Annotated in this window: 52 protein-coding genes, 3 tRNA genes, 1 rRNA gene and 1 other annotated feature (2 of these 57 only partly in view); of the genes, 14 read left to right on the top strand and 42 right to left on the bottom strand. The window is 43.9% G+C overall.

The genetic code is table 11. The annotated features are described in order from the left end of the window. The 4 genes from glpO to IGJ01_RS03485 form a co-directional block, all read right to left on the bottom strand. On the bottom strand, window positions 1–667 hold the start of the coding sequence (gene glpO, locus IGJ01_RS03500; protein ID WP_005237472.1) for a type 1 glycerol-3-phosphate oxidase. Its footprint begins 1,163 nt before the window's first position; only the first 667 of its 1,830 coding nucleotides appear in the window; the start codon lies at window positions 665–667; its stop codon lies off the left edge, out of view. Window positions 668–670: 3 nt separating this feature from the next. Further along, window positions 671–2,191, bottom strand: a complete 1,521-nt coding sequence (glpK, locus tag IGJ01_RS03495) for a glycerol kinase GlpK (RefSeq protein WP_008377082.1) — start codon at window positions 2,189–2,191, stop codon at window positions 671–673. A gap of 131 nt (window positions 2,192–2,322) precedes the next feature. Beyond that, complete coding sequence (locus IGJ01_RS03490; protein WP_016611958.1) at window positions 2,323–3,765, bottom strand: helix-turn-helix domain-containing protein; 1,443 nt, start codon at window positions 3,763–3,765, stop codon at window positions 2,323–2,325. Further along, the gene (locus tag IGJ01_RS03485; protein ID WP_430601408.1) at window positions 3,755–5,062 is read right to left on the bottom strand and encodes an FAD-dependent oxidoreductase; all 1,308 of its coding nucleotides are present in this window, start codon (window positions 5,060–5,062) and stop codon (window positions 3,755–3,757) included. Before IGJ01_RS03485 ends, IGJ01_RS03490 begins: the two co-directional genes overlap by 11 nt. 136 nt (window positions 5,063–5,198) lie before the next feature. Between IGJ01_RS03485 and IGJ01_RS03480 the strand changes: the two genes are divergently transcribed. Continuing rightward, window positions 5,199–6,014 carry a DUF92 domain-containing protein gene (locus IGJ01_RS03480; protein WP_430601407.1) on the top strand — a complete coding sequence of 272 codons (816 nt, stop codon included), beginning with the start codon at window positions 5,199–5,201 and terminating at the stop codon, window positions 6,012–6,014. Between the two features lie 132 nt (window positions 6,015–6,146). Here IGJ01_RS03480 and IGJ01_RS03475 read toward each other — a convergent pair whose 3' ends face one another. Then, window positions 6,147–7,817 (bottom strand): family 43 glycosylhydrolase, encoded by a 1,671-nt coding sequence (locus IGJ01_RS03475; protein WP_034872855.1) that lies wholly within the window; start codon window positions 7,815–7,817, stop codon window positions 6,147–6,149. A gap of 199 nt (window positions 7,818–8,016) precedes the next feature. Between IGJ01_RS03475 and IGJ01_RS03470 the strand changes: the two genes are divergently transcribed. The 3 genes from IGJ01_RS03470 (at window position 8,017) to IGJ01_RS03460 (ending at window position 11,550) form a co-directional block, all read left to right on the top strand. Continuing rightward, the gene (locus IGJ01_RS03470) at window positions 8,017–8,916 is read left to right on the top strand and encodes a helix-turn-helix domain-containing protein (RefSeq protein ID WP_430601406.1); all 900 of its coding nucleotides are present in this window, start codon (window positions 8,017–8,019) and stop codon (window positions 8,914–8,916) included. Between the two features lie 251 nt (window positions 8,917–9,167). Further along, window positions 9,168–10,376 (top strand): MFS transporter, encoded by a 1,209-nt coding sequence (locus IGJ01_RS03465; RefSeq protein WP_005237481.1) that lies wholly within the window; start codon window positions 9,168–9,170, stop codon window positions 10,374–10,376. 1 nt (window position 10,377) lies between these two features. Beyond that, window positions 10,378–11,550: a glycoside hydrolase family 5 protein gene (locus IGJ01_RS03460; protein WP_196044105.1), complete on the top strand. Its 1,173-nt coding sequence runs from the start codon at window positions 10,378–10,380 to the stop codon at window positions 11,548–11,550. Window positions 11,551–11,628: 78 nt separating this feature from the next. On the opposite strand, the gene IGJ01_RS03455 is transcribed toward IGJ01_RS03460, so the two are convergent. The 3 genes from IGJ01_RS03455 to IGJ01_RS03445 all read right to left on the bottom strand — a co-directional run bounded on the left by IGJ01_RS03455 (window position 11,629) and on the right by IGJ01_RS03445 (window position 14,027). After that, complete coding sequence (locus tag IGJ01_RS03455) at window positions 11,629–12,339, bottom strand: MgtC/SapB family protein (RefSeq protein WP_008377072.1); 711 nt, start codon at window positions 12,337–12,339, stop codon at window positions 11,629–11,631. A 230-nt stretch (window positions 12,340–12,569) separates the two neighbouring features. After that, complete coding sequence (nagB, locus tag IGJ01_RS03450) at window positions 12,570–13,271, bottom strand: glucosamine-6-phosphate deaminase (RefSeq protein WP_008377071.1); 702 nt, start codon at window positions 13,269–13,271, stop codon at window positions 12,570–12,572. Window positions 13,272–13,424: 153 nt separating this feature from the next. Then, window positions 13,425–14,027 (bottom strand): LysM peptidoglycan-binding domain-containing protein, encoded by a 603-nt coding sequence (locus tag IGJ01_RS03445; RefSeq protein ID WP_016620555.1) that lies wholly within the window; start codon window positions 14,025–14,027, stop codon window positions 13,425–13,427. 234 nt (window positions 14,028–14,261) lie between these two features. Here IGJ01_RS03445 and IGJ01_RS03440 point away from each other — a divergent pair, with 234 nt between their 5' ends. Next, window positions 14,262–14,651, top strand: coding sequence for a DUF1093 domain-containing protein (locus IGJ01_RS03440; protein WP_008377067.1), 390 nt, complete (start codon window positions 14,262–14,264; stop codon window positions 14,649–14,651). Between the two features lie 319 nt (window positions 14,652–14,970). On the opposite strand, the gene glnA is transcribed toward IGJ01_RS03440, so the two are convergent. The 6 genes from glnA to IGJ01_RS03410 form a co-directional block, all read right to left on the bottom strand. Beyond that, window positions 14,971–16,311 (bottom strand): type I glutamate--ammonia ligase, encoded by a 1,341-nt coding sequence (gene glnA, locus IGJ01_RS03435; protein ID WP_005225167.1) that lies wholly within the window; start codon window positions 16,309–16,311, stop codon window positions 14,971–14,973. Window positions 16,312–16,370: 59 nt separating this feature from the next. Then, the gene (locus tag IGJ01_RS03430) at window positions 16,371–16,751 is read right to left on the bottom strand and encodes a MerR family transcriptional regulator (protein ID WP_005225166.1); all 381 of its coding nucleotides are present in this window, start codon (window positions 16,749–16,751) and stop codon (window positions 16,371–16,373) included. A 288-nt stretch (window positions 16,752–17,039) separates the two neighbouring features. Then, the gene (hflX, locus tag IGJ01_RS03425) at window positions 17,040–18,284 is read right to left on the bottom strand and encodes a GTPase HflX (RefSeq protein ID WP_430601405.1); all 1,245 of its coding nucleotides are present in this window, start codon (window positions 18,282–18,284) and stop codon (window positions 17,040–17,042) included. Then, complete coding sequence (gene miaA, locus IGJ01_RS03420) at window positions 18,281–19,198, bottom strand: tRNA (adenosine(37)-N6)-dimethylallyltransferase MiaA (RefSeq protein ID WP_430601404.1); 918 nt, start codon at window positions 19,196–19,198, stop codon at window positions 18,281–18,283. Before miaA ends, hflX begins: the two co-directional genes overlap by 4 nt. Further along, window positions 19,195–19,944, bottom strand: coding sequence for a glycerophosphodiester phosphodiesterase (locus tag IGJ01_RS03415; RefSeq protein WP_430601403.1), 750 nt, complete (start codon window positions 19,942–19,944; stop codon window positions 19,195–19,197). The genes miaA and IGJ01_RS03415 overlap by 4 nt, the downstream gene beginning before the upstream one ends. A 221-nt stretch (window positions 19,945–20,165) precedes the next feature. Beyond that, the gene (locus tag IGJ01_RS03410) at window positions 20,166–20,684 is read right to left on the bottom strand and encodes a hypothetical protein (RefSeq protein WP_008377057.1); all 519 of its coding nucleotides are present in this window, start codon (window positions 20,682–20,684) and stop codon (window positions 20,166–20,168) included. A gap of 175 nt (window positions 20,685–20,859) precedes the next feature. Here IGJ01_RS03410 and clpP point away from each other — a divergent pair, with 175 nt between their 5' ends. Further along, a complete protein-coding gene (clpP, locus tag IGJ01_RS03405) occupies window positions 20,860–21,450 on the top strand; it encodes an ATP-dependent Clp endopeptidase proteolytic subunit ClpP (RefSeq protein ID WP_005225161.1) in 591 nt (196 codons plus the stop codon). A 60-nt stretch (window positions 21,451–21,510) separates the two neighbouring features. Here clpP and IGJ01_RS03400 read toward each other — a convergent pair whose 3' ends face one another. The 3 genes from IGJ01_RS03400 to IGJ01_RS03390 form a co-directional block, all read right to left on the bottom strand. Continuing rightward, entirely contained in the window at window positions 21,511–22,104 is a 594-nt protein-coding gene (locus tag IGJ01_RS03400) for a gamma carbonic anhydrase family protein (protein WP_260605111.1), read from the bottom strand. 62 nt (window positions 22,105–22,166) lie between these two features. Continuing rightward, window positions 22,167–23,924, bottom strand: a complete 1,758-nt coding sequence (locus IGJ01_RS03395; protein ID WP_005237514.1) for an ABC transporter ATP-binding protein — start codon at window positions 23,922–23,924, stop codon at window positions 22,167–22,169. Beyond that, window positions 23,921–25,654 (bottom strand): ABC transporter ATP-binding protein, encoded by a 1,734-nt coding sequence (locus IGJ01_RS03390; RefSeq protein WP_008377050.1) that lies wholly within the window; start codon window positions 25,652–25,654, stop codon window positions 23,921–23,923. The genes IGJ01_RS03395 and IGJ01_RS03390 overlap by 4 nt, the downstream gene beginning before the upstream one ends. A gap of 402 nt (window positions 25,655–26,056) precedes the next feature. Here IGJ01_RS03390 and IGJ01_RS03385 point away from each other — a divergent pair, with 402 nt between their 5' ends. Further along, entirely contained in the window at window positions 26,057–26,269 is a 213-nt protein-coding gene (locus IGJ01_RS03385; RefSeq protein ID WP_005225157.1) for a DNA-directed RNA polymerase subunit epsilon, read from the top strand. A 1-nt stretch (window position 26,270) separates the two neighbouring features. Beyond that, window positions 26,271–27,950 (top strand): ribonuclease J1, encoded by a 1,680-nt coding sequence (rnjA, locus tag IGJ01_RS03380; protein WP_005225156.1) that lies wholly within the window; start codon window positions 26,271–26,273, stop codon window positions 27,948–27,950. Window positions 27,951–28,093: 143 nt separating this feature from the next. On the opposite strand, the gene IGJ01_RS03375 is transcribed toward rnjA, so the two are convergent. The 10 genes from IGJ01_RS03375 to ezrA form a co-directional block, all read right to left on the bottom strand. Further along, window positions 28,094–28,294 (bottom strand): cold-shock protein, encoded by a 201-nt coding sequence (locus IGJ01_RS03375; RefSeq protein ID WP_005225155.1) that lies wholly within the window; start codon window positions 28,292–28,294, stop codon window positions 28,094–28,096. 200 nt (window positions 28,295–28,494) lie between these two features. After that, a complete protein-coding gene (radC, locus tag IGJ01_RS03370) occupies window positions 28,495–29,187 on the bottom strand; it encodes a RadC family protein (RefSeq protein WP_008377042.1) in 693 nt (230 codons plus the stop codon). 82 nt (window positions 29,188–29,269) lie between these two features. Continuing rightward, window positions 29,270–29,944, bottom strand: a complete 675-nt coding sequence (locus IGJ01_RS03365; protein WP_016611929.1) for an HAD family hydrolase — start codon at window positions 29,942–29,944, stop codon at window positions 29,270–29,272. Next, entirely contained in the window at window positions 29,937–31,250 is a 1,314-nt protein-coding gene (locus IGJ01_RS03360) for a bifunctional folylpolyglutamate synthase/dihydrofolate synthase (RefSeq protein ID WP_008377037.1), read from the bottom strand. The genes IGJ01_RS03365 and IGJ01_RS03360 overlap by 8 nt, the downstream gene beginning before the upstream one ends. A gap of 148 nt (window positions 31,251–31,398) precedes the next feature. Beyond that, a complete protein-coding gene (locus IGJ01_RS03355) occupies window positions 31,399–34,044 on the bottom strand; it encodes a valine--tRNA ligase (RefSeq protein ID WP_061053800.1) in 2,646 nt (881 codons plus the stop codon). 436 nt (window positions 34,045–34,480) lie between these two features. Then, window positions 34,481–34,715, bottom strand: a binding site (T-box leader). A gap of 57 nt (window positions 34,716–34,772) precedes the next feature. Further along, complete coding sequence (gene tpx / locus IGJ01_RS03350; protein WP_008377033.1) at window positions 34,773–35,264, bottom strand: thiol peroxidase; 492 nt, start codon at window positions 35,262–35,264, stop codon at window positions 34,773–34,775. Between the two features lie 65 nt (window positions 35,265–35,329). Then, window positions 35,330–35,983, bottom strand: coding sequence for a redox-sensing transcriptional repressor Rex (locus IGJ01_RS03345; protein WP_005237525.1), 654 nt, complete (start codon window positions 35,981–35,983; stop codon window positions 35,330–35,332). A 153-nt stretch (window positions 35,984–36,136) separates the two neighbouring features. After that, a complete protein-coding gene (thiI, locus tag IGJ01_RS03340; protein WP_086316927.1) occupies window positions 36,137–37,345 on the bottom strand; it encodes a tRNA uracil 4-sulfurtransferase ThiI in 1,209 nt (402 codons plus the stop codon). A 47-nt stretch (window positions 37,346–37,392) separates the two neighbouring features. After that, window positions 37,393–38,535: a cysteine desulfurase family protein gene (locus IGJ01_RS03335; protein WP_034872411.1), complete on the bottom strand. Its 1,143-nt coding sequence runs from the start codon at window positions 38,533–38,535 to the stop codon at window positions 37,393–37,395. Between the two features lie 186 nt (window positions 38,536–38,721). Further along, the gene (ezrA, locus tag IGJ01_RS03330) at window positions 38,722–40,443 is read right to left on the bottom strand and encodes a septation ring formation regulator EzrA (RefSeq protein ID WP_016611694.1); all 1,722 of its coding nucleotides are present in this window, start codon (window positions 40,441–40,443) and stop codon (window positions 38,722–38,724) included. Between the two features lie 358 nt (window positions 40,444–40,801). On the opposite strand from ezrA, the gene IGJ01_RS03325 reads away from it, so the two are divergent. Beyond that, the gene (locus tag IGJ01_RS03325; RefSeq protein ID WP_016611695.1) at window positions 40,802–42,151 is read left to right on the top strand and encodes an aspartate kinase; all 1,350 of its coding nucleotides are present in this window, start codon (window positions 40,802–40,804) and stop codon (window positions 42,149–42,151) included. 71 nt (window positions 42,152–42,222) lie between these two features. Here IGJ01_RS03325 and IGJ01_RS03320 read toward each other — a convergent pair whose 3' ends face one another. The 3 genes from IGJ01_RS03320 to IGJ01_RS03310 all read right to left on the bottom strand — a co-directional run bounded on the left by IGJ01_RS03320 (window position 42,223) and on the right by IGJ01_RS03310 (window position 44,557). Continuing rightward, window positions 42,223–42,753 carry an HAD family hydrolase gene (locus tag IGJ01_RS03320; RefSeq protein ID WP_430601402.1) on the bottom strand — a complete coding sequence of 177 codons (531 nt, stop codon included), beginning with the start codon at window positions 42,751–42,753 and terminating at the stop codon, window positions 42,223–42,225. A gap of 104 nt (window positions 42,754–42,857) precedes the next feature. Next, window positions 42,858–43,718, bottom strand: coding sequence for a Cof-type HAD-IIB family hydrolase (locus IGJ01_RS03315; RefSeq protein ID WP_144330672.1), 861 nt, complete (start codon window positions 43,716–43,718; stop codon window positions 42,858–42,860). A gap of 8 nt (window positions 43,719–43,726) precedes the next feature. Next, window positions 43,727–44,557 (bottom strand): DUF72 domain-containing protein, encoded by an 831-nt coding sequence (locus tag IGJ01_RS03310; RefSeq protein WP_008377017.1) that lies wholly within the window; start codon window positions 44,555–44,557, stop codon window positions 43,727–43,729. A gap of 88 nt (window positions 44,558–44,645) precedes the next feature. Between IGJ01_RS03310 and IGJ01_RS03305 the strand changes: the two genes are divergently transcribed. Continuing rightward, window positions 44,646–45,614, top strand: coding sequence for an asparaginase (locus IGJ01_RS03305; protein ID WP_005237533.1), 969 nt, complete (start codon window positions 44,646–44,648; stop codon window positions 45,612–45,614). A 50-nt stretch (window positions 45,615–45,664) separates the two neighbouring features. Here IGJ01_RS03305 and IGJ01_RS03300 read toward each other — a convergent pair whose 3' ends face one another. From IGJ01_RS03300 to IGJ01_RS03275, 6 genes are all read right to left on the bottom strand, one after another. Then, entirely contained in the window at window positions 45,665–46,423 is a 759-nt protein-coding gene (locus IGJ01_RS03300) for an acyl-ACP thioesterase domain-containing protein (RefSeq protein ID WP_430601401.1), read from the bottom strand. 15 nt (window positions 46,424–46,438) lie between these two features. Next, a complete protein-coding gene (locus tag IGJ01_RS03295; RefSeq protein WP_194199758.1) occupies window positions 46,439–47,269 on the bottom strand; it encodes a fructosamine kinase family protein in 831 nt (276 codons plus the stop codon). Between the two features lie 16 nt (window positions 47,270–47,285). Then, the gene (locus tag IGJ01_RS03290; RefSeq protein WP_005237536.1) at window positions 47,286–48,065 is read right to left on the bottom strand and encodes a tyrosine-protein phosphatase; all 780 of its coding nucleotides are present in this window, start codon (window positions 48,063–48,065) and stop codon (window positions 47,286–47,288) included. A gap of 158 nt (window positions 48,066–48,223) precedes the next feature. Continuing rightward, window positions 48,224–49,612, bottom strand: a complete 1,389-nt coding sequence (locus IGJ01_RS03285; RefSeq protein WP_221693376.1) for an L-cystine transporter — start codon at window positions 49,610–49,612, stop codon at window positions 48,224–48,226. Window positions 49,613–49,957: 345 nt separating this feature from the next. Further along, window positions 49,958–51,286 (bottom strand): aminopeptidase C, encoded by a 1,329-nt coding sequence (locus IGJ01_RS03280; RefSeq protein WP_008377008.1) that lies wholly within the window; start codon window positions 51,284–51,286, stop codon window positions 49,958–49,960. Between the two features lie 119 nt (window positions 51,287–51,405). After that, window positions 51,406–52,422 carry an acyltransferase family protein gene (locus IGJ01_RS03275; protein WP_008377006.1) on the bottom strand — a complete coding sequence of 339 codons (1,017 nt, stop codon included), beginning with the start codon at window positions 52,420–52,422 and terminating at the stop codon, window positions 51,406–51,408. A gap of 164 nt (window positions 52,423–52,586) precedes the next feature. Between IGJ01_RS03275 and IGJ01_RS03270 the strand changes: the two genes are divergently transcribed. Further along, the gene (locus tag IGJ01_RS03270) at window positions 52,587–52,976 is read left to right on the top strand and encodes a GntR family transcriptional regulator (RefSeq protein WP_005237540.1); all 390 of its coding nucleotides are present in this window, start codon (window positions 52,587–52,589) and stop codon (window positions 52,974–52,976) included. Beyond that, a complete protein-coding gene (locus IGJ01_RS03265; RefSeq protein ID WP_430601400.1) occupies window positions 52,973–54,361 on the top strand; it encodes a hypothetical protein in 1,389 nt (462 codons plus the stop codon). Before IGJ01_RS03270 ends, IGJ01_RS03265 begins: the two co-directional genes overlap by 4 nt. A 115-nt stretch (window positions 54,362–54,476) precedes the next feature. Here IGJ01_RS03265 and IGJ01_RS03260 read toward each other — a convergent pair. After that, window positions 54,477–54,550, bottom strand: a tRNA-Asn gene (locus IGJ01_RS03260). A 194-nt stretch (window positions 54,551–54,744) separates the two neighbouring features. Between IGJ01_RS03260 and IGJ01_RS03255 the strand changes: the two genes are divergently transcribed. Further along, window positions 54,745–54,817 (top strand) — tRNA-Thr (locus IGJ01_RS03255). A gap of 95 nt (window positions 54,818–54,912) precedes the next feature. Here the strand turns inward: IGJ01_RS03255 and IGJ01_RS03250 are convergent. After that, complete coding sequence (locus IGJ01_RS03250; protein ID WP_034878778.1) at window positions 54,913–55,152, bottom strand: hypothetical protein; 240 nt, start codon at window positions 55,150–55,152, stop codon at window positions 54,913–54,915. Between the two features lie 358 nt (window positions 55,153–55,510). Continuing rightward, window positions 55,511–55,945 carry a universal stress protein gene (locus tag IGJ01_RS03245; RefSeq protein WP_005237544.1) on the bottom strand — a complete coding sequence of 145 codons (435 nt, stop codon included), beginning with the start codon at window positions 55,943–55,945 and terminating at the stop codon, window positions 55,511–55,513. A gap of 392 nt (window positions 55,946–56,337) precedes the next feature. Between IGJ01_RS03245 and IGJ01_RS03240 the strand changes: the two genes are divergently transcribed. Further along, complete coding sequence (locus tag IGJ01_RS03240) at window positions 56,338–56,694, top strand: iron-sulfur cluster biosynthesis family protein (RefSeq protein ID WP_430601399.1); 357 nt, start codon at window positions 56,338–56,340, stop codon at window positions 56,692–56,694. 48 nt (window positions 56,695–56,742) lie between these two features. On the opposite strand, the gene IGJ01_RS03235 is transcribed toward IGJ01_RS03240, so the two are convergent. From IGJ01_RS03235 to rrf, 3 genes are all read right to left on the bottom strand, one after another. Further along, window positions 56,743–57,393, bottom strand: coding sequence for an HAD hydrolase-like protein (locus IGJ01_RS03235; RefSeq protein ID WP_008376993.1), 651 nt, complete (start codon window positions 57,391–57,393; stop codon window positions 56,743–56,745). 169 nt (window positions 57,394–57,562) lie between these two features. Further along, window positions 57,563–57,636 (bottom strand) — tRNA-Asn (locus IGJ01_RS03230). Between the two features lie 11 nt (window positions 57,637–57,647). Further along, window positions 57,648–57,671, bottom strand: a 5S ribosomal RNA gene (rrf, locus tag IGJ01_RS03225); it runs 92 nt beyond the window's last position.

The following is a 57,671-nucleotide window of genomic DNA, read 5'->3' as shown; positions in this document are numbered from 1 at the left end:
CAAAGCGCTCGTTTGTCAGTTGATCCTCCACTTCTACCCCATTGATGATGCCTTGCTCATCATGTAAGATGCCGACGACTTTGGCTTTACTGATCATTGCTGCCCCATCGGCTTGTGCTCGTTTAATGTTTTCGATCACCAAGCGGGCATCGTTGTTGCGAAAATCAAGATAGACTCCGCCACCAACTAAGTTTTCCGCCTGCAGCTGTGGTTCGCGTGCTAAGACCTCTTCTTTCGTCAGCAGATAATTTTCGTATTTACTGCCTGTCACATTTGCTAAGCGATCATAAAGATCCATCGCCACTTTGACAGAAAACAAGGAGAAGGTTGCCCCCGGTTCATCGTAAATCGGTAAAAGCATCGGATCTGGTTTCGGGATATGCGGAGCAATTTGTTGGACGATCGCCCGTTCCCGCACGGTGTCAGCGACCACTTCCACGTCAAAGGTTTTCAAATAGCGAATACCGCCATGAACGAGTTTCGTGGACCGCGAAGACGTCCCTTCGGCAAAGTCTTGCATTTCCAAAAGAACCGTCTTCATCCCAGCCGCTGCTGTTTGAACGGCAACCCCTGCGCCGGTAATCCCACCACCAATGATCAACACATCATAGGTGGTCTTTGCCGTTTCTTGAATGGTTTCCTTCCGATCTTTCTGAGAAAAGGTCATGGCTTACTCGCCTTCTTTCTTCGCTTTGAATTTGAAGGTCTGAGTAGCCGCCACCGCTTGTTTCCAACCTTCGTACAAATTGTCTCTTTCTTCTGCTGGCATTTCTGGCGTAAACATTTGCCCTTCTTCTGCCATTGATTTCAATTCATCTAAGTCTTTCCAGAAGCCAACCGCTAGTCCTGCCAAATAGGCTGCACCTAATGCGGTTGTTTCCAGATTCGCTGCTCGTTGTACGTCAATGTCTAAAATGTCCGCTTGGAACTGCATCAATAAATCGTTTTTGGCTGCCCCTCCATCGACTTTCAGCAATGGGATATCGATACCGGAATCTTTTTTCATCGTATCGATGACGTCTTTTGATTGGTACGCAACAGCTTGCAATGTTGCCCGAACAAAATCTTCCTTCGTCGTCCCACGAGTCAAGCCGAAGACTGCTCCTCTTGCATCTGAATCCCAGTAAGGCGCACCTAATCCAGTAAAGGCAGGTACCACATAGACTTCATTATCTCCTTTTGCTTTGGCAGCTAGTTCTTCTGATTGTGGCGAAGTCTCGATCATGCGTAGACCATCCCGCAGCCATTGGATCGCTGATCCAGCAACGAAGATACTTCCTTCTAAGGCATAATAGACTTTGCCGTTGATGCCATACCCGATAGTCGTCAGTAGGTCATTGTCAGACAATTGTGGTTCTTCACCCGTATTCATGACAATAAATGCCCCAGTGCCGTAAGTATTTTTGATCATACCTTTTTCAAAGGCCATTTGTCCAAAGAGGGCGGCTTGTTGGTCTCCAGCCATTCCAGCGATTGGTACTTCACTGCCGTAAAAATGGTAGCTGCGGGTGTGACCATAGACTTCTGAGTTGCTTTTGACTTCTGGTAGCATCGAGCTTGGAATGTTCAAAAGATCCAAAATTTCTTGATCCCACTCTAATTTATGAATGTTGTAAAGCATCGTCCGACTAGCATTGGAGTAGTCGGTGACATGGACTTGTCCATCTGTCAGTTTCCACACAAGCCATGAATCGATCGTTCCGAAGAGTAACTCACCATTATCCGCCTTTTCTTGTGCCCCTTCGATATTGTCTAAAAGCCAACGCACCTTGGTCGCTGAGAAATACGCATCAATGACTAAACCAGTTTTTTCATGGATCATCTCTGTATGGCCATCTGCTTTTAATTGGTCAGCGATCGGTGAAGATTGACGGGATTGCCAAACAATCGCATTCGCGATTGGCTGCCCCGTCGTTTTATCCCAAACCACTGTCGTTTCACGCTGGTTGGTGATCCCGATGCCGGCGATTGCTTCTGGTCGGATACCTGATTCAATAAATGCCCCTGCGATGACTGATTGGACAGAGTTCCAAATTTCGTTGGCGTTGTGTTCTACCCAACCGGATTTTGGAAAGTATTGCGGAAACTCTTTTTGTGAACTGCCGATTTTTTTCCCATTACGATCAAAAATAATTGCTCTTGAACTAGTGGTTCCTTGGTCGATCGCCATTACATAATTTTTTTCTGCCATTTGATTCGCTCCCTTTGGTTTTATACGCGCTTTTTTTGTTAGCGCTTTCTGACTTGCTTTTATTTTAGCTGAACTTTTGCTATATGGTTCGTCAATTTTTTTTCAAATCTCTAAGAAATTGACGAAATCCACTATTTAAAGCGTTCACGGATCATTTTTTTGATTGTCTCACGATCATAAGCAGTCCCTAATTCACTGATTCGATAAGTCGGTGTTTTGGTCTCGATGGCGTAATTCGCCAAGATCAAATCATATTCTTGTTCTGGACGATAGCGTTCGACAACTACGCCATTCAAATTTTTGAGATACAGCAGCCACATATAATAGAGCGCTTCTTTAAATAGCTCATCCATTTTCAAGGCGATCCCAACACGAAATTCTCGATTGATTTGATAGTCGATGATCGTGATGACACTCAAGTATTTGACCATCGTCATCATCAGTAGACTATTTTTCTCGGACGGCTTGATATTTAACTCTGTTAAGGCCTTACCTAATAGTTCATGACTGATTTGCTGAATGTTGCGGCTGGATAACTGCGCTTCTAACTGCCAAATATTTTCTCGATCAAAAACCTCCACATCCCCTTTGAAAAAATAGACGCGGCTGTGGATCTGCAGCAGGTGACCATAGCAAGTGGCTTCCATTTCACGAGGAACAAACGATGGGCGGTAAAGATGCAAAATATGTTCCAAAATCAATGTATCCGTCAAGGCAGTTGGCGTAAACCGAGAACGCTGCAGCATATACACCTGCAGATCGTGTTCGGATAACACCGAGAACGACAACAAAAAGACAAAATGCAGCATCGCCTCCTCTTCTCTGACTTCTAATGCGTAATGGCCAAAGCCACGAAATACCAACTCACGTAATTGTTGAAACAAAGGGTCTTTCATGTAAGGTGCCATTTTCTCCCGTAAAACTTGAAAGGATTGAGTAGCAATTTTAAGTCGCGCCTTCATGATCCTCAGCCATAGGGACAAGCGCTGCTGGGCTTCTTTCGTAAAGCGCATGTTCAGGCCGCGAGTGATCAGACCGACATATTTCTCATCGATCGGCAATGGCTGACTGTCAAAAGAATGAACATACCAAAAGAGTTCAAAATAGAAATAACGAATTTGGGTTTCTTCTCCAATCAGCTTTCCTTGCCAGATCTCTAACTCAAATTCTGCTAGCAAACCATTTAGCTCTTTGATTTTGCGAAACAAGGATGACTCGCTGACTGTTAATTTTTGTGCCAGCTGGACAGTTGTCACTTCTTGATGTTGTAAAAGATGCTCGAGAATTTGAAATTTCAAGGCCGAACGATAAAATGCCCATTCAATTTGGTTAAGAGAAAAGGTGGGACTCATTTCAAAAACCAGTGAACCATTTCGGTAATACAATCGACACTGCTCATGATAGTGCGTCAACTCATCTTGCAGCTCATCCACATACTTTTCCAGAGAAGGCTTACTGATGCCAAGATAGAGCGCTAATTCATGTAGCTCCATTTGACCGCCAACTAGTAAAAGTTTTTTGAGCAGCTGCAATTGTTTTGCTTCTTTTTTTTCTAATAACTGATCAAGTCTCATCGGCATCACTTCCCGACCATATGAAGGTTTGATCCAACACATTAGTGAATCGTGGATGGAAGAAAAAGTCTTTTTGGGTCAGCTCCTCCATCGTTGCCTGCTGCTCGATCGCAAACGCTAGTAAATTGATTTTTTCCAAAATATTGGCTTTTGATAAAAGCTGTGCACCAACGATTCGACCGCTGGCTTGTTCGATCATCACTTTTCCATGAACCTGCGTCGAATCAAAAAGGGAAACGGTAGCCGTAAAAGTGTGACAAACGATCGGTGATTCATAGAAAAACTGATCCGACTCGGTCAAGCCGGTACTGGCTAAATACCACTCAAACAATTGTGTACCGACTGTCCGCAATCCACCACGAAACGGGGTCGTTTTGTTTGCTAGATTGCGAGCTGCCGCAATCCCTGAGCGAACAGCATTATTGACTAAGGGCATGTAGACCGTGTCTTTCGTAATAGCATTTGGAATTTGGATCAAGTCGCCGACCGCAAAAATATCCGTGGCAGAAGTTTCCAAGTAGGCATCTGTCCAGATAGTTTGATCACTGTGTAATTCAAAGACCGTAAATGCCTCTGGCAAGCGAGGATGAACGTTAACTGTCGTCAATACCAGATCGCTTTCATAACCTTGATCGGCGGTTTCGATCCGAAAGCCTGTTTCCGTTTTAACGACTGCCAAAGTTGGCTCCGACCAATGCAGCTGCAAGTTGGGGATTTTTTCGATCTCCGTTAAAAAGGGCTGCAAAAAATCGCGATCAAAGTATTTGAATAAAGGATACGACATTGATTCGATCACACTGACTTTTTTGCCGATCATCGTTAAGGTATTCGCCGCTTCCATCCCGGCTTGACCAGCACCGACGATGGTAATCGACTCTGCTTGGGGCAATTGCTGTAAGAAATGCTTCGCTGCTTCATATTCTTTGTAGGTCAGCAGTGCTTCTTCTGGTTGCGGCAAAACAGTGGAATCTTGACTAGAACCTGCCGCCAAGACGAGTCGATCATAGCTTAGTTCCCGCTGATCCGTCCGAATCCGATGATCAGAAGGAAAGACTTCTAGAAAGGTTTCTTCTAAGGCTACGTCGATTGTTTCTGCCTCCAGCTGCTCCTTCGTACAAAAGAATGCTTCATCCAGTGAAGCGATCCTGCCTTCGATCAGCAATAACAAACCGCTTGGAACAAACCCAAGATGGGCTTTTTTTTCTATCAGTAGAATCTCTGCGTTAGGGTATAATCGGCGTGCTTCACGGGCGCAGCTGACACCACCAAAGGACCCGCCTACGATAATGATTTTCATTGGATCACCTCTCTCCCTTAGCTTAAATGAAACGCTCTCATTTGACGAGTAAAAAGCTATCTTCCTTACTATTTTTTTGTTAACTGCGGTAAAATAAATGAGACCTATGCTACACTATACGCAAAGGAGTGTTCAAATGGTTTTCTTTTATCAATTCATGCTAGGATTGTTTGCCAGCATATTCGTTGCAGCGGCAGCATTCGTCTTTCAGTGGCTGACTATTTCTGGCGCACTGGCTGCGATTCTTTGCGGCACACTGGTCATTGGCTTTGGTCCGTGGTACAGCATCTTTTTGATTGGCTTTTTCTTTGCCAGCTCTGGCATCATTGGTCTTTTAAAGAAAATGCGCCGTCAGCCAGAGTTAGCTGTGCTTGCCAAAGGTGCTCGCCGTGATGCAAAACAAGTCTTTGCGAACATCGCACCAAGCATCTTTGCTCTACTGCTTGCCTTTTGGACGAAAGAACCGCTATTCCTTTGGGGATTTGTGGCGGGAATCGCTAGCTGTACGGCTGACACTTGGGGCTCAGAAATCGGCGTGCTGAGTCCAAGTCCACCGCGTCACTTACTAACGGGAAAAAAATTACCACCGGGACTTTCCGGCGGTGTCAGTTGGTTGGGAACTGCCGCTTCCCTAGCAGGGAGTCTCGCCATCACTGGTTTATTCGCAGCAGCCTTATGGTTGAACGGCAAGCCGTTCTCCCTTGATCACTGGTTGACTTTGACTGCTTTAGGCTTTTGCGGTAGTCTTTTGGACAGCTTACTGGGCGCAGCGATTCAGGTGCGCTATCAATGCCCTGTCTGTCACCAATACACCGAAAAAAAAGTCCACCACGACGTTGCGACCAAGCAAGTCGGCGGTCTTTCCTTTGTAACGAATGAAGGGGTCAATTTGCTGACTTCAATAGTGATCGTTTTTGTATCAGTCTTGCTAACTGGCTCTTTTTTCAAGTAATCAGGCAATCCACTGCGATGACAATTCCTTCATACAAAAAACCTTCGAGAGCTACACGTTTGTGTTTCTCTTGAAGGTTTTTATTTGTTTAGTGAAAGTATGATACGGGTGCTCACTCCATGAGGAGCCTGATTAAGATGCAGACGAATGATTCGTCACTTTATAATAAGCAAAATCAGCATAGGATTGATGTTGGTGTGCATCCACGGCACCAATGAAATTAAATAATCCTGTGAAGCCGCCTATTTCTCCTGGCATTCCATTGACTCCTTCATCAGATAAGTACGCCACTGACAGATCTTGGAGCAAAACTTGCCAAGTCTCTTGTTCCTCTAATCGATAGTAGACGTTTGCGATCCCATGCTCGTATCTAATTTTCAGGTGAATATTTCCTTCGGGAACAACGACGCGAGTATTTACATATTCGATCCTTTGTCCTAATTTTGCCTGTAAGAGAGTCAAATAAGGACATCGCTTTTCTTCTGAATAGGTAACATGAGCATATAACCAATTGTTTGAATCATAATAAAGCCCAAGTCCTGCTGTTTGTGAATAATGGTTCGGTTGAAACTCCAACAAGGTCTCCACCTCATAGGTGAAAGAGGTTGCTCGTGTTGCCATGATGGCAGGATTCATCTGTGAAAACAAGGAATTGCCCCCATAGATCCGTAAGTACCCCTGCCGCTTTTGCGTACTGACCCATGACTGATGCTGTTGGCGATACGGTGTCATAAATTCTAACAGATACTGCGCCTCTTGAAATGAATCAAATAAATCAGTGTTTGGTTCATTGTCAATTGGAACACCAGCTAATCCTTTAAAAGTCATTTTTGCCAAATTGCTTCCATCTTCCATTTCCAACCAATTGTCTTCGGTCCAGTGCATCCTTTGAATAGAAGCTTCTCTTCCAAGAGGATTCAACAGCTCCCCCTCTAAGGGTCTTGCCATTAAATGAGCCATGAACCATTCATCAGTATGGGTATGGACGAGCGAACCATGTCCTGCTTTTTGCATCACTGAATGAGGATTGACCATTTCAAAATGCCCAGCATCAGGGTCGCCCAAAGAAAACAGATGCCTTGGAGAAGAAGTAAGGATTGGTTCGCCAGAAGGATGCGCTTCATAAGGACCAAAAATAGTCTCTGCGCGACCGACTTCCACACCATGAGCATAGCCCGTGCCTCCAGATGCCAGCAATAAAAAGTATGCCCCTTCATGCTTGTATATTTGGGGTGCTTCCGCACACCCTCTGGTGGTGAACCCTTGTGTTACGCGATGCCAAGGGGACAGTAATTTACCTGAAGGCAAGTCGATCTCCGCAAGAACAATATGTCCCGGCGCTTGATAGCCTTCTCTTGTTTCCCATTCCAAAATCGTTAAATAATGCCGCCCATCCTCGTCATGAAATAGCGCTGGATCAAAGCCAATTGAGGTAAAATAAATCGGTTCTGACCATGGTCCTCGGATGTCAGTCGCCCAAATGGCATAGGAATCAGCATTAAATTCACGTCCTGCCATGTTGACCATATGTGAATACGCCAGCCAAAATCGTTTTGTTTGTGGATCATAAGATAAATGTGGTGCCCAGATACCAGCTGGTGTATTGGTTCCACGTAAATTCACTTCTTCATTGTTCAAGGCATAACCAACAAGTTGCCAATTCGCAAGATCCTTTGATTCGAAAAGTTGAATCGCAGGTGTCCAATGGAAGGTTGAAGTTGCGATATAATAACGCTCATCCACACAAATGATAGAGGGATCAGGCGCCATTCCAGGAATAACTGGATTTTTGATGATTGTCATAAGCTTCCTTCCTATTCTTAACTTTTTATTCGTTTTGCAACCAAACAACAGTTTTTTTATCATCGTTTGCAGGCGAATGCGATAAATTGAAACCGTTTTATTCGATTGCTACATTTATCTTACGAAACTTTTAGGGTAGAATGAATATCAAAAAAAAGCCAATACTTACCATTTTTCATTTTTAAGGAGGTCGTACCGAATGAACCCAACACCTAAATGGCTAGAACAGCTGGTCAAATTACCCGATATCGACATCAATTTAAAAACCTTTGGTGGACACAAGCAATGCGTTTCCGAAGGATGGTGTGCACCGCAAGAGACCCACTTTGCTTTTGAGATCATGATGATCATTGATGGAGAGCAGCGCACAATATTTGAAGGCAGGCAGTTTGATTTTGTGGCAAATGATGTGATCCTGATACCGCCTGGTACCGCTCATGAAAATACTTGTCTCGTAGCAGAAGGTTTAGAGTATTTTTGTATGCATTTCGATCTTGATGATCCTGAGATTCAGCAACAGTTGTTGATGTATTGTCCTTTACTACTAAAAAAGACAAATCCCGCTTACCAAGCGATCGTTGAGATCCTTCAGCAATACATTGCGTTTTTGGCAAGCGGATACTTTGGAATGAAAGAAAAAATCGCCATTGAGATCTTACTGTTAGAACTGATGCGTGTCTTACTAGACTATGTCGAAGATGAAAAAAATCAGTTAGCGCATACAGATAACACTTCCCTTGTTTTAGCAAAAGCGATCGCAGAATCGATCCAACAAAATTTTCGTACGTACACACAAAGCCCTACGGAAGAAAACAAAGCCTTGCTTTCCATGAGTTATACGGCCAATTCATTGAACATTAGTAATAGTACGATGCTGACGGTTTTCAAAAAAGTTTATGCTAGTAGTCCAAAACAGTACTTAGATCAATTACGCTTCAACCAAGCAAAATTCTATCTCCATCAACCCAAATTGGCCATCGCCGAAATCGCAGAGATCATTGGCTATCAAAATGCCGCCCACTTTACGAGACAATTCAAAAAATGGGCAAACATGTCGCCGAATAAATACCGTAAGCTCCAGTTAGAAGCAGCAAAATAAGTAATCGACAAATAATGATTCGAGAAAAGCGACTTCTACTTCTTCCTCTGAGGATTCGAAAAAAGCTTTTTTCACATAATAAATGAAAAATGGTAAATTTCCCCTTTTTTTTGATATTTCAAGTCCTGTCAGCATTCTTTATGATTAATACCAAGAAATCGTTTGCAGGAATAAAAATAGTTAGTTGCAAAATAGCAAGATGGGAGATATTCTCAGCACACTTGCTTTGCACTACATTAAGGGGAATATGTATGCTTTCAGAAAATTCAATGTCAATCAAAAGTCGGTTGCCGTTAAAAATCGGAATTTTGAGTCTTTCATTGGTCGTACAAGCTGCTGGTGCAGTAGCAGCAGCCGTACCTTTTATTATGAACGATTTTTCTGACCGAACCACCGCACAAGTCCAATCTATTTTGACACTGCCATCAATGGCAATCTTGATTTTCATTCTGCTAAGTTCATGGTTTATCAAAGCACTTGGCAAAAAGCGAACGGTCTGTTTAGGCTTGATGATCGCTTTAGTCGGTGGTATCTTACCGGCATTTACAATGAACTTTGGCTTGATTTTATTTGCCCGTATTTTGTTTGGCGCAGGTCTGGGGCTCTTTAACTCAATGACCGTCTCCTTGATCGGCGACAACTTTACAGGTGCCGAGCAAAAAAACTTATTAGGTATTCAATCAGCCGTGATGACTTTAGGAAATAGCCTAGCAACGTTTGCTGCGGGCTTACTGTTAACGATCTCGTGGCAAGCTTCATTCTTAGTGTACTTGGTCATCTTACCGATTCTGTTTCTTTTTCTTTTCGGTTATCGTAACGTCAATGAAAATCCAGTTGAAACAACGCAGTCATCAACCATCGATACAAAAAGAAGAAAGCTGCCATTAAGCGTAACTTTAGGTATTTTGACTCTCTTTTTATTCTTCATTAGTTTGATGGTCGTCATTACTTCTTCCGCACTACTGATTCAAGAATTGGCGCTGACGAATCAAGGATTTCTTTCCACCGCACTAGCGATCGCCGGTATTTTTAGCAGCTTGGTCGCATTAGCTTTTGGTCAAATCACCAAATTATTAAAGCGCTTTACACCAGTTGTCGTCATCAGTTTCGCAATGGTTGGTTTTTTCACGATAACTTTAGCACCTACGATGACCGTCTTTTTCATTGGTCTATTAGTGGTTTATCTTGCCAATCTTGTAGTTCCTTATGTATACAGTGTCATTCTTAGCGATGTAGATCCAGAAGCCAATAACTTAGTTGTTTCTTTGGCAATGGTCGCTTGTAATCTTGGTGCTTTTTCCTCCCCCTATGTCATAAACTTTATCAGTCAACTGTTTGGCATGACAACGGCGGTCATGCAAGTCAGAATCGCTGCCGGAATCATGGCAATCATTGCTCTGATTTTTCTATTTCTCGCTTTCAATAAAACAACCACACCTATTAGTAAGGAGGAACTATAAGATGGAACAAAAACTTAGAGGCGTCAACCTAGGCGGTTGGCTTGTATTAGAAAAATGGATGGCACCTAGTCTCTTTCAAGGAACACCTGCCGATGACGAGTATTATTTAGCCTATGATCTACCTGAAGCTGAATACCAAGCACGGCTGTTGATTCATCGTGAAACATTCATCACTGAAGCTGACTTCTTGCGCATTTCAGCAGCTGGCTTCAATACCGTTCGAATACCTGTCCCTTATTTTATTTTTGGTGATCGTACCCCCTTTATTGGCTGTATCGACTATTTGGATAAAGCCTTCGCTTGGGCAAAGGCTTATGACCTAAAAATCTTGATCGATCTGCATACCGCACCCTTCAGCCAAAATGGTTTTGACAATGGTGGTCTCTCGGGTGTGGTCAGATGGGCACAAATGCCCGAAGAAGTGGCGTTCGAATTAACGGTCTTGGAACGTTTGGCGCAAAGATATGCGGATCACGAAGCATTGTGGGGCATTGAAGTATTAAACGAACCGATCACAGATGGTGAAGTGTGGCACAGCATGAATCCCATGGATCGTTTCCCACCTCGTGATCTTGCGTTAGCAAAAGGTAGTGCACCGATCTCTTTAGACTTTTTGAGAACTTTTTATCAAGATGCCTATCGAAGAATGCGTAACTATTTAAGCGATGACAAAGTGATCGTCTTTCATGATGGCTTCCAATTGCATGCTTGGAAAGAGTTTTTCACCCAAAACGATTTTCACAATGTCATGCTAGATACGCACCAATACGTTATGATGGCAGAAATGGCCGGCACAGAGCAATCCTTGGAAGCATACGTGTCTTTCATTGATGGCTTAGCCAAAGAGATCGCCACGGTTGCACAATATGTCGAGGTTTTTGTTGGAGAATGGTCCTTGTTCAACTCCTATGCTGTTGGTACAGATACCAAAGGCGGTATCAATCCCACACAAGAGGAATTCAGTAGCAACCGTAGTTTGACAAAAAGTGAATTAGAAGAAGTTTATCAAACTTTGTGGCGTGCTTCAATCACAGCGTGGAACCAAGGAGCCGGACATATGTACTGGACCTATAAGTTATCCATCGATACGATCAATGAGCCTGCTTGGTATGGCTGGGATTCCTGGGATGCTAGTCGAGCTATGGCAAAAAACTGGATCGATCCACGTTTCTAAAACACAACAAAAAACGAGATTGAAACGAAGCAAACGATACTGTTTTCGTTACGTTTCAATCTCGCTTTTTTGTTGCTTTTAAGCAATATCCACCAAGCGGATCTTCGTGACATTTTTGTAGACAGACAATTCTTCGATCACTTCAGAAAAGCCTAGTCCTCGCGGGAGATCAATCGTATAAATGTTGGTATAAATGCGATAGTCTTCCATGAATTTGACATCAAAATTGACATCTTCGATCACGATATTTTTCTCTTGGAAGTACTCCGTCAAAAACTCTTTGGTCTCGGTGCGATGAATGTACTGGATCTCCAATTTCTTTGCTGTTGGTACGCGGACGATCCGCTTAACGATCGTCAATGCAAAGAAGATCCCGATAAAACTGCTTAATGCGATGGTGTAAAAGCCCATCCCGATGGCAATTCCTAAACCGGCGATCGCCCATAAGGAAGCAGCCGTCGTCAACCCCGTCACCGAGCGCTTCGTCACAATGATCGTTCCGGCGCCTAGAAAACCGACCCCGCTGACGACTTGTGCAATCAATCGTGCTTCGTCCGAACGAATCACGCCTGCTAAATCTGGATGATCCAGCGCATCTCGCATGGCACCTGTGGCAATCTCCACTTGGATCAAAGCAATGACACAAGCCCCCATGCAAACCAAGATATGGGTTCTAAGACCAGCTGGTCGGCTTTTGTACTGCCGCTCGTACCCAATCGCGCCACCCATGACCATCGCCAACAGCAACCTCAGTGCTACTTCAGGAATGGATAAATGCATATCAACCATTTGCATCCCTCTTTTCTTCGTATTCTCTCTTTTAACTATAGCATCTCTGATGGAAAAAAGGAAAAAACATCGCTAGAGCGGCCAAATAAAAAAAGCCTCCTCAGAAATAAGCAAGATAGATCCGAACCATCGCTCGCAGCTGCGCTGGCATTACTGCACAAGCGCAGGGGGAAGCTGCAAGGATGGCGCGTTTTCCTTCTGACTTATTTCTGAAAAGGGCTGATTTTGTTTTACAGGTTGCTGGCAGCAGCCTCATCGATGATCACGATCACGTCATCATGCTTTTGTAAAACTGAAGCTGGTAATTCGTTGGTTACGGGTCCTTCGATCATTTTTTGGATCGCATCCGCTTTGACTTCGCCAAATGCCATCAAAATGATCTTTTTGCTTTGCATGATTGAACCGATCCCCATGGAAATTGCCGTCGTTGGGACGTCTTCGACTTTATCAAAATAGCGTTTGTTGGCATTGATGGTTGATTCAGTCAAATCAACGACTGAGGTCGTTCCTTCAAAGGATGCACCAGGTTCGTTGAAGCCGATATGTCCGTTTTGACCAATACCCAAGATTTGGATATCAACTGGGTGATCCGCAATCACGCCATCGTAGCGTTGACATTCCGCTTCTAAATCTTCCGCTTTGCCGTTTGGTACGAAGGTTTCTTTGAATGGTTTTTTGTTGAATAAATGTGCATTCATGAAGTAACGATAGCTTTGTTCGTCTTCGCCGCCTAATCCAACATATTCATCTAAGTTGACTGAAGTCATTTCTGAAAAATCAACTTCACTGGCAGTCATTTCTGCATAAAGGGTTTCTGGCGTGCTTCCTGTTGCTAAGCCTAGGACTTTGGCACCATTTGCCATACCTTCTTGTATCAATTCAAAAGCTTTCTTTCCGCCTTGAGCAGCATCTTTAACGCGAATAATTTCCATGATCAGCGCTCCGTTTCTATTTGGTATAGTCCAATAATACCACAGGTTGTGTTGAATTACAATAATTAGTCTAGACCAGATGACGATTTTTTCTCGGCAATCAAAAAAAGACGAGCTCTAAAATGCGCTCGTCTCTACTCGTATTCTACTTGTTTACCAATTCGTATAAACATCAATACCGCTATGACCGACACCTGTGTCATAGACTTTGTAGGCACCTAAGGATGATTGACCGGTCGAACCTTTCGGTTGATTGTCACTGGCAACAACGATGTACCCATCGGCATCACGGATCGTTCCGTCAGAGGCTACATGGCGTCCAGGGATGTTCAATCCGCCTCCTGGCAAAACTTTTTGTGAGTAGTACGATTCTCTCACACCATTGAAGTAGTTGATCCCATCCACTGGATTCAGGACTCCAGAACCAGCACCAGGAATGCTTGAACGGGTTTGACTCACGTTAGCAGTCGCTGTAGATTCACTTTTTTCTGTGCTTTCTTTCGTACTTGTTTCTTTGTTTTCTACTGATTGGCCATCGTTAGAAACCAACAATGTTTCGCCATCAAAAATCATATTTGGATTTTCGATCGAATCATTCAAAGCTAAAAGGTCTTCGATCGTTGTTTGATAAGTAGCAGCGATCCCAGATAGGGTGTCTCCTGGTTCGACAACATGGGTTTGTTCTGCTGCTGAAACAACTGTTCCTCCAACGAATAAACCAAATCCTGCAACAACTGTAAATGCAAATTTTTTCAAATGAAAAAACCTCTCTTTTGATTATTTGTCCCGCTATCGGGCACAAGTAAGAGAATAACATTACAATGTTGCAGGAAGGTTTCAGAAATGTTTTTCATTATCACAATTGTTAAACAGAAAATTACAAGCTTTTTGATAATAAACAGTAAACTTACAATATTGTTATCCATTTCGATGAATGATTTCGGCTCCATCATGCTATAGTAAACCCAGTAATTGAAAGGATCGATGCACATGAAAAAACTACTTTTGACGCTTGGCGTTTTGATTTTAGCAGTAGGTGGCTATTTTGGCTACACTTACTATACAACAACTTATCAAGGGATAACGGCCTATGCCATCACGCCCAACAAAGTCCCAGAAAAGACCCCAACGTACAGCGATTCCGGTGAAAAAATCGATGGCTCCTTTACGTATAAGTACACGTTTGAGTTTGTTAAGAAAAACGGCGAGAAAGAACTCATGACCTATGATCTTTCTGGTGAAAATGTGAAGCCATTCGCGCCAAATACCTTAGTCAAAGCAGAGATCAGTAAAACCCGTGTCATCTCGGGTCCCAATGAAGTCCCTCAATCAGAAGTCCCAGCAAAAATACTGTCTGAGCTGGAAACCTTTGACGAATAAGGACTTCTTACAAGAAACTTTCTACTTTTTAAGGTTCATTTTACTTTGACCGGCTATGCTAGCTTTATACCAAAACTATTTTTCTTCCTCTTACCAGTCCTCGCCCGACTGGTATTTTTTATTTTTTCTCAATGATCAGGCAAAATTTACGCGCCTTATAGACAGAACCGCTCTAGCTTCGCAATGTTTTTCTGTTCAAATTTTGATCAACCAGTTATTGACTATCGGAAATAAATAAACCGAGAATTATTAGGATAAAAGCTGAGTTCATCATAAAAAAACCGCTAGATTGTTTATCTCTAGCGGTTTTCTTGCGATTTTAGTATAGTTCCAAGTATTGTTCTCTTTCCCACTCGGAGACTGTTTGGCGGAAGGCTGCCCATTCTAATCGTTTTGCTTCGACAAAGTTGGCATAGATGTGTTTGCCTAAAGCATCGATCATCACTTGATCTTTGCGCAATGCTTTGATGGCATTGTGGATCGTTGATGGCAGATCTTCGATTTGTGCTTCTGCACGTTCTGTTTCGTTCATGATGTAGATGTTGCGGTCGACTGCTGGTGGTGGTGTCAACTCACGTCTAACGCCATCAAGTCCTGCTTGCAGTAAAACAGCCATTGCTAAGTATGGGTTGGCTGATGGGTCAACCGAACGCAATTCCAAACGCGTTGACAAGCCTCTTGATTCTGGTACCCGAATCAATGGTGAACGGTTGCGTCCTGACCATGCCACGTATACAGGCGCTTCGTAACCTGGCACTAAGCGTTTGTAAGAGTTGACGGTTGGGTTGCAGACAGCTGTGTAAGCACGGGCGTGTTCGATCAAACCGCCTAAGAAGTGATACGCTGTTTGGCTTAATTGCATTGGCCCTTCTTCATCAAAGAAGACATTTTCATCGCCTTTGAACAAGGACATGTTGCAGTGCATGCCTGAACCGTTGATGCCGAATAATGGTTTTGGCATGAAGGTTGCATGCAAGCCGTGTTTACGAGCAATAGTTTTCACGACAAGTTTGAAGGTTTGGATGTTGTCACATGCTTCCACTGCATCCGCATATTTAAAATCGATCTCGTGTTGCCCTGGTGCTACCTCATGGTGAGACGCTTCAACTTCAAAGCCAAGGCTTTCTAATTCTAATACGATATCGCGACGGCAGTTTTCCCCTAGATCGGTTGGGGCAAAATCGAAGTAGCCGCCTTTGTCGTTTAATTCCGTTGTGATTTCGCCTGCTTCATCTAATTTGAATAGGAAAAATTCTGGTTCTGGTCCAAGATTGAAAGAAGTAAAGCCAAGGGATTGCATGTCCGCTAATGCCCGTTTTAAATTGCCGCGAGGGTCGCCTGCAAATGGGGTGCCATCTGGATTGTAGATATCACAGATCAAACGAGCCACTTTGCCATGTTCACTTTCCCAAGGGAAGATCATCCATGTCGACAAATCAGGATACAGATACATGTCACTTTCTTCAATACGGACAAATCCTTCAATAGAAGAACCGTCAAACATCATTTTGTTTTCCAGTACTTTATCTAATTGACTTACAGGTACTTCAACGTTCTTGTTTGTTCCTAAAATATCAGTAAACATCAAGCGTAAAAAGCGCACGTTCTCATCCTTTACGATTTGTTTGATGTCTTCGGCAGTTCTTTCAAATTTTGGCATAGTATCCCTTCCTTTTTCCCAATTCTTTTTTTATATCACAGCAATGATCTACAAGTGTTCTACATTCGTGGACCTTTTTGCTGGTATGGCTGTTGTTGATTCAATCCACCTTGAGCCAAGAGTTCATCATAAAAAATTCGACGAACATCTTCATCGGTCAGCGGCGGTTTGTTCTTCGCTTCTTTTTCTTTGGCAACTTTCATTTCATAAACTCGTTTGATCCCAGCCATGTTCAGTCCATCGGAAAGATAGTCTTTGATCTCTAGCAAGGTATCAATATCATTCAGCGAATACATGCGTCGATTGCCATCGCTGCGTTCCGGGTGGATCAATTCTTGTTCTTCGTAATAACGAATTTGACGGGCGGTGAGATCGGTCAATTTCATGACTGTTCCGATAGGAAAGACTGACATTGAGCGCCGCAATTCTTTTTCCCGCATAACTTGGCTCCCCTCCGTTTCAATGATGCTGCGTAACTTTATGGAAACTATACCAATTCTTTTTTTGCGTGTCAACCCCTCATGTTAGAAAAAGTGACATGAATGCAAATTTTTTTGATTTTTTCATTAGGTCCTTGATTTGATCGTATGTTCAAGCAGTTGTTTTTATGGAAGAAATGGTGCTTTAGCCAAAAATGTTCGGTTTTTGCGTTCAAAGCAAGCCAAACCACTTATACTTCATAATTTTGTCACGACAAAAAAACGGTGCATCGGTTGCACCGTTTCTGCTTATTCCTGTTCTTGCGCCATTCTGCGTAGTGGATAGGTATCCTCAAGCGCAAATCCTTTGATATGATAGGTCTGTGTTGCTTCATCGAAGGCATTGCTCAAAACTAGTGACTCCCGTTTTAAACGATTCAGCGCATTGCCTTCATCGGCTTGCAGCACTAGATGATAAGGCTGCATGATCTGCATCAATTCCATTTTGATCGCCTGAGTCAAGCGTTCTTTGCCTTTGGTACTCTTTGCCGAAATCAAGACGTTGGGAAAGAGCGTTGGGACAAACTGATCGGCGTCGATGCGATCCGCCTTATTATAGACCGTCAACATCGGTAATTGGGTCAAAGAAAGTTCTTCCATTAACTTCAAGACGGTCTCCTCTTGCTGAACCCGTTCTTCGGAACTGGCATCGACGACATGCAGCAAGAAGTCCATGTTTTGACTTTCTTCCAGTGTGGAATGAAACGCATCGATCAATTGGGTCGGCAATTCTTGGATAAAGCCAACCGTATCGGTAATGGTGACTTCAAATCCTTCCGGCATCCGCCAGCGTTTCGTCAAAGGATCGAGTGTTGCGAACAGCTGGTCTTGTTCATAGGTATCCGCACTGGTTAAAATATTTAAAATAGTTGATTTTCCGGCATTGGTATAACCAATCAAGCCCATTTGAAAGACTTGGCTGTCTTTGCGCTTTTGGCGTGTCCGTTCTCGATGGGCGGCCACTTCCTTCAATTCCCGTTTGATGATGGTGATGCGGTTGCGGATGTGTCGACGATCGGTCTCCAGCTTGGTTTCCCCTGGCCCTCTCGTTCCGATTCCGCCCCCTAGCCGAGACATGTTCTTTCCTTGCCCTATCAAACGTGGAAGCAAATAATCCAGCTGCGCCAATTCTACTTGTAGCTTTCCTTCTTTGGAACGGGCACGCATCGCAAAAATATCGAGGATCAGCTGGACGCGATCAATCACTGGCACTTCTAGCGCATCACCGATCAACTGGCTTTGCCTTGGTGTCAGTTCATGATTGAAGATCACTAGATCTGCTTCATGTGCTTCTGCCAACTGCTGCAATTCCGCAACTTTCCCCTTGCCAATCACGGTTTGTCGATCGACTTGCTGCCGTTTTTGCACCAGTGAAAAAACAACTTCACCATTGGCGGTTTTTGTTAAGCTTTTCAATTCTTTCATTGACGAATCAAAATGAAGATAGTTTTTCTCCGTTTCTACTCCGACAAGAATCACACGTTCTTGGCTCATCTTTTCTCCTCCAACCATTGGTTGATTTCTGTTTCAAGGGTACGTTGTTCTTCAGGCTGTCTCACTAAATCAATCCATCGGGGCTGTGCTCGGTTATTGAACCACGTCAGCTGCCGCTTGGCATAGCGGCGTGAGTTTTGCTTGATTTGCTCAATTGTTTCATCCAATGTGGCCTGCCCGTGAAAATAGGGCAAAAATTCCTTGTAGCCGATCCCTTTGGCGGCTTGCGTTTCTGGATACTGCAAAACAGCTTTTGCTTCTTCGATCAAACCTTGATCCATCATTAAGTCCACTCGCTGATTGATTCGCTGGTATAACAATTCTCGCTCAGTGGTTAAACCGATCATGAAGAAATCGTACAAAACTTGCGGTGTTTCTTTTGGTGCAGCAATACTTTCGCCAGTCATTTCAAAAACCTCCAACGCACGAATCACTTTCCGCTCATTGTTGTAGTGGATCTTCGCTGCTGCCAAGGGATCGACCGCCTGCAGCTTTTTCCATAGAGCTTCTTTGCCGATGGCTGCTGCTTCTTGTTCATAGCGCTGACGAATCGTTGGGTCGCCTTCTTCTGCCCCTAAACGAAAGTCATACAAAAGCGCTTGGATGTATAGCCCTGTCCCCCCCACAACGATCGGCAGCTTTCCTTGCTGCTGGATCGTCTCAATGGCCTCACGCCCCATTTGCTGGAAATCAGCCGCAGAATACGTTTCCGTCATTGCACGAATATCGATCAAATGATGAGGAATCCCTGCCATTTCTTCCTTCGTCACTTTGGCGGTACCGATATCTAATTGTCGATAAATTTGCATGGAATCCCCGCTGATGATCTCCCCATGGTATTTTTGAGCTAATTGGATACTCAAGGCGGTTTTACCGACTGCGGTCGGTCCCACGATCACTAAGACTTTTTTCATCCTTTTGTTTCCTCGCGGACCTGCTGCACAATTGCCCGAGCGTTTTCTGGAAAATCGGTGATGATCCCGGTCAACCCCAAAGCCAAGCAGGTGCGAATCGCCGCTTCTTCATCGACAGTCCACGGACGGATCGCAATCGGAAAATCAGTCAAGACCGTTGCTGTCTCTTGGACCCAGCGATAGGCCGGATGAATTCCTTCGATATACGGTCGGCTGAGCGCCAACGGTGGTTTGTCTTCCCCGCGTCCCATAATAAAATCAAGGATCGCATCCGGTTCGATCGCATGCATCCGATCCAAAGTCTCGATATTAAAGGAACAATACCAATGAGTAAAAGGCCATTCTTGGCTATTCAATAAATCGGATACTTTGGCTTCGATTCCTTCATACTCATAATGATCGGTTTTTAATTCGATCGTCAAAATGCCACGATAATTCTTCGCTGCAAGTAAATCCAACACTTCTTTTAGCGTGGGGACTTTGGCGGCTTGGAATTCCTCAGAAAACCAGCTGCCGGCATTGAGTTCTTTTAGTTCAGCAACCGTCAGGTCACAGATCCGACCTTTGCCGTTGGTCGTTCGATCAACCGTTTCATCATGCATGACGATCAAGCCGCCATCTTTTGATAGATGTACATCTAACTCAATGATATCAGCTTTGACCCGCACCGCTTCCGCGAATGCCGGTAGCGTGTTTTCAGGTCGGTTGCCGCTACTCCCGCGGTGGGCAACGATTTGTACCATCATTCTTTCACTCCATTCTCACTCTTTATTTTACCATGGAATCTGCTAGAACCAAAAAGCCTCTGTTTGTTTTGATCCTTTTAAGGGGACAGCGCTTTGTTTCGGTCAAAGAAAAACACTCTTACTATGATCGCAGTAAGAGTGTGTGTGATCAGTTGAAAAAGTGCAATCGTCGATACTATGGTTTGGTTACCTTAACCAAGGCGACCGACTGACCAGAAGAATCAAATCGTTTTTGAAAAATAGGTCAACGGTTCGCTCGTCATGTTTTTCATTTGGTTTTTACGCTCATTGACCATTTCAACCAATTGATCAAGGAAATTTTCCATAATGATCCGACCGCCTTTATACGTATACCCACCGATCTTAACGGTTTCCTCTGGCGACAAAATCACCCGACGTGTCCCGATTTTTTTGAAAAATTCTTCCAAGAAAAAATTCGGTAGATAAAAACTGTTTTGCGCCGCAAAAGATTGTAGATAGGCAAAATCATCGATGGTGATATAACAGTCGTCAAAGGCATCAAAGCTGACATACTCATCCATCAGCATGACCCGTTTTTGTAGAATCTCACTGATTTTTTGATTCAATAAAACCAGCGTTTCGATTTCTTTGACTTTATGCTCCAACAAACGGCGTTGTTTTTCTTTTTGTTCCTCATACCGTATGCGTAAATTAAAAATGATGGTTACTAACAATGCGCCCACTAAGACGCCAATCAAACCTGCTATTGCTACTGCCATTCTTCGATCCTTCCTCATTCCTTTTTTAATATTGTATCATATTTGAAAGTTTCGCAAAAAAGATAACGAACTTTTTATTTGACCTTTCTTGACCTAATCGGTATACTATCTCTTAGATATTGCGAAAACTTTATGCTAAACTATATCTATAACGATTTTTAGGAGGACTATCACTATGAATTTAATTCCTACTGTCATTGAACAATCATCTCGCGGTGAAAGAGCGTATGACATCTATTCTCGTCTATTAAAAGACCGGATCATTATGTTGAGTGGTCAAGTAACCGATGACTTAGCAAACTCGATCATTGCTCAGCTTTTATTCTTAGACGCGCAAGATTCTGAAAAAGACATCTACTTGTACATCAACTCGCCTGGCGGAAGCGTTACTGCTGGTCTAGCGATCTTTGATACCATGAACTTTATCAAAGCCGATGTCCAAACCATCGTTATGGGGATGGCTGCTTCTATGGGTTCATTCTTATTGACCGCTGGCGAAAAAGGCAAACGCTTTGCGTTACCAAATGCCGAAATCATGATTCACCAACCATTAGGTGGCGCACAAGGTCAAGCAACTGAAATCGAAATTGCTGCCCGCCACATTTTGGCAACCCGCGAACGTCTGAACAAAATCTTGTCAGAACGTACTGGTCAACCAATCGAAGTGATTGAACGCGATACCGATCGCGACAACTTCATGACCGCACAAGAAGCCAAAGACTACGGCTTGATCGACGAGATCATGGAATCAAACAAATTGAAATAAGCTTGCATAAAAAGGTGTACGAAGCAATTCGTACACCTTTTTGCGTCTTTTGGTTCATCGTCAGACTTCGCCATATTGGCCTTGTTGGTAAGCATGCCCATTTTCCACGTAATGCGTGATGTTTGCCTGATTTTTGGCGATCTCTTCTTCTGTCAACGGGCGGATCACTCGTGCCGGACGACCAAACGCCAACACATTAGGAGGAATGACGGTTCCTTCCGTCACTAACGAACCGGCACCTAACAAACTATTTTCGCCGATCACGGCATGATTCAAAACGATCGAGCTCATGCCGACCAGAGCCCCTTTTTTGATGGTACAGCCATGGAGCATACACTGATGCCCAACAGTCACATCGTCTTCAACGATCGTCGGGGCATCGTGATCAACGTGGATGATCGTTCCATCTTGAATATTGGTACGCGCGCCGATTTCGATTCGATTGGCATCGCCTCGAATCACTGCTTGAAACCAGACCGTACTATCTTTTCCTAGAGTCACGTTTCCTACGATCGTCGCATTTTTTGCCACAAAACAAGGTGTCGCTTGCGGCGAGGCGGGCGAAACTGTTTTTGGGGTTTCATTCCCTGATTGTTCTTTGTCCATCAACTTCTCCTTCCAATCCATAAACGGATCTGCGCTTTCTTTTTTCACTATAGCACCACCCTTGCTACAATGCAAAAAGAGCGCCAGTCAGACTGGACGCTCTTTTCGGCTTACTCGGCTTCTTCTGAAAATTGACTTTGATACAGTTGGCTATAAAAGCCGCCAGCTGCCAACAAGGTCTCGTGATTGCCTTTTTCAATGATCGACCCTTGATCCATCACTAAGATCAGATCCGCTTCACGAATCGTTGACAAACGATGGGCGATCACAAAGCTGGTACGACCTTCCATCACTTTATCCATTGCTTTTTGAATCAGCGCTTCTAAGCGGGTATCTACCGAACTGGTGGCTTCATCGAGAATCAAAATCTTCGGATCAGAGATGACTGCCCGGGCGATGGTCAACAATTGTTTTTGTCCCAAAGAGACATTGTCGCCTTCAGAATTGATGATCATCTCGTAGCCATCTGGCATCGTACGAATGAAGTGATCCACATTGGCGGTTTTCGCTGCATCAACGACTTCATAATCGGTGGCATCTAATTTCCCAAAGCGAATGTTATCGCCGATCGTGCCTTCATACAACCACGCATCTTGTAAAACCATCCCAAACAGTGAGCGGACATCGTGACGTTCCATCTTCTTCGTGTCGATGCCGTCGATCTTGATGGCCCCTTCATTGACATCATAAAAACGCATCAACAAATTGATCAAGGTCGTTTTCCCAGCACCTGTTGGTCCAACGATCGCCACAGTTTGTCCAGCTTTGACTTCAAAGTTCAAGTCTTTGATCAATGGTTTTTTCGGATCATAAGCAAAGCCGACATGTTCAAAGGTCACGTCGCCTCTGATTTGTTCCGGTAATTGGATATCGGTTCGATTGACTGGCTCTTCTTCCTCATCTAAGATTTCAAAGACCCGTTTTGCTGCTGCTGAGGCACTTTGTAAGACGGAAGACAACTGGGTAATGTTCCCCATTGGCTGACTGACTTGCCAAATGTATTGAATGAACGCTTGCAGCTGACCAACAACGATCACGCCGCTGATCACGTAAAAACTACCCATGACTGCCATTGCGATATAGGTAAAGTAAGCGGTCATTTGCACCAGTGGCATCATCAATCCTGACACAAAGGCAGAACGAAAACCGTAATAGCGCAACTGGTGGTTAACGTTTTTAAACCCTTCAAGTGTTTGCTTTTCCCGTCCATACACTTTCAACACACTGAATCCAGTCATGTTTTCTTGTACGTAGCCGTTCAGATCTCCTAACGCATTTTGCATGCCTTGGAAGTCCTTTTGCGACTTTTTGACGATTGTGCGAGAAATTAATAAGGAGGCTGGGATCATGATCAATGAAACCAACGCCATGTAAGTATTGATATAAAACATCATAGAAACCGCCATAATGATTCCTAAGAAGGCATTGACGATCCCGATCAAGGCTTGCTGCATCGCACCGCTGACGGCATCCACGTCATTGGTCACCCTTGACAGGATATTCCCTTGCTGGTTGCGGTCGAAGTAAGAAACGGGCAGACGATTGATTTTTTCTTCAATGTCTTGCCGCAAATCTCGCATCGCAGATTGGACAACGTTGGTGATCAGCAGCCCTGACATCAATTGTGAGAAACAGTAACCGACACCAACGACTGCGATCCAGATCAAGCAAAGGATCACGTAATCAAAATTAACGCCTTCGCCTGCAGCGATGTTGCGGCTGATCTCTGTCGTCGGCAATCCAGAAACATACGGCATTGCCGCATTGAAGCCGACGGTTGCAACTGTAAACAGCAAGACTAGGATAAATTGTACTTTGTATGGTTTGATGTAAGCACCTAACCGTTTTAAAGAAGAGATTGCTTTCATTGTGCCAACTCCTCCTCTGATAATTGTGACGCCGCAATGTCGTAGTATACTGGACAAGTTTGCAGCAGTTCTTTGTGGGTACCGATCCCAACCACATCGCCTTCATTCAAGACGACGATCTTATCGGCATTCATGATCGTTCCTACTCGTTGAGCAACGATCAAAACGGTCGATTCCGTGGTTTCTTTTTTCAAACGTGCCCGCAATTTTGCATCCGTTTGGTAATCCAATGCAGAAAAACTATCATCAAAAATATAGATCTCTGGTTGGCGAATCACCGCACGGGCAATCGCTAGACGTTGTTTTTGTCCGCCAGAGAAGTTGCTTCCGCCTTCTGCCAAATGAGCATCAAAGCCATCTGGTGTGCGAGAAATGAAATCGGCCGCTTGCGCAATCTCGGCTGCTCGTTCCAGCTCTGCTTGCGTGGCATCTTCTTTCCCATAGCGCAGGTTTTCTGCGATCGTCCCTGTAAATAGCAACGCTTTTTGAGGGATAAACCCGATCTTGTTGCGCAAAGTCGTTAAACTGTAATCCCGAACGTCAACGCCATCCACCAAGACTTGGCCTTCACTGACGTCGTAAAAACGCGGAATCAATTGGATCAAGGTCGATTTCCCGCTCCCGGTACTACCGATAAACGCCACAGTTTCACCTGGTGAAGCGGTAAAGCTAACATTACGAATCACTGGACTTTGGGCATGTCCCGGATAAGCAAAGGTAACATTTTTAAATTCCAAGAAACCTTTTGTCTTAGTTTCTGTCACTGGCTGTTCTGACTCTTTGATTTCAGAAGTCGCATCTAACGCTTCTTGGATTCGGCGAGCAGAAACCGCCGCTCGTGGATACATCGTAAAGACGGTCGCAAACAGCATGAAAGAAAACAGCGCATGGAAGATGTATTCGATAAACGCAATCAAGTCACCGACTTGCAGTTGCCCTTGATCGATTTGAATACTTCCCGTCCAAATAATCAAGATCATCACGATATTGAATAAGAAGAAAAAGCCCGGTTGTGCCGTTGCCATCAAGCGAAACAAGCTGCGAGAACTAGACGCATAGGCTTGGTTGACTTTGCCAAAGCGTTTTTCTTCAAATTTTTCATTGACGAAGGCACGGATCACTCGTAAACCAGAGAGATTTTCCCGCAAAATGCCATTGATTTTATCTAGATTGGCTTGTTGCTTGGTGGATAATGGTTCCGAGATTTTGGCAATGGCGATGACTGCCATTAGCAATATCGGCAATGCCCCCAAGACATATAATCCTAGTTGTGTACTTGTCCGCATGACCATGTACAAGCTGACCACAAACATCATGGGTGTCATCAAACCCGTCCGTAAGATGCTTTGCATAAACAGCATGATTTGATACGCATCATTGGTCACACGGGTGATCAATGATGAAACCCCGATTTTTTCATATTCAGTATGTGAATAGCCTTGGACTTTTTCAAAAAGATCGTCACGAATATCTGCCACAATGTTAGTGGTGATACGTGACGTGAAATAGCCTAACAAAATGTTCATCGTGATCCCCACAATGGTGATCGCGATCATCGCCGCACCCATTTTCCATATGTAGTCGCGATCACCAGCGGCGATCCCTTTGTCGATCATTCTTGCCAATAACGTCGGCAAACCTAATTCAATCAAAATAAAACCAAAAACACAGATGAAATTAAAAACCAGCAGTTTTTTGTTTCTCATCGTATAGTGCCACATTAATTTCAAAAAATCCCCTCCTTTTTTACTTCATTACTTCTACTATAGCATAGGAATATTCTTATTGTAATGCACTTTCAACGAAAAAAAGTAAACTTCGGAAATAGTCGTTTCATTTTCTTTCAGTAAGCCTTTTCAAAAATGACGTGTTTCTATACTTATTCGTTTTTCTGTGATAAACTAGGGATACTTGTAGTGGAACGACTTACAAACCCGGTGAATTTTTTATGACGACATTTGGAAAGCAAAGACGAGGCTTTCTCTTTTTTCTCACAACGATTGTCTGAAAAAAGCATGCAGCGGCTCTCGAAGCCTTCTTTTCAGGTCACTTTATTCGGACCTCGATTTTTTGATGCAGCGAATTCATCAACCAAATAGACTACTGCGAAAAGCAGATAAAGGAGAAAAGATATGATTTACAAAATTTATTACCAAGAAACAAAAGACCGCAACCCAAAGAGAGAACAAACCCACTCTTTGTACATTGAAGCAGACGATGCAGTGATCGCACGCCGTCTAGTGGAACAAAATACCCCATACAACATCGAGTTCGTTCAAGAACTAGATGAAAAACATTTAGCTTACGAAAAAGAAAACGCTGATTTCAAATTAGCGGAGTTTTAAGATGAAAGTTTCGCTGAAAAATAATGAGACCGGCGTATTCGGCGTCGGTGGACTTGGCGAAATCGGAAAAAACTGTTATGGGGTTCAATTCCAAGATGAGATCATCTTAATTGACGCGGGAATCAAATTCCCCGAAGATGAACTGCTTGGGATCGACTATGTCATTTCCGATTATAGCTACATCGTTCAAAATTTACCGAAAGTCAAAGGCTTGATCGTTACTCATGGTCACGAAGACCATATTGGCGGAATCCCTTACTTGTTGCGGGAAGCCAATATCCCGATCTATGCGGGACCATTGGCACTTGCTTTGATCACCAACAAATTAGATGAGCATGGCTTATTGCGGGACGCGGAATTACACGAAATCAATGAAGATACGGTGATTCGTTTCCGTAAAACGTCCATCAGCTTCTTCCGAACGACCCACAGTATCCCTGATGCTTTAGGTGTCGTTGTCAAAACGCCTTCTGGCAATATCGTCGCAACTGGCGATTTCAAGTTTGACTTTACGCCTGTGGGCGAACCAGCAAACTTGCACAAAATGGCAAAAATTGGTGAAGAAGGCGTCCTTTGCCTCCTTTCCGATAGTACCAATGCAGAAATTCCAACCTTTACCAAATCAGAAAAAACGATCGGCAGCTCGATTCAAAAGATTTTTGAAAAAATCGATGGTCGGATCATTTTTGCCAGCTTTGCTTCCAATATATTCCGGCTCCAACAAGCTGCAGATGCGGCGGTTGCGACTGGACGTAAAATCGCCGTTTTTGGACGCAGTATGGAAAATGCGATCGTCAACGGACAGCGCCTTGGCTATATCAAGGTGCCAGATGGTACATTTGTGGAATCTCATGAGATCAATCGTTTGCCTGCAAATGAAACGATGATCCTTTGTACGGGTTCTCAAGGAGAGCCGATGGCTGCTTTGAGTCGGATTGCCAACGGGACTCACCGTCAAATCCAAATTCACCCAGATGATACCGTGATTTTCTCAAGCTCACCGATTCCAGGAAATACCACGAGTGTCAATCAGCTGATTAACTTGCTGTTGGAAGCTGGCGCAAACGTGATCCATGGCAAATTGAACAACATCCATACTTCTGGTCACGGTGGCCAAGAAGAACAAAAACTGATGTTGCGTCTAATGAAGCCAAAATTCTTCATGCCTGTCCACGGGGAATTTCGGATGCTGAACATCCACACCCAGTTGGCACAAGATGTCGGTGTACCAAAAGAAAATTGTTTCATTATGGAAAATGGTGACATGTTGGCCTTAACAGCGGATACCGCTCGCTTGGCTGGTCATTTCAATGCCAATGATGTTTATGTTGACGGCAGCGGTATCGGTGATATCGGAAATGTCGTCTTACGAGATCGTCGTATTCTTTCAGAAGAAGGCCTCGTCTTAGCGGTAGCGACAGTCGATGTGGCGAAGAAAGAAGTTCTTGCTGGACCAGATATTCTTTCTCGTGGGTTTGTTTACATGCGGGAATCCGGCGAGATGATCAACGAAGCCCAACAAATTCTCTTCCGTGCGTTGCGAGAAGTCTTGAACCAACCAGACCCAACAGAACACAAATTAAGAGAAGCGATGTCATCGGCGTTACAGCCATTCCTATTTGAAAAAACCGAGCGTCATCCAATGATCCTTTCAATGATCATGACACCGGATGATTTATAGTCTCACATGCAAGGGGAGTTCTCAGGTTACTGGGAACTCCCCTTTTTCCTTTCCGTTGCAAAAAGCAAAAAAAAGACCATCGAATCGATGGTCTTTTGGGTTTTTGATTTCAAAGTGCTCTTACTGGCAGTTTGTTTGAAAGCTTACGCTTTGTTTACGTTAACTGCTTGAGGTCCACGATCAGAATCTTCCACGTCGAAAGTTACTGCTTGACCTTCTTCTAAAGTTTTGAATCCTTCACCTTGGATCGCTGAAAAGTGTACAAATACGTCTGTACCGTCTTCGCGAGAGATAAAACCAAACCCTTTTTCAGCATTGAACCATTTTACTGTACCTTGTTCCATTATAAAAAAACCTCCTCGTGCATAAGCACTTAATTATGTGTAACATTGCCTTTGTGCGATAGAGGCCTAACGTGCGTTTCAACATCTATTCAGCAAACAAAATTACAATAATATTTTACACTTGCCCGTATTTTTTTGCAAGACAGACGATTAGACAATTCACCTTTATTTTTAATAATGTTCGCAAATTAGCCGTTGTGTCAGCAAATTTCTTGATGCCAGAGGCCTTCTTCTCGCAAACTAACATAGGCATTGTCGCCAATAATTAAATGATCCAGTAGTTCGATCCCCATCAAGTCTCCGCACTTGATCAAGCGGCGTGTAAACAGCAGATCTGCCTCTGAGGCTTGAGGACTTCCACTTGGGTGGTTGTGAACGACGATCACTCGTGCGGCACTGTAGCGTACCGCCCAATGAAAAATCTCCCGTGGGTGAGCGATCGACTGATTCAACGATCCGATGAAGATCGTCTTTTTTTGAATGATCTCATTTTTGGTATTCAAATAAATCCCGAGCAAGTGCTCCTGACGAAAGTCTTTTAATTCTTGGATCAGCTGATGAGCGATCGCCATACTGGAGTTGATCTTGCCGTACTTTGGTTGAACAGACCGCTGGATCCGCACACCTAATTCAATCATCGCTTTGATCTCGATGGCTTTGATTTGTCCGACGCCGCGAATTTCTTGTAATTCATCGATTGTCGCTTCTTTTAATTCATACAATTCTTCAAAACGATTCAAGACACTAGCCGCTAATTCCAAGACATTTAGGGGCCGTGAGCCAGTCCGCAACAAAATTGCCAACAGTTCTTGGTTCGAAAGGGCATCAACCCCATATTGCACTAAGCGCTCTCGTGGAAACGAGCTTTGGGGAATCTCTGTTTCATTGATCATAAAAAAACTCCTTTGCGTCGGTCTAATAAAAGATACGCAAAGGAGAGAGTATTTCATGAATAAGATGCGCAAAAAATCACAGTTAAATCGAAAAAGCCGTTTCTAGAAAATCTGGGACATCCTCTAGTGAAGGCAAGACTTTCAAGACTTTTTCTTCAATGATGGTCGTCGGCGCGATCAAATCGGGAATCATAATGACTGAGATCCCAGCCCCATGAGCAGCATGAATACCGTTAGCCGAATCCTCAAGGATCACCAATTCTTCTTTTGGTACCGCCAGTAATGCATGAGCTTTTTCAAAAATCTCAGGATCTGGTTTTGCCCGTGTGACATCATCAAAGCAGACGATCTTAGGAAATTCCGCCGTTAAGTCTGCTGCTTCCAGCAAGGTGTCGATCACTTTGCGCTGGTTACTAGACGCCAACACTCGGGGAATCTTTTTCTCATCAAGATAATGCAATAACTCGTGGATCCCCGGCTTCAATTCAGCCTCGCCCCGTTGGAACATTTCCAACGTTTGCTGAAAAGCCGCTTGAATAAATTCTTCAATCATCTGATGACCAAAGGCTTCATCGAATCTCTCATGATAAGCTGCCCAGACTTCTTCATCCGAAACACCTACATAGGCTAGGTATAACTCTTTTGTATAGGGAATACCCATTTGATCAGCCACGATTTGAGTCGCTTGGTAATAAAGCAGCTCCGTGTCAAAAATCAAGCCGTCCATATCGAAAATCACACCACGTAACTTAGCCATTTCTTCCTCCTATTGCCAACAACAATTCACGAACTTCTGAAACAAAATACAAGGATCCTGTCACCAGCAGCAAATCTTCATTGGTCATTTTTTCTAATAATTCTGCCAAGCCAAACTGCCATAAAGAAACGGTTGAGATTCGTTTTTCATCGAGTTCCTGATAGCCGTCTGCCAAATGCAGTGCTTTGGGAAAATCGAAGGTCGTTAAATAAATCTCGGCTTGGGGAATCGATAGCAATTGCTGAAGCATCTCATTGACGTTTTTGGTTTCAAGCGCTGAAAACAGTACATGGATGCGATAGTCGCTGAACTCTTCTTTCATCGTATCTACTAAACGAGCCATGGCGTGTACGTTATGGGCACCATCGATAATCACTAGTGGCTCACTACTGATTCGTTCCATCCGCGCGGGCCAATAGGCTTTTCGCAAGCCATTGCGAATCTCTTTGGCCGAAAAGGGCAGTTGCCGCAGGTCGCAATACAGGCTGTATAATTGGATCGCAACACCGGCATTTTCTGGTTGATGGCGGCCTAACATCGGTGTTTTCAATCCTTTGATTTTGCCATGCTCATTTTCAAAATCAAATAATTCGCCCCATTCTTCATCGGGACGACGATAGGTCACACGGTACTCTTGCCCTGCATGATAAGCGGGTGCCTGTGCTTCTGTAGCTTTCAAATCGATCACCGAAAGCGCACTTTCAACGATATTGCCAGTAACAAGGGGTGTTTGCGGCTTGATGATCCCTGCCTTATGGGCAGCGATCGCTTCAATGGTATCCCCTAAGACATCCATGTGATCCATGCCGATCGTCGTGATCGCGGTCAAAATAGGAGAAATAACGTTGGTACTATCTAAGAGTCCCCCTAAGCCAACTTCAATAATCGCAACATCGACCTTTTTTTCTTCAAAATAGCCTAATGCCATAGCGGTAATGATCTCGAACTGGGTAATGCCCGTCAACGTTTCATCGCGATCAATTTCAGCAACCAGCGGCTGGATTTTTTCCACCCAAGCGACCAAGTCCTCATCTGATATAAATTGTCCGTTGATTTCAATTCGTTCATTGAACGCTTCAATGTGTGGGGAAGTAAAGGTCCCCACTTGCTGCCCAGCTTCTTCTAAAAGACTACGCAAATAACTGACGGTCGATCCTTTGCCATTCGTACCGGCGATATGGATCATGGTCACCTTTTTTTCAGGATTACCCATCCGTTTTAATAATGCTTCGACACGCATCAATCCAGGTCTTTGCCCAAATGTCAAACGCGAATGGATCCACGCTGTTGCTTCTTCGCTTGTCATCTCGCTCACCTCGCTCCTATTTTAACAAAAAATGAACGGCTTTCCCAATTTCTTTCCTTTAAACGAGAAAATTGTTCGCCCTGTTTCTATTGAATAAGCAAAAACAAGCATCTCCGAAAGATGCTTGTTTGCGTATGATGTGCTCATCCTATTGGATTGTGCGTAATTGTTCGATCCGTTCTTGAACGGCTTTTTGTTTTTCAAGATAATCGGCTTCTTTGCTGCGTTCTTGTGCCACGACTTCCTCTGGTGCATTGGCAACGAAGCGTTCATTCGCCAGTTTGCCTTGTACCCGTTGAACTTCTTGGGTGAACTTCGCTAGTTCTTTCTCCAAACGCGCGATTTCTTCTTCAATGTTGATCAACCCAGCTAGTGGCAAGTAGATCGTCGCACCTGATAGGATGGCAGACATCGCCAATTCAGGGGCTTGCAAGCTGTTAGAGATTTCTAGTTCTTCTGGATTACAGAAGCGTTCGATATAGTTTTTGTTAGCGATCAAGAATTCTTCGATCTCAGGCTCATTTGCTTGGATCAGCAAAGTGATTGGTTTCGAAAGTGGTGTATTTACTTCTGCTCGGATGTTTCGAACCGAACGAATCAATTCTTTCAACACTTCCATCCCTTGCGCCGCTTTTTCATCCGTCCATTCTGGAGCCACTTGTGGATACTCAGCAACGACTAATGATTCCCCTGTATGCGGCAGCTTGCTCCAGATTTCTTCTGTAACAAATGGCATGATTGGGTGCAACAAGCGTAAAATTTGATCAAGAACATGGACTAAGATGCTCTTATTAACTTGTTTCGCTGCTTCATTGTCACCGTATAACGTTTCTTTCGACATTTCAATGTACCAGTCACAGAAATCATCCCAGATAAAGTTGTATAATTGACGACCTGCTTCACCAAATTCGAAGCGTTCAAAAAGGTCAGTGACTTTTTCAATCGTTTCATTCAAGCGCGTCAAGATCCAACGATCCGCCACTGATTTTTCACCAGAAAAATCAATGTCTTCTGCAGTCATTTCGCTGACATTCATTAAGACAAAACGGGAAGCATTCCAAATTTTATTGATGAAGTTCCAAGCAGCATCCATTTTCTCATAGCTGAAACGCACGTCTTGTCCCGGTGCAGAGCCATTTGATAAGAACCAACGCAATGCATCAGCACCGTATTGTTCAATGACTTCCATCGGATCGATCCCGTTTCCAAGAGACTTACTCATTTTGCGACCTTGTTCATCACGGATCAATCCGTGGATCAAGACATTTTCAAATGGTCGTTTGCCAGTAAATTCCAAACTTTGGAAAATCATACGGCTTACCCAGAAGAAAATGATGTCGTAACCAGTTACTAATGTATTCGTTGGGAAGTAGCGTTGGAAATCTTCATTGTTTTCATCTGGCCACCCCATCGTTGAAAACGGCCATAAAGCAGAACTAAACCATGTATCCAATACGTCTGGATCTTGCTGCCAATTTTCGGCATCTGCTGGCGCTTCAAGTCCTACATACATTTCCCCCGTTTCTTTGTGGTACCAAGCTGGGATTTGATGGCCCCACCACAACTGACGAGAGATAACCCAGTCATGGACATTTTCCATCCAACGTAAGAATGTTTGGTTGAAACGTGGCGGATAAAAGTCCACCGCATCGTCGGTTTCTTGGTTGTCGATGGCTTGTTTTGCTAATGGTTCCATTTTTACGAACCATTGTGTCGATAAACGAGGTTCGACTACTACGCCTGTCCGTTCTGAGTGACCTACGCTATGGACCATTTTTTCGATTTTGATTAGACGACCTAACGCCTCTAAATCTTTCACGATTTGCTTGCGAGCAGCAAATCGATCCATGCCTGCATAGGTACCTGCTAAGTCATTCATTGTTCCGTCATCATTCATGACATTGACCCGTGGTAGGTCATGGCGGTTACCGACCTCGAAGTCATTCGGGTCATGGGCAGGAGTGATTTTTACGACCCCTGTTCCAAATTCTTGGTCCACGTACTCATCAGCGATGATTGGGATCTCTTTATTGACCAAAGGCAAGATCACTTTCTTACCAATCAATGCTTGATAGCGTTCATCTTCTGGATGAACCGCGACTGCTGTATCCCCCAACATCGTTTCTGGGCGAGTCGTTGCGATCTCCACCACACCGCTGCCATCTGCTAATTCGTAAGACATGTGGTAAAAAGCACCTTCGATGTCTTTGTGGATCACTTCAATATCAGATAATGCCGTGCGGGCTTGTGGATCCCAGTTGATGATGTACTCGCCACGATAGATCAAGCCTTTTTCATATAGCGTCACGAAAACTTTACGAACCGCTTCGGATAATCCATCATCTAATGTGAACCGTTCACGGCTATAGTCTAGGGATAACCCTAGTTTCGCCCATTGTTCCCGAATGTGACCGGCATATTCTTCTTTCCAATCCCATACTTGTTCAACAAATTTTTCCCGACCAAGGTCATAGCGAGAAATTCCTTGTTCCCGCAGCTTTTCTTCTACTTTGGCTTGGGTAGCGATCCCGGCATGGTCCATTCCTGGCAGCCATAAGGTGTCATACCCTTGCATCCGTTTTTGACGAATGATGATGTCTTGTAACGTGGTATCCCAGGCATGACCTAAGTGCAATTTTCCTGTTACGTTTGGTGGTGGAATCACGATAGAATAAGGTTTTGCTTCTTTGTTGCCGCTTGGTTTAAAACGGTCATGCTCTAACCAATCTTGGTAACGCCCGGCTTCTACTTCTTGGGGATTGTACTTGGTGGATAGATTCTCAGTTTCTGTCATAGTTGGTCCTCCTAAAGTTACTTTTTTTAAACGTAATGGTTGGTGTGGTTTTTTGGTGCCTGTTGCTGGGTAAAGCACGAAAATGTTCGAATCGTTCAGGATGAGTGCAGTGGTAGAGATGATTATCCGTTGTTTGTTGACGCCTCGTTTGTTGTTCGTAAAAAGTACGTTTCTTACAGAGTTCATGGCTCACTTCCGTGATCCTCTATTGTGTCTTAGGGCCTTTGGCAACCGATCTAACTCGCTTCGTGAACCAATTTTGGTGACTTCGCGTACTGTTCATCATCTGCTCTGTCCACTTTGTGGGCCAATCATAGTGATTCCTAGTATGGTTACTACGCTCCCTATGGTCGCCTAGTACTGTTCATCATCTGCTCTGTCCCTCTTTGTGGGCCACTCGCAGTGATTCACAGCAAAAAGCGCCCTAATGCCGAGGCATTAGGGCGCTGATACGCGGTACCACCTAAATTGCAGATTGCTCTGCCACTTTGACGTGAGGTAACGTTCACGACGCGCTTGATCTTACTGTGCGGCTTTATCTGCAAGAAACAAACCGTGGTTCGGATCAAAGACCTTCAAGCTACCTTTTCAGTGTCTGGGGAAGTCTTGCACCGACCGACTTCTCTCTGACCGCCAGGGTCACTGATACTCCTCTTGAACATTGTCTTGCTATCATAGATTCTTGTTTCATCTTGCTACATTCTACAATGAACTTTTTTGAAAGTCAATCAGAGGTTTGCTTTCGCCGCATCAATGGCTGCTTGATAATCCGGTTCGTGGGAGATCTCAGGCACGATCTCAACGTGTTGAATCACGCCTTCACGGTCCAAAACGAAAATTGCTCGGGCAAAATGACCGAAGTCTGGGATCATGATTTGATAGGCCTCACCGAAGGTATTCGCCGGATCATGAAGCATGATCATGTCGACGCCTTCTTGGCCGCACCATTGTGCTTGTTCTTCTTTTGTATTGTTAGAGATCGTTACAAAATTTATATCATCCAATTGACTTGCCTCTTGGTTGAAACGCTTGGTCTGCAACGCACAAACGCGTGTCACGATATCGGGAACAACGCTGATGATCGTTGGTTTTCCTAAAAAATCAGTCAGTGTATATTCCTTGTCCTCTAAACTTTTCAAGCGAAAATCAGCTGCTTTATCCCCTACTTTTGGTTGGTTGCCGGGCATCTCATAAACCGTTTCTTTGCGTGTAACTTGCATAACATCTCTCCTATAGCATTTTCTCCCAGTATAAGAAAGATTGTCAAAAAACGAAAAGGATTTGCTCAGACTTTCGATTTTTGCGAGTAGGTCGTATCAAAAAAGATCAATGTTTGCAATTCTGTCGTCAAATCAATGTATTGGATATTGACATCTTTTGGCACGATGACGGGATCAGGGGCAAAATTCAGGATTGCTGTGATCCCAGCATCCACGATCGCATCGATCGCCATTTGTGAATAGCGGCTAGGAACAGTCGAAATCGCTACGGTGATCCCTTTTTCTGCTACGACTTCCGCCAATTGGTCCATTCCATAGACATAACGTCCACTAATGGTCTGGCCAATCATTTCTGGATCATTGTCAAAAACCGCGATGACGGAAAGATTTTCATTTCTGCGAAAATTGTTGTTAGCTAACGCTTTTCCTAAATTTCCATAACCAATCAAGGCGATTTTTTTCTCCTCATTGGTTTCTAAAATATAGCTCAAAACCTCAATCAAATAAGGAACATCATAGCCATACCCACTTCTACCCAATTCTCCTAGATGAGAAAAATCCCGGCGGATCGTGGCTGAAGGAACTTGCGTGATTTCTGCAAACTCTTTTGATTTGATTCGCTGAATACCTGAGGCATCCAGTAATTTTAAGTGTCGTAAATAAGCTGGCAAACGTTTTGCCGTTGCTTTCGGAAGTTTTTTATCTCTTAATGCTTCCATCCTGTCCACCCTCCTTGTTAAATGATTCACATATTGAGTGTAGCATGTTCCATTTTCAATAGCAAGAAAATATTCACAAACTCTCTCACACGATGAAAAACGACCACAAATGTTCCATAACAGTTGTGGTCTTAGTTTAAAAAAGAGAGTTTATTATAAGAATTCAGCGAATTCAGTTGCTGATTTTTCTTGATTTGCCGTGATTGCTTCCAGTTTCAACCCAGCCATCGCCCGTTCCATCATCCCTTCGATATCGAGACGCTCTTCATATTGGTGTACCTTATCCAGTCTTGGGCGCGTCTTTGGTTGAGGAGGTGCAAAGATTGTGCAGCAATCCTCAAAGGGCTGAACCGATAACTCAAAGGTATCAATGGCTTCGGCAACTTCAATGATCTCCAATTTGTCCATCGTTGCCACTGGGCGCACGATTGGCGTATTGGTTACTTCATTGATGGCGACCATGCTATGCAAAGTTTGTGAAGCGACTTGTCCTAATGATTCGCCGTTTAAGATGATTAAACCGTGACGAGCCTCACGAATCGCATCTGTCAAACGCAGCATCATCCGACGGGTGATGGTCATCCAATAGCCTTGCGGCACACGGTTTTTGATTTCTTCTTGGATTTCCGTAAACGGAACTTCGATAAATTGGATGCTTCCCACATAAGGCGCAAGCTTCTTCGTTAAATCTTTGGCTTTTTGTAATGCTTGTTCACTCGTATAAGGAGGACTTGCAAAATGGACTGCTTCGATCTCAACACCGCGTTTCATGGCAAAGTAGCCTGCAACGGGCGAATCGATACCACCAGAAAGCATCAACATTCCCTTACCGCTGGTGCCAACGGGTAAGCCGGCTGCCCCTTGGATCGTTTCATAGGACAGATAGGCGCCATCGATCCGTATTTCCACCCGCAGATTGATGTCTGGTTTTTTCATTTGGACTTTGATATCAGGAAAACGGTCGATCACCGCATTACCTAAGGTCAAATTCAACTGGTTGCTATCTTGCACAAACGAGTGATCGCTGCGCTTAGCTGTGATTTTGAAGGTCTCAACACCGGTGTAGATCTCTGCCATAACGTCTTGAACGGCTTTCTTTAATAACTCAATGTCTTTTTCAACCCGAATACTAGGGGAAAAGTTTTGAATCCCAAAGACTTTTTGCAGCTTAGGAATGATCTCTTGGCTGTTTTCACCGTTCAATAGCAAGTGCATGCGATCTCGCTCGGCATGAACTTTGACATGGGGATAATCGGCTAAGGTACGTTTGACGTTTGAAGCTAATTGCATAATAAAACTACGACGATTTTTGCCCTTTGTTGACAGTTCGCCGTAACGAACCATGATTTCTGAATAATTCACGAGAAAACTCCTTTGATTTGGATTGATTTTATAGTGCTATGTCGTGCTTAATTGATTTTCGAAAATTTTTGGTACAACTGGTGGAAGACGATTAGAAACTGCTCGACTTCTGCCATTGTATTGCTCTCATCTAAACTGATACGAACAGCGGATGTCGCTAACTGTTCCGGAACGTGCATCGCATGAAGCGTACTGCTGGCCATCTTTTTACGAGAGGAACAAGCGCTCGTCGTCGAAAGATAGATCTGCTTTTCTTCAAAGGCATGGACTAAGACTTCTCCTCTGATCCCTTTTAATGAGAAACAAAGTATATGTGGCGCAAACCCTTCAGTGCCAGAAAAAAGCGTGACTTTCTCATAGCCAGCCAGTGCTTCTTGCAAATAGCCTTTTAATAATTGAACATGGTTCGGCTTTTCAGCCTTGTGTTCCGTCGCTAAACGCAGGGCTTTTGCCATGGCAACGATTGCTGGTACATTTTCGGTACCGCTGCGCTGGTTTTGCTCTTGCCCACCGCCAGTCATCAATGGCGCCAACTTACGACCTTGTTTCCAATAGATAAATCCGGCGCCACGAGGTCCGTGAAATTTATGTGCAGAGAACACGGCAAAATCGACTCGCTCATTGAACCATTGCTCTTGCGGGACCTTTGTGATGGCTTGGACGGCATCTACATGGAAATGGATCGTTGGGTAGTCCGCCAACACGGTTGCGATCTCATGGATCGGTTGAATCGATCCTACCTCATTATTGACCGCCATCACCGAAACCAAAATCGTTTCTTTGCGAATCATGTTTGCTAATTCTGACACGTTGACAAAGCCTTGAGCATCAACAGGGACCACACTGACCTCAAATCCTAATTCGGCTAATTGAGCCGCTGTTTCACTGACGGCAGGGTGTTCAATACTGGAAATAATCAGGTGATTCCCATAGGCTTTTTTCGCTAAAGCAGTCCCTTTGATGACCCAGTTGTCTCCTTCGGTCCCCCCACTGGTAAATGCGATCTCTTTGGAAGAAACGTTTAACAGATCGGCGATCTGCTGACGTGATTGCTGTAGCAGGCGATTGGCTTGATTTCCTAAATCATGCAAGCTTGAGGGATTGCCGATGATTCGCTGACTGACTTGGACATATGTATTTAAAGCTTGTGGATAAATAGCGGTTGTTGCACTGTTGTCAAAATAGATCAATGATAGGACCCTTTCTCTAAAAAAATTCTTTCCCATTATAACTGCTCTTGGGCTGAGTTTCAAGGTGACTCGCTGGCTTTGGCTTTATTTAAAGGAAACTTTCCCTTCCTTCGTAAGCGTTAATCATGCAGCGAGCCATTCTTTCCATGAAAAAAGCCAGTCAGTTTTTCACTGCTGGCTTTCGTATTATACTAAGTCGCGGTTATTGAAGTAGAAGTTTTCGATCCTTTTGAAGGCACCTGGTTCTACTCGTTCCAACGCTGTGCCGATTTCATCTAGCGCATCTTGATAGCGATATTCTTTACTGAACAAGTAAAGTGATTTGTCGATCGCTGCCTTGATATCTGGATGAGAATGACGATAACGGTTGGCATATTGCATCATTTGCTCAGTCAATGCCGCAGCATCCACCAAGTCTTTCGTTTGTTCATCTAAAAGATCAAGATCTTCTTCACAGACAGAAACCAATTTATTGATTTCTTGCATGTTGATGCGAATCTTGTTCAATTCTTTGCCTAGTTCTTCCACCCGATCTGTTGCCACGAAGAAGAATTCTAAGTACTCACCTGGCAAACCAGGTAAGCGTTGCTTCTCAACAAACCGCTTCAAGTTGCGTAGACGGAATTCGAAGCTTTCCACTTTTTCTTGTGCAACTTTTTCGCCACGACGTAATTCCGCAAGGGAATCATCGATTTCGACTTGCTGGCTTTCCACATCATCCAAAATCTTGTAGGCATCTTTGTAGAAGCTTTGCACTTCTGAATAAGGAATTTCGTGCTTTTCTAATTGTGGTAGGTACTCGTTATTGCGACGAGCCAATTCGTCGACTTCCGTTTGGAAACCACGGACGCGACCTAACTCATTATGATTCAATGTATAGCTTTGTGCCGTATGATCCAACTCGATCAACAACTGACGGTTGTTCTTTGTTGCGTGGTCAATATAGTCTTCAATGATTTGGCGATTTTTCATGACATATTTCTTGGCATTGATCTCACGTTCCATCACCGTATACAAGGCATCGATATCACTTGCAGTATCACGACTTGCCACTTCAACGGAAGCGACTTCTGTTTTCGCTAGATCGTTCATGGAGTTTTCAACTCGTTTTTTCACACGGTTGATTTCTTCTTGGAAGTTTGCTTCTGGGAACACATATTTTTGTTCTAATAATTTTTTGTAGCCATCTTGGATTTCTTTCAACTGATCTGGGAAGGTACGGTTTAATTCTTCGTAGGCCGCTGGGATCCGTTTCATTAAGTCTTCTACTTCATAGGTGTGTTTTTCTGCTTGGTCTAACACTTCCCGTGCTTCCACAGGATCGCCTGAAGTATTTAAGGTAACAAATTGGGTGAACTCAATTTCAATGTTTTTGATTTGTTTTTGCAGCTCATTGTAAGCAGGACCGAATTCTTCGCCTTGATCCCGTAGCTTCTTCTTCAAGTCTTCGTAAACGTCCAACGCTTTTTGGACTTCCAGTGAATTTCGTTCTTCACTTTCTCGTAATTCTTTCAAGCCGGCGCGAATCTCTTCTACTTGGCGTTCCATCTCATCCATGGTCGCTTCCGCTTGAACGATCGCCCCTTTTGCTTTGAAAAAGCGGATGCGTTCGTTTAGTTCTTCCACTTCAAAGATTTGACTCTCAAGTTCAGCAAAAGATTTTGTGGAGATATCTGTCCATTGTTGGTTCCACTCACGAAAGGTATTTTGACTTTGACCAACCAAGTGCATTCTTTTTACTTCATCGACTTCTTCGATCACCGGTAAGTCAAACAGATTTTCTTTGCGTTTTTCCAAGTCATTTAGCTTTTCTTGGTTTTTCTTCCGCATGAAAAAGCCAATTGCATACAAGACCGCTGCGATGATGATGATGGCAATGACAATTCCAAAGATGATATTAGTTCCCATTTTGTGGTTCCTCCAATTTTCAAATATACATGTTTCGTCTAAAATCTGCTGATCAGCAGATTGATTGATAAGTTCATTGAGTATAAAAAGGACAGACAGTCCCTTTATAAAAAAGCATCTACGCTAGATTATAGCATAAAGAAAAAAATCAAGCATTAGATTGAGGCAAAAAAGATCGACTTTTTTCGCATCGAATAAAATCATTCACGGCTTTTCCATCGATAATGAAAACAAATCGTGAAATTTACATCAACAAGTGACTTTTTTTCTGATTTTTCCGATTTTTTTCAAGAAACCGCTTGATTTCTCCCTATTGAAATTGTACTCTAGTAAAAAGCTTGAACAGGAGTAATGTCAAATGAAAGTAGCGAAATTCGGAGGCAGTTCCCTTGCCTCAGCCGAACAAGTCGAAAAAGTTGTTGCGATAATTGAAAGTGATCCTAAAAGACGGTTTGTTGTTGTTTCAGCGCCTGGTAAGCGTTCCAGCGACGATCAGAAAGTCACCGATCTGTTACTAGCAGTCTGTACCCGTCTGTCTGCCCAAGAAGAAATCACTGATTTAATCGAAGAAATCTATGCCCGCTATACAGCGATCGCCGCCCCCTTTGGTATCGAACAAGTCCATTTAGACCGCATCTGGCAATCATTGGCGGCTTTTCAAACACTGCCTACTCAAGACAATCCGCATCTTTATGATACGGTTTTGGCAAGCGGCGAAGACAACAATGCCAAATTGATCGCAGGGATTTTACAAAGCCGTGGATTAGCTGCTCGCTACATGAATCCACAAGAACTTGGGTTGCTGGTGACGGATGAACCCCAAAACGCCCGTATCTTGAACAAATCGTACGCTAAGATCGCACAATGGCGCGATAGTCCTGAAATCTTAGTGATTCCTGGCTTCTTTGGTTACACAGAAGCCGGCGAAATCTGTACCTTCTCTCGAGGGGGATCTGATATTTCTGGTGCCATCGTGGCGGCTGGTCTGCAAGTAGAATTGTACGAAAACTTTACCGATGTCGATGGGATTTTTTCTGCTCATCCAGGCTACGTTCATCATCCAGAGTCCATCAAAGAAGTGACTTACCGAGAAATGCGGGAGCTGTCTTATGCCGGCTTTACTGTTTTGCACGATGAGGCGTTGATGCCTTCATACCATGCGAAAATTCCCGTGGTGATCAAAAACACCAATAACCCAAGTCATCCCGGCACCTTGATCACCAACCAAAGAGACAATTTGGATCAGCCGGTGATCGGCGTTGCCAGTGACGAAGGCTTTTGTATGATCTATATCCGCAAATACTTGATGAACCGCGAAGTTGGGTTCACGTTACGGGTCTTAGAGATTTTCCGGGAATTTGATTTAAATTATGAACACATGCCTTCAGGAATCGATGATATCTCGATCATTATGCGCTCCAACCAGTTGAATCCAGTATTGGAAGAAGAACTGCTGCGCAAGATCGCCTACGAGATCGATCCCGATGAACTGCGAATGACCCACGATCTATCCATGGTCGTCGTCGTTGGTGAAGGGATGCGTCAAAGAGTCGGGATCACTGCCGACAGTACCGCTGCCCTTGCGCGAAAAAATATCAACTTAGAGATGATCAACCAGGGGTCCTCTGAGGTCAGCATCATGTTCGGCATCCACAAAGAACAAGAAAAAGCCGCTGTCAGAACCCTTTACTACACTTTCTTTGATTAAACCAAACGTGCCAGTTGCACCACTCCTTTTGCTGATAAGCAATCGGAACGGGCAACTGGCACGTTTCTTTATTATTCTGACGATTCTTGGGCTTGCGCTTGTTTTTGTGCCAATTGGCGTTTGATTTCTGCCTTGATTCGCGGTTCAGGAGCAAACCGTTCTTCCCAATCGCTAGGCTTCATGACTTTGTGGGTCTCAGGATCATAATGGGGCTGCCCATCTGGAAAAAGTTTCCCCATGTTGGCGTCATGAACGATAGCCAGGATCGGCGCTGGATCGACCCCTACCAGTGAAAAAGAGCCATAGGTAAAATACAGCAGATCACAGAGCGCATCGACTTGTTCTACTAGAGAATCACTGACAGGCTGTTGTTTGGCAGCCAGCTTGGCTTGGGCTTGATCAATTGCTTGATGCAAATGGGTCACCCCTGCTTGAAAGGTCTCTTCGTCATTGTTGCTGGCAGCATAAAGGAACTCAACTAATTCTTCAATTTTAAAACCAGCACGATACTGGGCTTTTTCCGCTGAAAAAGCTTGTGGATATGGCGGTCGTGTTGGATCAAAGGTTTTATGAAACTCTTCCGTCATTTCAAATGGACTCATTTCTCTCGCTTCTTTCTGCTTTTTCTAATGGTTCTGTTTCATGGTTCTGCGCTGTCTCCTACGTTGCTTCATGGATTGGCTACACCTTGTTTATTTTTTTTAATTCAATCCCTTGCTTGGGCATCCTCGACAATGATCCCAAAATGGATCAAGGCTTTCTTGATGCCGTCATGATCGTTGGTGTCCGTCACAAAGTCAGCACTGGCTTTGGTGATGGGCTGGGCATTGCCCATCGCAACCCCGATCCCCACACCTTCTAACATTTCCACATCATTAAAATGATCCCCAAAGGCCATCGCTTCTTCCATCGCGATCCCTTCATAGGCCAAAAATTCTTTGATCCCTTTGATTTTCGAACCGTTTTTCGGCACGATATCAACAGAATAGGCATTGGATCGCTTAAAATCACATTGCGGCAGCTTGGAGCGTAATTTTTCGCGCTCTGATTCAGGGCTCAGCATAATGCACTGATAGATTGGCTCTCGTAAAATGTCCAATGATTCATAACGTTTGGCGTTGCGATTGGGACTGAAGCGCTGCAAGACTTTCTTTAAAAAGCCGACGGGAAATTTTTTCGGTACATAGCGCAAATAGCGCTGCATGACGGGTGATTGGCTTAAACGGATCGTCAAGCTGCCAGCCACTTGCGTTTCTCCGCCAAACATGACTTGACGATAATTTTCATCGGCGTATTCTACGATCGCTTCCAGCGTTTGTTTTGGAAAAGGTTTGGCATAAATCAAGGTTTCCTTCGTGTAAACATATTGGCCGTTATAGGTGATAAACATGTCTAACGACAAGTAATCGATCACCTTCTCTAAATCAACCGGACCACGTCCGGTGGCAATGCCGCAGAGGACGCCATTGGCTTGGGCTTGTTTGATGGCTTCACGGGTACTGGCAAGCGCCTTGCCGTTACTGGCAATCAGTGTGCCATCAATATCAAAAAAGATTGCTTTTATCATATGACTCCTCAAAATAATTTCAACTGATTAGGATTTAATGCTTCGTAATCGATCTGCAGCGCATCGATCAATGCACGAGCATTGTCAGCGGCATCACGACCGGCATTATTATTGAAGACCACTGCGACTTCTTTGGCATTGGCTTCGATGGCTTGAATCGCTTGTTTTAACTCCGTTAGTTCGGCTTGGTCATAGCGATACAAGGTCCGCAGATTTTTGGCATCTGGCCCCGTCGCTGTCCAGCCGCTGTCGTTGCGTCCATGAAAACGGCACAGGACAAACGCAGGATTGGTCACGGTTGGATCAAGGGGAATCGTGGTCGATAGCTTTTTCGGCTGATCAACGACTACTAAGGAAAACTGTTTTCGCTTCATATAATCGATCATTCCCGGATACAGTTTCGGCTGATACCAGCTGCTGTCTCTCAGCTCAATCGCCACTGGGTAACCCGCAAACCATTCTCGCACTTGATCTAAATAGGCGACATTTTCTTTCGTACATTTAAAGCTGTTGGGAAATTGCGCCAATAGGCAAAACAGTTTGCCCGCTTCTACCATTGGCGCGATCGCTTCTTTATAAAGCTGCAGCGCTTCGGTCATGGTCAACTGATCTGGCAAATCCCCTTGGGTGGTCACACTTTGATGGACTTTCAACACAAAGCGGAAATTTTCGGGAATCTGGGTCAACCAATTGCGCACGTCTTTTTCTTTTGGCAAAAAATGATAGGTGGTATCCAGCTCAACTAACGGAAAATAACGGGCATACTCAAATAATTTCGAGTTTTTTCTTTGCACGAGACTGCCATGTTCACTAAATGTGGTACAACCAATTCGAATCATTTTTTCCCATCGCTCCTTGTTTTCTTATTTTAATAGTATACAATAGTTTTGAGTTAAGAGTAAATAAATCATTGCAGGTGATGAAAAAATGAAACGAATTCTCGTGTTGCACACTGGCGGCACCATCGCCATGAAAGAAGATACCCTGACAGGCGGCGTCAGCCCCGATGTCAGCAATCCGCTGATGGATGCACCGATCCACATTGATGACGATGTTGAATTGATCGTCGAAGACATTTTTAATATTCCTAGTCCTCATATGACGCCAAAAGAAATGCTGCAACTGAAAGAACGTATCCAGCTGGCGCATTTAAGCGGTGTCGATGGGGTCGTGATCACTCACGGAACCGATACGCTGGAAGAAACGGCCTTCTTTTTAGATACCACGATCGGCGGTCAGTTACCGATCGTGGTGACTGGTGCCATGCGCTCAAGTAATGAAATCGGCAGTGACGGGCTTTATAACTTTGAAAGTGCGATTCGGGTCGCCAAGTCCCCCGATGCCATAGGAAAAGGTGTCTTAGTCGTCATGAACGATGAGATCCATTCCGCACGTTATGTTACGAAAACCCACACCACCAATATTGCGACGTTCCGCACCCCGACATTAGGTCCGATCGGCTTAGTCACAAAGCACCGAATCTTGTTTATGCAAGAGCTGTTAAATAACCGCCATTTGGATGTTGATCGTGTCGATGGTTTGTTTCCGATCGTCAAAGCCTATGCTGGGATGACCGGGGAATTGTTCGATGCTTTAGCCGACTCGCTGATCGATGGATTAGTGATCGAAGCTTTAGGCGCTGGCAATCTGCCGCCGCAAACCATTGAGCCTTTGAAAAAACTGATTGCTAGAAACATTCCGGTCGTCTTAGTTTCTCGCTGCTTCAACGGAGTTGCCGAGCCGGTCTATGACTACTTAGGCGGCGGGATCGAATTGCAAGCTCTTGGGGTGATTTTCTGCAATAGCATCAATAGCCAAAAAGCCCGCATCAAATTGTTGATAGCGAAAAACCGTGGATTGACCATGGATGAGCTACCTGATTTCATGGAGAATTGACCAAACAAAAACCCTTTTGCCATTCCGTTAACGGAGGCAAAAGGGTTGTTTTATTTTTCTCGCCAAGTAAACACGGCTTCGCAGTAAGTATCCTCACCGATCTTGATCTCGTGGATCGTTTGCAGCGGCACAGCCTCGCCGGCTTCATCGACTGTCTTTTCATTGATTTGAAAATGGCTTTCGATCAAATGGCCGTAAGCAACTTCCCGATCAAAGCGGATCGTCACTTGTGTCACTTCATGTTTTGTTAAAAACTCATAGCCTAAGACGTCCATCAGCCAATTGAAATACATGGCGTTGTTGACATGCTGATTGCTATCGATATCGTAGAAACGCACCCGATACGGCAAAAATTGTCCTTGTGTGATAGGGGTGATCTTCGGATAGCGTTTGATTCGCTTAATTTTTTCACTGCCAAAAGGCACCACGATCTCATCCGGAACACTGCTGACTTTGCGCGTCTCCGGGTCCATCAACGCAAAAACCGCTTCGATTTTGACCAATTCCGTTCCGTCTTCTGCCAATAACCAAAAGTAACGGTAGCAGAAAAACTTATTGTATTCTCTCGCCTGGGTCGCCACTTGGATCTGCTCCCCTACGCGCGGCAAACGAGTTACCGTTATGTGATAGCTGGTAATGATCCAGGTCAAGCCATAACTAGCGATGACTTCCGGTCCGCGGTTTAACGTCGCACTTTGTTCTTCTGATGTCTTGATGGCGATGCCTAGCATGGCTGGAAACGTCATCGTTTGGTTGACATCACATTCATAATACGCCACTTCATGCGTGGTTTGATACTTTGCTGCCATAGTTCTAATTGCCTCCTAAAAACGACTCAATATTTCATCGACAGTTGGTCCATAACTTTCGCCAAATTGATTCAAATGGACCAATAAATAATACAATTGATACACTGGCAGTCGCTCTTTCCAATTCTCATCTAATGGATAGACTTCTTGATAGCCTTCCAAAAATTCCTGACGAAAACCGCCGAAAAGCTGGGACATCGCAATATCCATCTCTCGATCCCCATAGGCGACTGCCGCATCAAGAAACACTGGTTCTCCTTGTTGATCGAACAGCACATTCCCCCGCCAAAAATCACCGTGTAATAAAGCAGGTGTGACGCTGCGATCACGCCAATTCTCATGCAAAAATTCTTTCAAACGCAGATAAGCGGCTTCCCGTTTGGCATGCCAGTGATTACCCAGCTTCGCTAATTCGACTTGCACATCCAAACGGCAGACTGTGTAAAAATCAAGCCAATCGGTGGTTTTCGGATTGACTTGCGGCAAAAAGCCGATGTAATTGTCTTCGTAAAAACCAAAAGTCTCCTGCGTCTGCTGATGAAGCCGAGCCAAGCTTTGGCCTAAGCGCCGCTGCTGTCCTTCCCCACTATCGATCCATTCCATCAATAAAAACGCCCCCTCTTCGGTCTGACCGAGACGTTCGATTTTTGGCACCCGCACGAAAGGAGCTAATTCAGCTAAGCCGTTGATTTCTGCTTGAAAGAACATCGATGAAACATGAGGATGGGTCTTTAAAAAATAGCGATTTTCTGCTGTCGTGAAACGATACGTTTGATTGACATCCCCACCACTGATGGGCGTTAGCGAGCCGGTCATCCCGATTGCTGCGAACAATGCTTCCTCCATACGGATCTCCCTTTCTTTACTCAGTCAGTTGGGCAGTCAAGTACGCTTGTTCCTCTTTCGTCACCCCTAGTCCTTGCAGAAGATACTGATCGACCGAACCGAAATGCTGATCGATTGCAGCCAAACTTTCCTCAAGAAAACTCTCTTTGGCACTCATCAAAACCGTGATCGCCGTTAACAGCTCTTGCGGCAAATGCTGGGTCATTGGGGCAAATTTTTCTTTTAGCATTGGGGCTAGATAGCGATTGGTCGCTAAATAATCTTCTTTGATCGTCGCTGGTGCCACCGCCAACACATGCAGCAATAAAAAGGCGCCAAAGCCTGTGCGATCTTTGCCGGCGGTACAGTGGAACAAGGTTGCTCCTTCGCCTTCCGCATTGTCGATCACATGATCAAAGAACTGCCGATATTGTTGGCGGGCATAGTCGCTTTCAACAAAGTGACGGTAGACTTTTTTCATCTGCTCTTCGGCATCTTCCCCATCTTCCAAGCGCTGCTTCAAGCTTTCTGGCGACAAGGAAACCATCGTTTCGTCTTCTTTGAAAATAGGTAAAAAAAGCTGCTTTGCTGTGGCGATCGGTCGATCAGGCTGTGCATTGGCTTCAGCGATGGAGCGAAAATCAATGACCTGATTGACCCCATAGTTTGCCAGTACTGCTTGATCTGAAGCAGTCAATTCATTGATCGCCGCACTGCGGATCAATTTTTTTCGTTTGATCGTCGTGCCGTTTGTCGTTTGATAGCCGCCAAGTTCTCTGACGTTTGCTGCTCGTTCTAGTTGAATCAATTGTGTCATTGCTTATCCCTCCCGCGATGTTCTAGTTAAAAGTATAGCAGAAACTTCGCTATTAAGGGCACTGAAACCTAGATTTTTCTATGAGCTGAGCTTTAACGGACAAAAAAAAGAAAGACCACACGCAGTCTTTCTTTGCTTTCGCTTGTTAAAAAATGTTTCTATTCGGTTTCGATCACGGCGGCAGAATCATCTAAGATCGAACGATCCAGTTCGTTGATACGGCTGCTGGTCACCATTCCCGCAACCATACTGTCGCTGACATTAACGAGTGTCCGTGCCATATCGATCAATGGTTCAACAGAAATAACTAAGCCTACGATGGCGATCGGCAAGTTCATTGAGCCTAAGACGATCAATGAAGCAAAGGTTGCGCCACCGCCGACACCGGCAACGCCGAATGAGCTGATTGTAACAACGGCAACTAACAGCAGGATAAACTGCCAATCAAAGACATTGATCCCAACCGTTGGTGCAACGATCGTTGCCAACATCGCTGGATAAACACCCGCACAGCCGTTTTGACCAATCGATAACCCAAAGCTGCCTGCAAAGTTAGCCGTGGCTTCATCAACACCTAACGCTTTGGTTTGGGTTTCGATGTTCAATGGCAAGGCACCCGCACTTGAACGAGAAGTAAAGGCGAAGCTCAAGACTGGAAAGGCCTTTTTGAAATACGTTACTGGATTGACCCGAACAGCGATCAGCAATAATGAATGAACGAGTAAGACCAAAATCAAAGCGGCATAAGAAGCGATGATAAATTTTCCTAAGTTCAAGATGGCTTCAAAATCACTTGAAGCTAATACGTTTGTCATCAATGCCAAAACGCCATAAGGTGTCAGGCGCAAAACTAACGTGACGATACGCATCACGATTTTATATAAGCTGTCCATCAAATTCGCAAAAGTTTCCGCTTCTTTCGGTGATTTGCGTTTGACACCAAGAAAGGCGATCCCAACAAAGGCTGAGAAAATCACGACCCCGATCGTACTTGTCGAACGAGTACCAGCAAAGTCGGCGAAGACATTACTTGGGATGAAAGAAACGATTTGTTGTGGGATCGATAGATCTTGGACTTGTGTCGAACGTTCCGCTAATTCTGCGATCCGCGCTGTTTCCGTTGCCCCTTCGGTAAAGCTGGCACCGTCAAGACCAAAGACCATGACCATCACGATCCCGATCAAGGCAGCGATCGCCGTTGTCCCTAGCAAAGTCGCAAGAACCGTAAAACTGATCTTCTTGATTTTTTCGCTTTCTTTCATCTTAGTGAAAGCGCCAACGATCGAAACGAAGATCAAGGGCATGATCAGCATTTGCAAGAGGGCCACATAGCCGCTACCGACCATCGTGATCCAGTCAAGAGCTTGCGTGACAACATCAGAGCCTGTCCCAAAAATCAGCTGTAGCACACCACCAAAAACGATCCCGACGAACAACGCCGCAAAGACCCGCGTTGAAAACTTCAGGTGACGCTTTTGCAATAAGTAGAACCCATAAATAAGGGCAGCAAAAAGTAGAACAACAATAATAGTTAACAGATTTGTCATTTGAATCCTCCTTTTGTTCAATAAACATGACAAAGTCTGTCAGAGGAAGTAAAGGTTCCCAGTGACCATTCTTCAACAGTTCACTCTAATGAGACGTGTGGCATCATTAGTGACTATTCCATTTTAAAGAAGTTTGCTTCATCTTACAATAAATAAGTTCCCACTTTTCTGGGATGGTACCGCTTTTTTGTCAGTAAATAAAAAAAGAACCGTTGCCACACTCCCATGCTGCTAGGATTTCTGCTTTCCTAACGGTTGGATTGCGGCAACTGGTTCGTTATTTTTTCATTTCGTCTTTTTGAAAAATTTCAGAAAATATTCAGGCAATCATTAGAAATTGCTGACTTACGCCAAAGCGCCCATTGGATCCCAAGGTGCTAAGACCGTTGGTTCTGCTTCAAAGGCAGCCAATTGTTCTGCTGTCAGGAATTCTTTGCGAACCACGATTTGATAGGTGTATTCATCCATCCATGCATCGCTCATGACGAAGAAGCCATTCGTTCCGACTTTTTCACCCCAGCTGTTTTCGACTTTCCATTTGGTTGATTCGCCGTCGATCAAGTCAACGCCAGTCAAGACCATCGCATGGGTCATTAAGCTTTCGCCAAAATCTAAGCGTTCTGCTTTGGTCATCGTAAAGTCGATATCAAATAAGTCGTTGATATCATAGGCATCTAATGCCATGATCCCAGTATCTCTGGTAGAAGATTGACCGACATCACAACCGAACCACACGGACTCCCCTTGTTCCAATTGAGCAATCGCTAATTTTTTGAAGGTCGGCATATCGACGTTCAAGTATTTGACTTCTTTGCCGCCAACCACGTTGCCTAGCATTTCTACGGTATACGATTGATTGTAAGGTTTGTCGGCAGTTGGTGCGTTGATGATACTGACATAATCGTCAAGATCCACCCCGACATATTTTTCATAAAAGCTTTGTGGTGTTAAGTTGCGATCAATGTGATAGTTTTTGTCTTCATCACGGTATTCAAAATCAAAGGTTTCTGGCGGTGTGCCTAAAGAAGTCGCTAAGAAACGATAAATGTCTTCCAACATCGCTTCTTTGGCTGTTTGGATGTCTTCAGCTGTTTTGCCTTCAGCCACTAGCTGACGCAAAGCAACCGCATCTTTACGCAGTTTTTTGTTCAAGTAATTGTTTAGGTCACGAGAATTGGAAGAGTTGCTGCTTTCTGGCATGACCGTTTTTGGTACGACACCATATTTTTGGAAAATCGAAACGATCATGTCCCATTGCCCACCATCTTGTTGTGGTGTTTGCAATAAGAAAGCAACTTTGCGACTTGTTAAAGGTTCGTTAGCAGTTGCTAAAATATTTTCATAGAAATAGTTGGCTTTTTCGTATTTGTCCCAAAAGAAGGTATGGTTTTGCGACAATTCAAATTCTTTTAAATTGAAATCATTCAGCATCTTATGACGGAATGTATTCAATGCGGCAAACATCCAGCAGCGGCCTGATTGTTTTTGGTTTGAGACTTTCCCTGTTGTCACATCGACTGAGAAAACCGGCACATTGTTGACTTTTGCTGACACGTTTTCTGCAGAAGCGGTGATCCCATTTTTCACAACACTCCGTTGCAGTGCCGTTTGTTTATTATTTTCTTGATACGCTTGCGCAAAGGCAGCGGTGGTCTTTTTTGAAATTTCTGACATATTTCTTCATCCTTTCACTTTCCGTTCCTTCCATTTTACGCCTCTGCCTCTCAAATAACAACCGCTCCTAGAAAAATGAAAAAATCATCTTTCTAAGAGCGGTTGCTCGTATCAAGGATTTAAAGGGTTAGCATCAAAAGCAAAAAGCCAAGTAAAACAAAGGATAGTCCGCGTTCAAATCGTGCATACAGGAAGCGGATCGGGCGGCTAGCTAGCAAGATCGTCAGTAAAACACTGGCTAACACCAACGTCACAAAGCCTAATACCGACAGATTCAAGTCGGTGATGGCTAATGCCCGCAAGCCCTTGATGAAGATCCCCTGTAAAAGATAGACCAGCAGTGTGTTTTTGCCCCACTTCGTAAAAAATAGGTGCTCTCTGGGCACGAGGCTCAGAAAACCGATGATCCCCATCAGCCCGATCACGAAAAAGACCGCACGCAAGGGACCGCCGAACAACGGATAGCTCAAGTAATCGTCATAAGGCTTGGAACCAAAAACCATGTACTTGTTCATCCCATGAAAAAACGCGATAAAGGTGTAGATGATCGGTAGGAAAAGCAAACTGATGGTTCGAATCTTTGGTTTCAATAAAAAGCGCATCTCATTTTTGGGAAAATAAAACCCGATAATGAAAAACGGCAAAAAGACAAAGGTCCGCTGCAAGGTCAACACTTGATTTAAAAACGGCACGTAGCCAGCAAAGATGCTCAAGCCAATACTCAGCAGGATCGCCTGCTTTTTGGACATTTTTTGAAAGATCAACAGCGAGAGCTGCCAAAAGAACATGCTAAGCAAAAACCAAAGTGCCCATTGCGGATTCAACAGTTGGATTTTTAGCGACTCCCGTAGACCGATCAACCAGTAATAGACGGTGTAAAACACCTGAAAGAAGACATAAGGCAGCAAGAACTTTTTCATCAACTCACGAAGCTTGTGTCCCTTCGTCAACGGTTTGGCAAAGTACCCAGCCAGAAAAACAAAAGCTGGCATGTGGAAAGTGAAGATAAAATAATATAGGTCATGATAAAACTTCTGATCGCCGATAAAAGGCTGCAGCAAGTGACTGAAGACGACCAAGATCATCAGTAAAAATTTTGCATTATCAAAGTAAGCCGTTCTTTGCGATTGGCTCATAAAAAGTTCCTCCTCTAAGTTGTATCTGTCAAAGGATACCTGATCCATGAAACAGAACTGTAACAAGCTATTTACTTTTTTCTAACGATTCTTGTTCATTTGATTACCAGTTGCTATTTTGTATAGTTTGTATTAATATATATAATACAAAGGAGCTGTTTTCGATGATATTTGATATTCAAACCCAAAGCAACCAACCCATCTACCAGCAGTTGCGGGAACAGATCATTGTCGGTATCGCAAAAGGCGATTTGGCCGCTGGCGAATTGCTGCCATCCGTCCGTCAATTAGCCGAAGAGATCGGCATCAATACCATGACGATCTCAAAAGCCTACAATTCCCTCAAAGAAGAAGGCTTGTTAGTCACAGATCGCCGCAAAGGAACCGCCGTTGCCGCGCCACCACCGTTTACTTCCGGACAAGAAGCGGAGTATCGCCAAAACTTACAGCTACAGCTAGCAACCGCTCTCTTACACGGCAAAAGCAAGCAAGCGCTTTTAACGGATGTTCAACAACTTCTGGACCAATTTCCTGAAAGGAATGAATGCAAATGACTTATCTTTTTTTCATTATTGCCCTCGTCCTCTGTGGGACGACCGCCTTTGGTTTACGCTTGATCAGTAAACCCCACAAAAATGTTTTACTCGAAAATACCCTTGCCCCTGAGCATCTGGATGATCCTAGCGTCCACAGCTTGATCACAGAATTTCGCAAGCGTATCTTACAAATCGTTGGTACATTTAGTGTAGCAAGTCTCCTTTTTTTGTTCAATTTATCTGACTCCATCATCCTTACCCTGTTCTGGCTTTATATGGCCGCTTTGCTGGGGACAGCTTACTTGGTGCAAGTACATTACATCGGAAAAATGCGGCAATTGATCCTTACCAATGGATGGGAACTACCCATCGATCCGATTCGGATCGATACGAAACTCGTTCAAACCAAAAATAAGCGGATGCTGCCGTGGTATAGCCTCGTTCCAGCGGGGATTTTGTTGATGATCAGTTTGTACCAAGCATGGCAGTTGCCTGATCTTTCTACAGGATACTTGATGGGCGGTGTCTCCTTAGCAATTTTTGCGCTGTTCCTCTATCTCTGGGTGATCATCAGCCGCTTACCCGTTCGCGGGATCAGCGGCAATTCAACTATCGATCAACACATCAATGATTTAACAAAGCGTTATTGGTCCTTAATGATCGCCGTGACTTGCACCATTACGCTGCTCTTGTTGACTGTCCCGCTGGCGTCCATGTCCGCTACCGGAGCATTCAGTACTATCCTCTTAGTGCTCTTTGTTGTTTTGGTGGTTTTCTTGATCGTCTTTACCTTCTTCTTATTGCTTGATCTGCGTAAAAAACAAGATCAGCTCTTAGAACCAGCAGCACAACCGCGCTATTATGGCGAAGATGCTTACTGGCGATATGGTTTTTACATCAATCCTAATGATGCGCGTCTGTTCGTTCCTGACCGTGTTGGGATGAATATCGGCATCAATTTAGGCAAACGCAGCGGACAAATCGTCGCAGGCATCACCGCGGTCTTCTTACTTGTGTTAATGATCGGGACCATCATTCCGATGTATCGCTTAGATTTTACTGCTGATGCGATCACTGGTGAAGTGCAAGGACAAGAAGTCACCTTCGATGCACCAATGACCGGGAAAACTACGGTCTCTTTGGCAGATATAGAGACAGTGGAATTGATCGAAACATTGCCGTCTCCTCGTGTTCGTACCATGGGTGTAGGAACCGCCAGTTACCAAATCGGTCAGTTTACCGTTGCCGGCAAACCTGCCAGAATGTTTGTCGACACGAAGGTGACGCCCATTTTAAAAGTCACTACTAACGATGGCCCAACTGTTTTTTACACAAATAAAAAAGCCGCCGAAACGACGGATTTATACGAGGAACTATTACAGAAGATTTCCTCAGCGGAGTGAGTGTTCTGGAGAAAAAACTGGGCAACCCATTATCCCCAGGCTATCGACAACCAACAAAAGAACGGACTCTTTCCAACAAAAAAACGACCTTCCGAAACGAAGGTCGTTTTTGATACTCCGGCAGTAGGACTCGAACCTACGACATCATGATTAACAGTCATGCGCTACTACCAACTGAGCTATGCCGGAAGAATCTATCTGTACTATACCAAATAGTCAGATAATTTAGCAAGAGCAAAAATCAATTTTTTGATCCTTTTTTTCAAGAAAATCCCCTTTTAGAAACTTCCCTTCCCGCAAAGCGTTTTTCTCAAGAAATATCCGAAAATCTCATTGACAAAGTAGCGCCTTTACGGTATTCTATATCTTGTGTTAAATAACACGCCGCTTTAGCTCAGTTGGTAGAGCGCATCCATGGTAAGGATGAGGTCGACGGTTCAAGCCCGTCAAGTGGCTTTGGTAGGACAACGTTTGTCGAACGTTGTCTTTTTTTGTACATCTCATTCCCAATATATAGCGATAATTTCTAAAGTTAACAATTCGTATTGCCTCTAATTACTTGCGATATACAAAAGAAATAAGATCGTAAAACCCAATAGTACGAAAGATACAACTGCTTTCACCATTCTCGCTGCATCTTTAAATTTGAACAAGAGCGTATAAAGATTAATAAAGTAAATGATCGACAGGACTGCTTCTTGCGAATATTCCTTCACTTGGATCAAGCCTAACCATATACTCAGCAAAAGAATCGAAAAAACAACCAAATAGTTTTCTGCAACACGCTTCATTTCATTCTCCTTTCCAATGATAGACACTTGCAACCAGCTGAATCATGGAAACTCAGTAAATTATCAGCCCCTCTCTCCAATACTTTTCCTACATCCTTTGCTTATTAAAAGTGTAACAAACTATTTTTTCTAACGGTCAACCTAGTTCAATTTACATAAATATTTTTTTGATAAAACGACGAAAAGACGTTTTCAATCGTTACTCACAGCTCCATTTTAGGCACTTCTTTTTTACAACAAAAAACCTGCTCTCCTAAAGCCAAGAGAGCGGGTTTTTCAACTAAACTGAATTTTTTTGAAAGGAGATGCCTTATGCTGACTTAAAAAATAACATATTTTTTCCGTTTGATTCAACTTCTTACTTCACGACCAGCACCGTACATTTCGAATGATTAACGACATAATCGGTGGTTGAGCCCACGACAGCTCGAGTCAATGTACCTTTGCCAGTTGCACCGATAACGATCAAATCAATTGGATACAATTCAGTCGCTGCATGAATGATAAAACGCTTTGGGTCACCGACTTCAACGATCACCTCAACATCTTCTACCCCATGCTGATTGGCATCATAGATTTTTTTCAACATGTCCGTTTCCACACGCAATTTTTCTTGGTCAAAAATTTTTGCAAAAGCATAGGCACTTGTGGATAACTCAGCATTGTTGATAACAGAGAGGACATACAATTTGGCTTTGTTCCTACGACAAATCGCGAGTGCTTCTTGGAACGCTTTTTCTGACTGATCCGACCCATCTAAGGCAACAAGTACATTTTGAGAATTACGTAACATCCAAATCGCCTCCTTTTCTTTATTTTACCACAAAAAATGGAAGCGTTACAAAAAAGGACGAGGTCTACTCTTAAGAGACCTAAAACTTCCTTTAAGATTTGTGAAGGTCCTTACTTGATTCCGCAATTATGCAGTAAAATAAGGAGAACAATGATTCGAGGTGAAAGAAATGCGCTCTTTTTTCCATGCTGCAGTCACTGTGCTCTTGTACTTAGGGCTTTTCTTGCTGATAATCGGTATTATCGCCTTTTTCTTGCTAAAACTTTAAGCTTGGCTTGTGGAAAAGCAAGTTGCTGTCACATCCCTAAGAGGAGTGATACACTTGGTTTATCAACAATTATCGAAACGAAACAGCTTGTTGCTCATTCGTTTCAAAAAGGAGATCATGCATAATGGACTTACATATTACCCCTAGTGCCGTTGCTCGCTTTCCAGAAGGACACGACTTATATATTCTGACGAGTAATGACGGATCGAACCAATTTTCTTCAGCAGCTGGATGCTGTATGATCGGCGAACGTTTTTTGATCACACCGATCGACGAACCGTTAGACCCATACAATGAGTTAGTCTCAAGCAATCAGTTTACTTTTTTTACATCAACCTATGATCAAATGTTCTTGTCTGGTCATCTAATTCTAGATGTTCACCCAACTTCAGGAACCTTGATTTTGAAAAACGAAAGCGGCTATTTGGATACCAATCTTTTATTGGAAGCCTCTCCGCAGTTGAAGCAAACGAATGTGTAACAAAAGAGCTGACAAACGCCTTGTAAGGTGCTTGTCAGCTCTTTTTCTCTATACGGAATGGGAAATCAACGAAAGAAGTTCTTGTGTCTCAGCGGCTAGAGCGATTGCACCAGCATCAAGCAATTCTTCTCGTGACCCAAAACCATATAAAACACCGATTGCCGGTAACTGGTTTTCTTTTGCACCTAAAATATCATGCTCACGGTCGCCGATCATGATGGCTTCCTGCGCTTTTTGCTCCTTTTCGATCTCAGTAAGTGCGTAGCGGATAACCGCCGCTTTTTCCCCACGTTTATTCTCAAGATCCGCCCCATAGATTCCTTTGAAATAGCCATCATACTTGAGATGGGTCAGGATCTCTTTTGCAAAAACTTCTGGTTTCGACGTAGCGATATACAAATCGTGATCCTGCGCCAGCTCCTGCAATGTTTCTTCAATGAACGGATATGGTTGTACTTGAAACATCCCCGCTTGACGATAATTTTCCCGGTAGAAGGCAACGGCTTGCTGGGCAGCAGCTTCATCTAAGCCCAAGCCACGGAAGGATGCAATCAAAGGTGGCCCCACAAAGCTTCGCAGTATGTCTTGCGCTAATTGCTCTTTTCCCATTTTTTCCATCGCATATTGAATCGATCCATAGATTCCTTCACTCGAATCAATGATCGTTCCATCTAAATCAAAAAGTACTTTCTTTCTCACGCCATCGTCTCCTTTTCTAATAGTATAGAAAAAAACAGCAGGACAAGCAACACTTCTTCCTTTTCGTTCTGATCTCATCTAAATAAAAAAGACGCTGCCCCATCAAAGGCAACGTCTTTATTTTTGTCATTTTATGTAAAAAAAAAAGATAGCAGATGCTATCAAGCAACTCCGGCAGTAGGACTCGAACCTACGACATCATGATTAACAGTCATGCGCTACTACCAACTGAGCTATGCCGGAAAAATTGAAATGCGTGGCGACGTCCTACTCTCACA

This window comes from Enterococcus sp. AZ089 (genome assembly GCF_050547225.1).
Lineage (GTDB): Bacteria > Bacillota > Bacilli > Lactobacillales > Enterococcaceae > Enterococcus_D > Enterococcus_D entomosocium.
This window is presented reverse-complemented; position numbering and strand designations above follow the sequence as displayed.

Excerpts from the sequence above, each read along its gene's own strand:
- IGJ01_RS03240 (WP_430601399.1), top strand. The coding sequence starts at position 56,338 with ATGGACTTACATATTACCCCTAGTGCCGTTGCTCGCTTTCCAGAAGGA.
- glpK (WP_008377082.1), bottom strand. The coding sequence starts at position 2,191 with ATGGCAGAAAAAAATTATGTAATGGCGATCGACCAAGGAACCACTAGT.
- tpx (WP_008377033.1), bottom strand. The coding sequence starts at position 35,264 with ATGCAAGTTACACGCAAAGAAACGGTTTATGAGATGCCCGGCAACCAA.
- IGJ01_RS03385 (WP_005225157.1), top strand. The coding sequence starts at position 26,057 with ATGATTTACAAAATTTATTACCAAGAAACAAAAGACCGCAACCCAAAG.
- clpP (WP_005225161.1), top strand. The coding sequence starts at position 20,860 with ATGAATTTAATTCCTACTGTCATTGAACAATCATCTCGCGGTGAAAGA.
- IGJ01_RS03280 (WP_008377008.1), bottom strand. The coding sequence starts at position 51,286 with ATGTCAGAAATTTCAAAAAAGACCACCGCTGCCTTTGCGCAAGCGTAT.
- IGJ01_RS03250 (WP_034878778.1), bottom strand. The coding sequence starts at position 55,152 with ATGAAGCGTGTTGCAGAAAACTATTTGGTTGTTTTTTCGATTCTTTTG.
- rnjA (WP_005225156.1), top strand. The coding sequence starts at position 26,271 with ATGAAAGTTTCGCTGAAAAATAATGAGACCGGCGTATTCGGCGTCGGT.
- IGJ01_RS03290 (WP_005237536.1), bottom strand. The coding sequence starts at position 48,065 with ATGACACAATTGATTCAACTAGAACGAGCAGCAAACGTCAGAGAACTT.
- IGJ01_RS03365 (WP_016611929.1), bottom strand. The coding sequence starts at position 29,944 with ATGGCTAAGTTACGTGGTGTGATTTTCGATATGGACGGCTTGATTTTT.
- IGJ01_RS03395 (WP_005237514.1), bottom strand. The coding sequence starts at position 23,924 with ATGAAAGCAATCTCTTCTTTAAAACGGTTAGGTGCTTACATCAAACCA.
- IGJ01_RS03480 (WP_430601407.1), top strand. The coding sequence starts at position 5,199 with ATGGTTTTCTTTTATCAATTCATGCTAGGATTGTTTGCCAGCATATTC.
- IGJ01_RS03295 (WP_194199758.1), bottom strand. The coding sequence starts at position 47,269 with ATGGAGGAAGCATTGTTCGCAGCAATCGGGATGACCGGCTCGCTAACG.
- IGJ01_RS03430 (WP_005225166.1), bottom strand. The coding sequence starts at position 16,751 with ATGCGGGAAAAAGAATTGCGGCGCTCAATGTCAGTCTTTCCTATCGGA.
- nagB (WP_008377071.1), bottom strand. The coding sequence starts at position 13,271 with ATGGAAATTATTCGCGTTAAAGATGCTGCTCAAGGCGGAAAGAAAGCT.
- IGJ01_RS03455 (WP_008377072.1), bottom strand. The coding sequence starts at position 12,339 with ATGGTTGATATGCATTTATCCATTCCTGAAGTAGCACTGAGGTTGCTG.
- IGJ01_RS03325 (WP_016611695.1), top strand. The coding sequence starts at position 40,802 with ATGAAAGTAGCGAAATTCGGAGGCAGTTCCCTTGCCTCAGCCGAACAA.
- glnA (WP_005225167.1), bottom strand. The coding sequence starts at position 16,311 with ATGCCAAAATTTGAAAGAACTGCCGAAGACATCAAACAAATCGTAAAG.
- ezrA (WP_016611694.1), bottom strand. The coding sequence starts at position 40,443 with ATGGGAACTAATATCATCTTTGGAATTGTCATTGCCATCATCATCATC.
- radC (WP_008377042.1), bottom strand. The coding sequence starts at position 29,187 with ATGATCAATGAAACAGAGATTCCCCAAAGCTCGTTTCCACGAGAGCGC.
- IGJ01_RS03410 (WP_008377057.1), bottom strand. The coding sequence starts at position 20,684 with ATGGCAGTAGCAATAGCAGGTTTGATTGGCGTCTTAGTGGGCGCATTG.
- IGJ01_RS03485 (WP_430601408.1), bottom strand. The coding sequence starts at position 5,062 with ATGAAAATCATTATCGTAGGCGGGTCCTTTGGTGGTGTCAGCTGCGCC.
- IGJ01_RS03300 (WP_430601401.1), bottom strand. The coding sequence starts at position 46,423 with ATGGCAGCAAAGTATCAAACCACGCATGAAGTGGCGTATTATGAATGT.
- miaA (WP_430601404.1), bottom strand. The coding sequence starts at position 19,198 with ATGAAAAAAGTCTTAGTGATCGTGGGACCGACCGCAGTCGGTAAAACC.
- IGJ01_RS03265 (WP_430601400.1), top strand. The coding sequence starts at position 52,973 with ATGACTTATCTTTTTTTCATTATTGCCCTCGTCCTCTGTGGGACGACC.
- IGJ01_RS03440 (WP_008377067.1), top strand. The coding sequence starts at position 14,262 with ATGAAAAAACTACTTTTGACGCTTGGCGTTTTGATTTTAGCAGTAGGT.
- IGJ01_RS03465 (WP_005237481.1), top strand. The coding sequence starts at position 9,168 with ATGCTTTCAGAAAATTCAATGTCAATCAAAAGTCGGTTGCCGTTAAAA.
- IGJ01_RS03305 (WP_005237533.1), top strand. The coding sequence starts at position 44,646 with ATGAAACGAATTCTCGTGTTGCACACTGGCGGCACCATCGCCATGAAA.
- IGJ01_RS03375 (WP_005225155.1), bottom strand. The coding sequence starts at position 28,294 with ATGGAACAAGGTACAGTAAAATGGTTCAATGCTGAAAAAGGGTTTGGT.
- IGJ01_RS03245 (WP_005237544.1), bottom strand. The coding sequence starts at position 55,945 with ATGTTACGTAATTCTCAAAATGTACTTGTTGCCTTAGATGGGTCGGAT.
- IGJ01_RS03345 (WP_005237525.1), bottom strand. The coding sequence starts at position 35,983 with ATGGAAGCATTAAGAGATAAAAAACTTCCGAAAGCAACGGCAAAACGT.
- IGJ01_RS03475 (WP_034872855.1), bottom strand. The coding sequence starts at position 7,817 with ATGACAATCATCAAAAATCCAGTTATTCCTGGAATGGCGCCTGATCCC.
- IGJ01_RS03320 (WP_430601402.1), bottom strand. The coding sequence starts at position 42,753 with ATGAGTCCATTTGAAATGACGGAAGAGTTTCATAAAACCTTTGATCCA.
- IGJ01_RS03470 (WP_430601406.1), top strand. The coding sequence starts at position 8,017 with ATGAACCCAACACCTAAATGGCTAGAACAGCTGGTCAAATTACCCGAT.
- IGJ01_RS03460 (WP_196044105.1), top strand. The coding sequence starts at position 10,378 with ATGGAACAAAAACTTAGAGGCGTCAACCTAGGCGGTTGGCTTGTATTA.
- IGJ01_RS03310 (WP_008377017.1), bottom strand. The coding sequence starts at position 44,557 with ATGATTCGAATTGGTTGTACCACATTTAGTGAACATGGCAGTCTCGTG.
- IGJ01_RS03285 (WP_221693376.1), bottom strand. The coding sequence starts at position 49,612 with ATGACAAATCTGTTAACTATTATTGTTGTTCTACTTTTTGCTGCCCTT.
- IGJ01_RS03275 (WP_008377006.1), bottom strand. The coding sequence starts at position 52,422 with ATGAGCCAATCGCAAAGAACGGCTTACTTTGATAATGCAAAATTTTTA.
- IGJ01_RS03270 (WP_005237540.1), top strand. The coding sequence starts at position 52,587 with ATGATATTTGATATTCAAACCCAAAGCAACCAACCCATCTACCAGCAG.
- IGJ01_RS03490 (WP_016611958.1), bottom strand. The coding sequence starts at position 3,765 with ATGAGACTTGATCAGTTATTAGAAAAAAAAGAAGCAAAACAATTGCAG.
- hflX (WP_430601405.1), bottom strand. The coding sequence starts at position 18,284 with ATGAGCCAAGAACGTGTGATTCTTGTCGGAGTAGAAACGGAGAAAAAC.
- IGJ01_RS03355 (WP_061053800.1), bottom strand. The coding sequence starts at position 34,044 with ATGACAGAAACTGAGAATCTATCCACCAAGTACAATCCCCAAGAAGTA.
- IGJ01_RS03315 (WP_144330672.1), bottom strand. The coding sequence starts at position 43,718 with ATGATAAAAGCAATCTTTTTTGATATTGATGGCACACTGATTGCCAGT.
- IGJ01_RS03415 (WP_430601403.1), bottom strand. The coding sequence starts at position 19,944 with ATGATGGTACAAATCGTTGCCCACCGCGGGAGTAGCGGCAACCGACCT.
- IGJ01_RS03360 (WP_008377037.1), bottom strand. The coding sequence starts at position 31,250 with ATGACAAGCGAAGAAGCAACAGCGTGGATCCATTCGCGTTTGACATTT.